This is a genomic window from Clostridioides sp. ES-S-0123-01, assembly GCF_020658415.1.
In the GTDB taxonomy this organism is placed as follows: domain Bacteria; phylum Bacillota; class Clostridia; order Peptostreptococcales; family Peptostreptococcaceae; genus Clostridioides.
Genome location: NZ_JACVWD010000004.1, coordinates 115,344 through 173,014 on the forward strand (window position 1 = coordinate 115,344; position 57,671 = coordinate 173,014).

Below are 57,671 nucleotides of genomic sequence, written 5' to 3' on the forward strand. Positions count from 1 at the left end.
AACACTAGTCCAGACCTGAGTATGGTATTCTTTAAAATGAGTGAAGATGTAATAAGAGAAGATGTTTTAATAAAAGAGTTTTTTGAAAGAAATATAAAAATCAATAAAATGGAAAATGGGGAGTATAGATTTGTAACTCATGTAGATATTACTAGAGAAGATTTAGATTATGTTTTAAAAACACTTAAAGAATTAATAGGTGTATGCTAATTAGGTATGTTCAAAAAACTAAATAGAAGATGCTAAATATTTTATTTAAAAAATTCATATACAGTTTAAATAAACTATACATAAAATTCATATAGAAATATTATTATATAAATATAGAAAGAACTAGCTTAAAAACATAATATAATTACCCTAATTGTAATGGCAACTCTCCCTCACATCCTCAAATTATAGTTGTCATTACAAAACTTTTCCCATAAATTATAAGTTTATGGGAATTTTTTTATGTTATAATAGTTTAAGTGTTAATTTACAAAGGAGCGATACTTATGAAATTTTGGAAACTACATGGAATAGGCAATGATTTTATTGCAATAGATGGAAGATTTGACCAAATAGATTCATCAAATTATACTGTTTTAGCAAAAAAAGTATGCCATAGAAGATTTTCTGTAGGTGCGGATGGGTTACTAGTTGTAAAAAATTCAGAAATTGCAGATGTAGAAATGGTGTATTATAATTCTGATGGTTCAAGAGCAGCTATGTGTGGAAATGGACTTAGATGTTTTTGTAAGTTTGTTTATGATAATGGCATAGTTAAAAAAGAAAACTTTACAGTAGATACACTAGATGGTGTAAAAAATATAAAAATAAACACTATAAATGGAGAAATAAATACTATAAAAGTTAATATGGGAAAAGGAAGTTTTTTAGCTAAAGATGTTCCTGTGTTAACTGACGAAGAACGTTTTGTACAAGAAAATATAAAAGTTTTAGATAAAGAGTTTAAGATTACATCTATGTTGATGGGGGTTCCTCACACTGTGGTTATAGTGGATGAATTAAATGTAGATGAAGTTTGTAAATATGGAAAAGAGATTGAAAATAATAAAATATTTCCGAAAAAAACGAATGTAAATTTTGTAAAAGTAGAAGATAAGTATAATATACATGTCTATACTTGGGAAAGAGGTTGTGGATATACTTTAGGATGTGGAACAGGTATGACTGCATCAGCAATAGTATGTAATTTACTTGATATGGTAGAAAATAGTGTAAATGTGACTTCTCAAGGTGGAACAGTACGAATAGATATAGGAGAGTTTTCTTATATGACAGGTCCAGCAGTAAAAATATGTGAAGGTGTTTTGGAGGTTTAGGTAATGGCTATAAGTATGACTGGTTTCGGAAGAGGAGAATACAAAGACGACAACTATTATTTTTTAGTAGAATGTAAAACAATAAATCATAAATATTCAGATATAAATATACGTCTTCCAAGAAAAATTTCATTTTTAGAGGATAAAGTTAGAAATTTAGTAAAAAACTATGTAAAAAGAGGAAGAGTTGATTTATACATAAAATTTGACTTATTAGGTAAAGAAGATGTAAACTTAAATTTTGATGAAGGATTAGCATCTCAATATATAGATATCTTAAAGGAAATAAAAGACAAATTTGATATTATAGATGATATTAGTGTTATGAATGTTGCAAGATTTCCTGATATTATAAAAATAGAAGAAAAAGATGAAGATGAAGATTTACTATGGTCGATGTTAAATCAAGCTGTAGAAGATGCAATGATAAAACTAAGAGAAATGAGAAGTGAAGAAGGTAAAAAATTAGCTGAAGATATTACCATGAGATGTGACTTATTAAAAAATCATATAGAAGAAATTGAAAAATATTCAAGTAGTGTTGTAGAAGACTATAGAGAAAAACTAAATTCAAGAATAAGTGAAATGCTAGAAGACCCAAGTATAATAGATGAAAATAGGTTAGCACAAGAAGTTGCAATATATGCAGATAAAAGTAGTATAACAGAAGAGATAGTTAGGTTTAAAAGTCATATTGGTCAGCTTAAAAAAACTATATTTAAAGACGATTCTATAGGTAGAAAAATTGATTTCTTAATACAGGAGATGAACAGAGAAACTAATACAATAGGTTCAAAATCATCTGATATAAATATAACTAATTTAGTAGTAGAAGTGAAAAGTGAGTTAGAAAAAATAAGAGAACAAATACAAAACATAGAGTAAGAATACAATATTAGAAGGGGAATATTTAAATGTTTACAAAAAAAGGATTATTGCTAGTTGTATCAGGTCCATCAGGTGCAGGAAAAGGTACTATTTGCAAAGAATTACTTAGAGAGAATGATACAATAAAACTTTCTGTATCAGCTACTACAAGAAAACCAAGAGCAGGAGAAGTTGATGGAGTAAATTATTTCTTCATAAGTAAAGAAAAGTTTGAAGATATGATAGGAAAAGGTGAGTTTTTGGAGTATGCTCAAATTTATGATAATTTTTATGGAACTCCAAAAGCAGCAATAATGGAATGTTTAGAAAAAGGACAGGATGTGCTACTAGAAATTGAAATGCAAGGAGCAAAACAAATAAAAGAGGTTTGTCCAGAAGGAGTATTTATATTTGTATTACCTCCATCACTTGAAGAGTTAAAAAATAGAATTGTTGGAAGAGGTACAGAGACAGAAGAAGAAATAGAAAAGAGATTTAGTTGTGCATATGAAGAAATAAAAATGATTAAGGATTATGATTATTTTATATTTAATGAAGATGTGAAAACATCTGCTAAAGAAATAGAAGGTATAATATCATCTGAAAAGAATAAAGTTAGCAGATATAAAAATATTATAATAGAGAAATTTAAGGAGGAATTATAATTATGTTAAAACCATCTATCAATGAGGTACTAGAAAAAATAGACAACAGATATTACTTAGTAGGGACTGTTTCAAAGAGAGCAAGAAAGTTAATTGATGGAGACGAACCATATGTTCCAAACAAAGCTAAGGAAAAACCTGTATGTGTAGCTACTAAGGAAGTTGCAAGTGGAAAAATAACATATAGATTATTGACAGAAGAAGAAATAGAGATAGAAGAAGCTAGACACTACGCTGAGCAACATCAACAAATTTCAGAAGAGGAGTAAGGTCATGCTAAAAAATAAGACTGTTGTAATTGGCATAAGCGGCGGAATAGCTGCATACAAGGCTTGTGATGTTGTAAGTAAATTAAAAAAATTAAATGCAAATATCCATGTTATAATGACAAAATCAGCAACAGAATTTGTTAGACCACTTACACTTCAATCACTAAGTCAAAATTATGTAGTAGAAGATATGTTTGAAGAACCAAAATCTTGGGAAGTTGAACATATATCATTAGCAAAAAAGGCAGATTTGTTTCTAATAGTACCAGCAACTGCAAATGTTATAGGAAAAATTGCAAATGGTATAGCTGATGATATGCTAACAACTACTGTTATGGCAACAAAAGCACAAGTTTTAATAGCACCAGCTATGAATACTAATATGTATGAAAATCCAATTGTCCAAAAAAATATAAAAACTTTAGAGGAATTTGGATATAAATTTATAGAACCAGAAAGTGGAAGACTTGCATGTGGAGATATTGGAGCAGGAAAACTAGCTAAACCAGATTTAATAGTAGAGGCAGTTTTAGCCAATCTTACGAAAGAGCAAGATTTGAAAGGTCAAAGTATAATAGTTACAGCTGGACCAACTGTAGAAAGTATAGACCCAGTAAGATATTTAACTAATAGGTCTTCTGGTAAAATGGGATATTCTATAGCTAAAGAGGCTATATCTAGAGGTGCTGATGTAACATTAATATCAGGTCCTACAAATCTCTCTATTCCACAAAACCTTAAAAAATTTGTACAAATAGAATCAGCACAAGATTTGTATGAGGCAGTAGTATCAAATTTAAAAGAAAATAAAATAGTAATTCAAAGTGCAGCAGTTGCAGATTATAAGCCAAAAACTTATTCTGACAAAAAAATTAAAAAGAATAATGATGATTTATCAATAGAATTAAGTAGGAATTATGACATTGCTTATGAAATAGGAAAAATAAAGGAAGATAGGATATTAGTTGGATTTGCTGCTGAAACTAATGACTTAATAGAACATGCCAAAGGAAAAATTGAAAAGAAAAATTTAGATTTTATTGTGGCAAATGATTTAACTAAAGAGGGAGCTGGCTTTAGAACTGATACTAATATTGTAAAAATAATAGATACAGAAGGAAATATTACTGAGTACCCTAAAATGAAAAAGGAAGAAGTAGCTAATGTTATATTAAATAAGATTAAAGTGTTACTTGAGAAATAAGAACTTTTTTAAATATGATATTTGTGTATTTTATCACAGCTAAAGTGGCTGAAAGCTGCAATTTACTTTTAGCGAGTAAAAACTCGCAAATGTCAGTTAAATTGTGGTTTTCAGCATTTATTTTGCTGTAAAGTATAAAATATGATTAATAGTTAATTATTAAGATATATCTAATATTAGTAATAACTTGAAACTTTTTAGATATGCTGAGATTTTTTTGATATATTATGAAATGTGTTAAAATATGAGCAGTAGATTAATTTTAAGTAGGAGTTTTACAATGAAAAAATATGCAAAGGTAATAGTTAGAAGCAATACTATATACACAGACAATTTATTTACATATCAAATTCCTGTATTTTTAGAGGAAGTTATAAGTGTTGGGCATAGAATATTAGTGCCATTTGGAAGAGGTAATAAACCAACAGAAGCCTTTGTATTTCAACTTACAAATAATTTAGATGAAAAAATAAAGACTAAAGAAATCATAGATATATTAGATGAAAATCCAATATTTAGAGAAGAAGATTTAGAGTTGGTTTACTGGATGAAAAATAGATATTTGTGTACTTATATAGAGTGTATAAATTTGATATATCCAAAAGGATATAAACTAAATAATTACAAAGTAGTTTTACTAGGTGAAAAGCTAAATGGATTAAGTGAGACTGAATTATATGAAAAGATATCAAAGCTGAGTGATAAAAATAGAGAGATAGTAGAAAAAGTAGTTGGTAGTAAAGGAAAAATTAAGGTTGATAAGTTAAAATATATAGCGAATCTAAATAATTATCTATATACAATGAATAAAAATGGAATTATAAAATTATGTTGGGAATACAAAAATCATAAAAATGAGAAGAAAGTATGCTATGTATCTTTGAGTTTAGAAAATAATAAAATTGATGATTATATAGAACAAAATAAAATAAGCATAGGAAGCAAGCAAAAAGAGATATTAAATTTTCTTAAAAATAATGAAAATGTAGAGATAAATGATTTATTGGATTTATTAAATGCTTCAAAGCAGAGTATAAACTCTTTGAGTAAGAAAGAGTTAATAACTTTAGAATTTAAAGATTATTATAGAGAGCCAAAAAGTATTTACAAATCTATATCAAAAAGTATAAAATTAAACAATGAGCAACAACAAGCGGTTGATGAGATAAATTCAAGTATGTTTATAGATGATAAAAAGCCATATTTAATTCATGGTATAACTGGAAGTGGAAAGACTGAAGTTTATATGGAAATAATAGAATTTGCATTAAGCCAAGGTTTAGATAGTATATTTTTGGTTCCTGAGATAGCATTAACTCCCCAAACGATAGATAGATTAAAGAGTAGGTTTGGCGATTTAGTTGGAGTGTTTCACAGTAAACTATCTGAAGGAGAAAAACACGACGTTTATAAAGCTGTTAAAGCTGGCAAGATAAGAGTTTTAATTGGTGCTAGGTCAGCACTATTTGCTCCTTTTAATTCTTTAGGATTGATAATAATTGATGAATTTCATGAGTCATCATATAAGTCTGAAAAAAATCCTAAGTTTAACGCTATAGAAGTAGCTAGATTTATGGCATTAAAAAATAATCTAACTCTTATTTTAGGTTCAGCGACACCTTCAATTGAAGAGTATTATAGAGCAAAAACTGGTGAATATAAACTTATAAATATAAAAAATAGAGCAAACAATAAACCACTTCCAAATATTGAAGTTGTAGATATGAAAGATGAATTAGATATAGGTAATAGAAGTATATTTAGTTTAAAACTTCAAAGAGAAATAAGTTGTGCGATTGAAGAAAATAGTCAGGTAATACTATTTTTAAATAGAAGAGGTTATGCAAATTTTGTATCATGTAGAAAGTGTGGCTATGTGTTTCAATGTGAAAATTGCGATATATCTTTGACATATCATAAAAAAAGTAATATTGGAAGATGTCATTATTGTGGATATGAAAGAGAAATTCCAAAAGAATGCCCAGAATGTGGAAGTAATTATGTTAAGCCATTTGGAGTAGGAACTCAAAAAATTGAGGAAGAGTTAAAATGTATTTTTCCAAATATAAAAACTTTGAGAATGGATAAAGATACAACATCAAAAAAGGGTTCATTAGAGGAAATACTAAATAAGTTCAAAGATAAAGAAGCAGATGTATTGATAGGAACTCAGATGTTAAGTAAAGGATTGGATTTTGATAATGTAACTTTAGTAGGTATTTTGTCAGCAGACATGATACTAAATTTTCCTGATTTTAAAAGTTTTGAAACAACCTTTCAGTTGATAACTCAAGTTTCTGGAAGGGCAGGAAGAGCAGACAAAGAAGGTAAAGTAGTACTTCAAACATATGATACTGAGCATTATGCTATTAAGCATGCCATAGAGTATAATTATGAAGGTTTTTATGAAGATGAGATAAAGATAAGAAAGGCATTTGGATATTCTCCTTTTAATAACATGTTAAGCGTAGTTGTTAGTGGTGAAGATGAAAGATTAGTTATAAAAAATATAAAAAATATGCATGCATCTTTGATTTATTTATTAGAAAAAAGGGGTATAAACGACTTAGGGTTTATATTAGGACCCAATCCATGCTCAATATCAAAAATAAATCAAAATTATAGATGGCAAATACTCTTTAAAGATGAAAATATTGAAATTAATCTCTTAAAGGGTATAATAAAATATATATGTATAACAAAACGAGATTTGATATTTAATAAGAATATTAATGTATCTATAGATATTAATCCAAATAGTGTATTATAAATTTAGGAGGAAGTGTAATGGCTTTAAGACAAATAGTTCAAATAGGAGAACCAGTACTAAGAAAGAAATCAAAAAAAGTTGAAAAAATTGATGCAAAAATAATACAATTGTTAGACGATATGGCAGAAACTATGTATGATGCAGATGGTGTTGGACTAGCTGCACCTCAAGTTGGAATTTTAAAAAGAGTTGTAGTAATTGATATTGGAGAAGAACTTATAGAACTTATAAACCCAGAAATAATAGAAACATCTGGAGAACAAATAGATGATGAAGGTTGTTTAAGTGTTGTTGGAGAATCTGGAGAGGTTAAAAGACCAAACTATGTAAAAGTTAGAGCTTTAAATAGAAATGGAGAAACAATAGAGCTAGAAGGGGAAGAACTTTTAGCTAGAGCGTTTTGTCATGAAATAGACCATCTAGAGGGAATACTGTTTGTTGATAAAATAGAAAAATAGTAGGGGTTGATTTGATGAAAATAGTATTTATGGGAACTCCTGATATAGCAGTTCCTTGTTTACAAAAAATAATAGATGAAAAGTATGAAATACTAGGAGTTGTAACTCAGCCAGATAAACCAAAAGGAAGAGGTAAAAAACTTGGCATGAGTCCAGTAAAAGAACTTGCAATTGAAAATAATATACCTGTATATCAACCAATTAAAGCTAGAGACAAAGATTTTATAGATACAATGAAATCTTTAAAGCCAGATGTAATGGTAGTTGTAGCTTTTGGGCAAATACTTCCAAAAGAAATATTAGAAATTCCTAAGTTTGGATGTATAAATGTCCATGTTTCTTTACTTCCAAAATATAGAGGTGCGGCGCCTATAAATTGGGTAATAATCAATGGCGAAGAAAAAACTGGTGTTACAACTATGTATATGGATGAAGGGTTAGACACTGGAGATATGATATTAAAGACAGAAGTAAATCTTGATGAAAATATAACAGCAGGAGAACTTCATGATAAAATGATGAATATAGGAGCAGAAACTTTAAAAGAAACATTAAAGTTGATAGAAGCAGGAACTGCTCCAAGAGAAGTACAAAATCATGAGGAATTTTCTTATGCACCAATAATGAATAAATCACTAGGTAATATAGACTTTTCAAAAAATGCTAAGGAAATACACAATCTAGTTAGAGGTGTAAATCCATGGCCAAGTGCTTATACTACTTATAATGGTGTAACGATGAAAATCTGGAAAACTAAAGTATTAGAGGAAGAAAGTAACAAAGAAGCAGGTACAATAATTGAGGTAAATAAAGATGGCATAAAAGTAAGTACTAAAGATAAGGTACTTTTAATTGAAGAAATTCAGATGCCAAATAAAAAGAGAATGCTAGTTGGAGAATATATAAAAGGTAATACTATAGAAATTGGTGTAGTATTGAGTTAGGTGAAAAGTATGACAGATATAAAAAAGTATTTAACAAGTGTTGGTATCTTAGTCTTAATATTAGGGATTTTAATGGGGGTTGCAAACTTTTTTATAATTAGTTTGACTCAAATATTTTCCTTAGGAATAAATGCTGTAGTAATATCACTAATACTTATAATACTATGCTCAACAATAGTTACGTATAGAGTAATTAAAGGAAAAAATGTTAACTCAAATATAATGAAAATAAATTTTAAAATTGTTAGTGTATTATTTCCCATTATATCTTTTATTGCATCATCATTTGGTATGTCAAAAAGTGAAATTAGAAGAATATATATAAAATTAAATAATGAATATATATACAGTAATAAATATAATTTTAATCCAGAGGATATAATAATTTTAATACCTCATTGTATTCAAGAGAATAGTTGCAAACTAAAAGTTACTAATGATATAGATAATTGTAAAAAATGTGGAAAATGCAATATAGGAGAATTAGCTGAGCTAAATAAAAGTGTTAAAGTAAAAGTATTTGTAGCTACAGGAGGGACTCTAGCTAGAAAAATTATAATTGACAATAAACCTAAAGCTGTTATAGCTGTTGCATGTGAGAGAGATTTAACATCTGGAATACAAGATATAAAAAAAATTCCTGTTTTAGGAGTATTTAATAAAAGACCTAATGGACCTTGTATAAATACTAATGTAGACATAGTAGATATTGAAAAAGCTATAAGCTTTTTAACAGGAAAAGAGATATTAGCTTGTAATTAAACTGTTTTTAAGTTATGTGAATATTAAAGAGGATGTATAATAAAAATATATTTTAGGAGAGTGTTATTTATGTACCCTGTATATGGCGGCTTTTGGGGATTTGACCCAACGATGATTATATTAATTCCAGCTATATTATTCACTGCATATGCTCAATTTAAAGTGGGCTCAACAACAAATAAGTATTTAAGAGTAAATACACGTAGAGGATATACTGGAGAACAGACAGCAAGAAGAGTACTTGATTCAAATGGTTTGTATGATGTAAGGATAGAAATGGTTAGAGGTCATTTAAGTGACCACTATGACCCAAGAAGAAAAACTGTAAGATTATCAGAAGATGTATATTATGGAACATCAATAACTTCTGTTGCAGTAGCTGCACATGAATGTGGTCATGCAATGCAACATGCTAAAGGTTATGCACCTCTTCAAATAAGAAGTAGTTTGGTGCCAGTAGTAAACTTTGCTTCAAGTATTTCTTGGTTTTTAATATTTCTAGGATTTATTATGGCTGGGCCATTTCTAAAAATTGGGATACTATTGTTTTCAGCTTCAGTACTATTCCAAATAATAACATTGCCTGTAGAATTTAATGCTTCTAGTAGAGCAATTGTTCAACTTGGAAATCTAGGTATTATAGATGAGGGTGAGGTAAGACAAAGTAGAAAAGTGCTTTCAGCAGCAGCTTTAACATATGTTGCAGCAGCACTAGTTTCAATACTTCAATTACTTAGATTGTTACTAATAGCTCAAAGAAGAGATGACTAAAAATAAAGTGGGTTGTTTAGAAACAACCCTTTTTTATGTTTAATAAAAGGGAGAAATTTATATGGATGCAAGAGAAATTGGATTTAAAGTATTATGTGATATAGAGAAAAATAATAACTATTCAAATATTGCAATAAATAAGCATTTTAAAAACTTAGAAATAAGTGATATGGATAGAGGACTTGCAACAGAGTTAATCTATGGAGTAGTAGAAAATAAATATTACTTAGATTATATAATTAATAAACTTTCAAAAATAAAAGTAAAAAAAATGTCAACTTATGTTAAAATCTTTTTAAGAATGGGAACATATCAAATTTTATTTTTAAATAGTATATCAGATTATGCAGCAGTTAATGAAACTGTTAAGTTATCTAAAAAATATGATAAAAAATCTTCTGGTTTTATAAATGCTATTCTTAGAAATGAAATAAGAAATAAAGATACTATAATGGACATAACTGAGGAAGATAGTGTAAAATACTTATCTATAAAGTATTCTTATAACTCTTGGATTATAAAAAATTGGATAGAAAATTTTGGACAAGAATTTACTGAAGATTTATTAGAAGCAAACAATGAAAAACCTAGTATTTATATAAGAACAAATACACTTAAAATTAGCAGAGAAGAGCTTATTGAAAAATTAAATGAAAAGGGTATTATGTGTTTGAAAGTCCCTATGGTGGAAGAAGCTATAAAAGTCGAAAAATTAAAAAATATAGAAAATAATGAGTTATTTAAGGCTGGTTTATTTACAATTCAAGATATAAGTTCTATGATAGTAGGGAAAGTAATTAATCCAAAGGAAGATTCATTGATTTTGGATGTATGTAGTGCTCCTGGTGGAAAATCTACTCACTTAGCCACTTTAATGAATAATACAGGTCAAGTAATAGCTAGAGATATTTTTGAGCATAAACTAAAGCTTATAAAAGCTACTGTAAATAGACTTGGTCTAAAAAATGTATGTGTAGAAGGATTTGATGCTTCTGAAATTGATGAAAATAGCATAAATAAATTTGATTATGTTTTAGCAGATGTTCCTTGTTCTGGTCTTGGTATAATAAGACGTAAACCAGAAATTAAATATAAGAAAGAAGAAGAGTTGGAAGATATTACTTCTATACAAAAGAAAATATTAGAAAATGCATCAAAGTATGTTAAAATTGGAGGAACTTTAGTCTATAGTACATGTACAGTTCAAGATATGGAAAACATAAATATAATTACTTCTTTTATTGAAGAATATAATAATTTTGAATTGACTCCAATTGACACAGTAAACGTAGATTTAGACAATCAAGATAAAGGATATTTAAAAATATATCCTAATATTCATGGTATAGATGGGTTTTTTATAGCAAAATTAAAGAGAATAAGGTAGTGAATAGAATGGAAGAGAAAAAAATAGTATTAAAAAACTTTACTGAAGATGAACTCAAGGAATTTATGAAAACTATAGATGAAAAACCTTTTAGAGGGAGCCAAATATTTTCTTGGATATACAAAGGTGCAAAAACTTTTGATGACATGAATAATATACCAAAAAGTTTGAGAAATAAATTAGAAGAAGTTTCATGTATAGGTCATATAGATATAGAATTAAAGTTAGAATCTAAGGTAGATGGCACAAAAAAATATTTGTTTTTATTAGATGATGGAAATATAATAGAAACTGTGATGATGGATTATGACAGTAGGGTCACTGTTTGTGTTTCTAATCAAGTAGGTTGTAGAATGGGATGTAACTTCTGTGCATCTACAATGGATGGATTGATTAGAAACTTAGAACCATGGGAGATTTTAGACCAAGTTATTAAAATTCAAGAAGATACTGGAAAAAGAGTATCAAATCTTGTCTTAATGGGAAGTGGTGAGCCACTTGACAATTTTGAAAATACAAAACAATTTTTAAAAATAATTAATGAAAAAAATGGTCTTAATATAGGGTATAGACATATAACTCTTTCAACTTGTGGGATAGTGCCTAAAATGTACGAGTTGGCTGATTTGAAAATAGCTATAAATTTGGCTTTATCACTTCATTCACCATATGATGAAGAAAGAAGAAAGATTATGCCTGTAGCAAATGCATATTCTATTAAAGAAATACTAGATGCCTGTAGATATTATATAAAAAAGACAAATAGAAGGGTTACATTTGAATACTCTCTTATAAAGGGTGTAAATGACTCAGAAAATGAAGCAAAGGCATTAGCAAAGCTTTTAAAAGGTATGCTATGCCATGTAAATTTAATACCAATAAATAAGGTTGAAGAAAGAGAATATGAAAAGCCAGACAAGGCATTTATTTATAAGTTTAGAGATAGTTTAGAGAAAAATAATATACCTGCTACAGTTAGAATGTCTATGGGTTCTGATATTAGTGGAGCTTGTGGCCAATTGAGAAGAAAATACAAGTAATATGTAAGGAGGAAGTCGTATGGTTTATAGTTGTGCCTCCCATATAGGAAAAGTAAGAAAAAACAATGAAGACTATTGTGAGGGAGAAGTTATAGATACAGAACATGGTCCAATAGGAATATTTGCCATAGCTGATGGAATGGGTGGACATAAAAAGGGGGAAGTCGCCAGTAAGTTAGCAGTAGAAAATATAATTGATTTTCTAAAAGAAAACTTATTACAGCATGATAATGTAAAAATAGACTATATAGATGATATACTAAAACAGGCTTATAATAATGTAAACTCAATTGTGCACAAGAAATCTATGGAAGATATAGCATTTGAAGGAATGGGAACTACATTAGTTACAGCTATAGTGTATAATAATGTCTTATATGTGGCAAATGTTGGAGATAGCAGATGTTATTTGTTAACAGATGAAAAATTTGATAAAATAACTATAGACCATTCTGTGGTTGAAGAACTTATGATGGCTCATGTTATTACAGAAGAAGAAGCGAGAAGACATCCACAGAGAAATAGAATAACTAGAGCAATTGGAACAGATGATATGGTTGTTGTAGATATTTTTAAGAAGGAAATCAAAAAAAGTGATATAATACTTCTTGCAACAGATGGATTAACTGGGTTTATTTATGACGAAGATATAAGAAGTTTAATATTAGATTACGAATATGAGAGAATTAGTGATATAAGTGATGAATTGATAAGCATGGCCAATGATGTTTCTGGTAAAGATAATGTTTCGGTGATAGTAATAAAAGTATAATTAGGACGGTGATATTGTGGGAGATACAATTTTAGGAAATCGATATGAAATCATCAGGAAGATTGGTGATGGAGGAATGGCCTTTGTATATGAGGCTAAAGACAGATTATTAAACAGGACTGTTGCACTTAAAGTACTCAGACCTGAATTTGTAGATGACGATGAATTTTTAACAAAATTTAAAAGAGAAGCAGAAGCAGTAGCAAGCCTTTCACATCCAAATATAGTAAATGTATATGATGTTGGGGAAGATGGAAAAGTTCACTACATTGTAATGGAATTTGTAGATGGAAAAAATTTGAAGGAAATTATACAGGATGAAGGGATATTAGACGAATATACCGCACTGGATATAACAAAACAAATAGCTATGGCACTTAGTGCTGCACATAAAAAGGGGATTATACATAGAGATATAAAACCTCATAATATTCTCATATCCAATGAAGGAAGAGTAGTAAAAGTAGCTGATTTTGGTATAGCCAAAGCTGTCTCAAATTCAACTATGACTAATATTGGTAGTATAATAGGCTCAGTACACTATTTTTCACCAGAGCAAGCTAAAGGAAAGTTTGTAACTAATAATGCAGATTTGTATTCTTTAGGTATAGTTTTATATGAAATGCTGATAGGAAAAGTACCATTTAGAGGAGATAGCCCAATTTCTATAGCACTTCAACATATCAATGATGATATAGATTTTACATCAGAAGAGAAAGTTAGGATTCCTCAAAGTGTAAGAACTACAATAAAAAAGCTTACAGAAAAATCTAGTGCAGATAGATACCAAACTGCTGAAGAGTTAATAGAAGATATAGATTATATAGAAAAAAATATTGACTTAGATTTTATAAAGGAATACGATGATTTTGCAACGAAGAAAATTGATGAAAAAGAGATTAATAAAGCTGTAAATCCAGTACTTACAAAGCCAGTTCCGGAAAAAGTAGTTAAACCTATAGAAGTTGCTGATTTAGATGAAGATTATTATGATGATTTTTATGAAGAAGACGATGAAGATGAGGAAGAGATAATGAGAGCTAAAAAGAATCAAAAGCCTAAGAATACTCAAAGTAAGAGGGCTAAGAAAAAGAAGAAAAAACAAGAAAGTCCTAAAGCTAGAAAAAGACTAAAAGTAGTCGCGGCAGTTTTGATAGTAATCTTATGTGCACAAGTATTCTTAGCATATAAATTTTTATTTGCTGGAGGATTTGGTAGTAAAGATTTAACTGTTCCTAATCTTGTGAATATGACATTAGAGGAAGCACAGAGTGCAGTTGAAAAAGAAGGATTGTCCTTAAGTGTAAAAAGTGAAGAGTATAGCAGTGAGGTAGATAAAAATTGTATAATATCGCAGACACCTGAAGGTGGAAGTACAAATATTAAAAAAGGTGACACCATAAATGTCGTTGTAAGTAAAGGTGCAAACGAAGCTTCAGTTCCCAATGTAGTAGGTATTACTTTAACTAATGCAAAAAAAATTATAGAGGAAAATAAATTGAAAGTTGGAACTGTCAAGTATGAGTATAGTTCAGTATATAAAGAAGGTACAGTTTTAAGTCAGAGCCCTAGTTCTGGTTCATCAAGTGTTCAAGAAGGTGATGAAATAGACCTATATGTTAGCAAAGGCTCAGAGAAATCAAATACGCCAACACCAACAACACCAAATAAGACTCCAACAACACCAGATGAGAATGATACAACAACACCTGGTTCAAACTCAGGAAATAGTGGAGGAAGCTCAGGAGGTTCAAACTCAGGAAATAGTGGAGGAAGTTCAGGAGGTTCAAACTCAGGAACTAACGGAGGAAATTCAGGAAATAGTGGAGGAAACTCTGGAAATAGTGGAGATAATTCAGGAAATAGTGGAGGAAACTCTGGAAATAATGGAGATAATTCAGGAGACTCAAACTCAGGAAATAGTGGAGATAACTCAGGAGGTTCAAACTCAGGAAATAGTGGAGAAACTCCAGCAGGAACTGGTGGAAATATTGGTAAATCAGAATAAATAGTAGCTAAAAATAAAAAGCTGTCCTTTTATAGAAATTATTTTCTTTAAAGGGGCAGTTTGTTTTGTATAAAATATTAGGTTAATTATAAGGGAGATAAATATTTATGAATAAAAACAATAAAACAGTTTTGGTAACAGGAGGCTCTAGAGGAATTGGAAGAGCAATATCTAAAATATTTGCAAAAGATGGGTATAATGTATTAATAAACTTTAATAAATCAGAAAATGAGGCTAAAGAATTATACACTGTATTAAACGAAAAGGGTTTTTCTGTAAAATTATTTAAAGCTAATATTTCAAATAGAGAAGAAGTCGAAAATATGATAGATTATTGTATAAAGGAGTTTGGAGGATTAGATGTACTTATAAATAATGCTGGTATAAGCCAAGATAAGTTATTTACAGATATAACTGATGAAGATTGGGATAATATGATGAATATTAACTTGAAAGGAAGTTTTTATTGTTCACAAATTGCTTTAAAATACATGATATCAGAAAAAAAAGGAAACATAATTAATATATCTTCAATTTGGGGTATATCAGGTGCTTCTTGTGAAGTACATTATTCTGTATCAAAAGCAGGTATAATAGGAATGACAAAGGCATTAGCTAAAGAAGTTGCTCCATCAAATATTCGAGTAAATAGCATAGCACCAGGAGTTATTAATACAGATATGTTATCTGAATATAATGAAGATGAGATAGATGTTCTTGTAGAGGAAACTCCTTTAATGAGATTAGGAACACCAGAAGATATAGCAAATTGTGCTATTTTTTTAGCATCTGATAAATCAAGTTTTATTACTGGTCAGGTAATTAGCCCAAACGGAGGATTTGTTATTTAAAAAAAATGTGGTATTATATAAAAATAGGAAAGAATAACACTATATACTACTCATAAACAGTATAGGTTTATATAATTTTATAAAGGGAGGTATTTGATGCTAGAAGGAAAAATTATAAAAGGGATTAGTGGATTTTATTATGTAGATACAGAAAAAGGTCTTTATGAATGTAAGGCTAGAGGTATATTTAGAAAGCAAAAAGTAACACCTTTAGTTGGTGACAGAGTTAAAATAAGTGTTGTTGATGAAGATGAAAAAAAGGGAATTGTGGAAGAAATAGATAGTAGAGACACAGAACTTATAAGACCACCTATAGCAAATGTAGATAAGGCACTAATAGTATTTGCAATAAAAAATCCTAAACCAAACTTATCTCTTTTAGATAGATTTATAGTTTTGGCAGAAAAAGAAAATTTAGAAACTGTAATAATCCTTACAAAAGCAGATTTAGATGATGATAACATATTAGAGCATGTTAAAAAGATATACGAGCTTAGTGGATATAAGGTTATTCCTGTAAGTAATGTCACTAAGTTAAATATAGATAAAGTAAAAGATGAATTAAAAGAAAATGTAGTAGTATTTGCAGGACCGTCTGGAGTTGGAAAATCGAGTTTATTAAATGAAATAGATGAAAATTTTCAACTGCAAACAGGTGTAGTAAGTGATAAAATAAAAAGAGGAAAACATACCACTCGTCATGCTGAACTTTTAAAGTTGGAGTTTGGTGGAATGGTTGCAGATACACCAGGTTTTAGTTCACTTGCACTTGAAGACATAGAAGAAGTTGAACTTAAAGATTATTTTATAGAATTTGATAAATTTAATGATTGTAAGTTTGGTTCAAAATGTATTCATGAAAATGAACCTAATTGTGCTATAAAAGAAGCTGTTGCAAATGGAGAAATATCTAAAGAAAGATATGATAGTTATATACAGCTACTAAATGAAATAAGACAAAATAACAGTAGGAGGTATTAGAAACATGATTAAATTAGCACCATCAATATTATCAGCAGATTTTGCAAAATTATTAGAGGATGTAAGAAAAGTGGAAAGTGCAGGATGTGAATATCTTCATATCGATGTAATGGATGGACATTTTGTACCAAATATCACACTAGGACCACTTGTAGTTAAAAGTTTAAAAAAAGAGAATATAAATATGGTATTTGATGCTCATCTAATGATAGAGAATCCAGACCAATATATTGAAGAGTTCGTAAAAGCAGGATGTGATATAATAACTGTTCATCAGGAAGCTTGTACACATCTACATAGAACTATACAAAATATAAAATCACATGGAATAAAGGCAGGTGTAGTGCTTAATCCAGCAACACCAATAGATACTATTAAACATGTACTATCTGATTTAGATATGGTGCTTTTAATGTCTGTTAATCCTGGATTTGGAGGACAATCATTCATACCTTGTGTGTTAGATAAAATTAAAGAATTAAAAACACTTATAGATAGTAAAGGATTAAATATTGATATAGAAGTTGATGGTGGTATAAGTCCTAAAAATGTGGCTGAAGTTGTGCAAGCAGGAGCTAACGTAATAGTAGCAGGCTCTGCAATATTTGGAAGTGATGACATTCAAGAAACAGTTAATTTATTTAGAAAGAATGCTTCTCTTGAAGAATTAGTTTAGACTTAGGTATGAAAATCTGTATTGTTTTAAATGGTGAAATTGAAGATTATAAAATTACAAGAGATATTATACTTAAAGAATGTTATGACTGCATAATATGTGCAGATGGAGGAGCAAATCACACCTACAAAATGGATATAATACCAGATTATATCTTGGGAGATTTAGATTCAGTAGAAGAAGACAAGATAAATTTCTATAGAAATCAAGGTGTTAAATTTGAAAAATTTCCATCTAAAAAGGATGAAACTGATACAGAACTATGTCTTTTTTTAGCTAAAACTCTTAAAGCTAACCATATTGATTTTTTTGGTGCTTTAGGTGGGAGAATTGACCATACCCTTGCAAATATAAAGCTATTATATTATTTAAAAGAAGATGGCATATATTCTAGGATACTCTCAGATAAAGAAGAGATGTATATAGTTGAAAATGAAGAATTTACCTTGTTTGGAAACAAAGGAGATACTATTTCTGTAATAGCTGTAAAAGGAGATGCTAAAGGAGTAACACTTACTGGCTTGGAATATCCTTTGGATGATTATTATATGAAGTATTCAGTACCTATTGGAATATCCAATGTTATGTTAGGGAATTCTTGTAAAATTAAAGTAGAGCAGGGATGTGTACTTGTAATTAGAAATTTATAAAAATGGACTTTAATAATTGATTTTATATTACAGAGCAGATACAATCAAGTAAAATATATTTATAATTGTATCTGCTTTTTAATATATAATTATAAATAAATAATAATTTTTGACGCAAGGGGGATTTTTTGTGATAGACAGTATTATTTTTGATTTAGATGGAACTCTATGGGATTCAACTGAAGGAGTATGTAAGGTATGGCAAGAGGTCTTAGATAAACGTGAGGATATAGGTTTAAATGTTACAGTAGAATTATTTAGAAGTGTTATGGGCCTTTCATTTGATGAAATAGCAAAGCGTTTCTTTCCAGATTTAGATGAAGAAGAAAGAATGAATATATTAGATGAATGTTCTGCAAGAGAATGTGATTACTTATCTGAATATGGAGGCAAATTATTTGAAGACATAGAAAATACTCTTGGAGAATTATCTAAAAAATATAAATTATTTATAGTAAGTAATTGTCAAAAAGGATATATAGAATCTTTTTTAAAAGCACATAAGCTAGAAAATTACTTTATAGATTTTGAGTGTCCTGGAAATACTGGATTGCATAAAGGTGAAAATAATAAACTCATAATTGATAGAAATAAACTAACTAATCCAATCTATATTGGAGATACTCAAGGGGATGCAAATAGTGCTAAATTTGCTGGGATTCCTTTTGTATATGCAAAATATGGTTTTGGAAATGTGGATGAGTATGATTATTCTATAGAGTCATTTAAAGATTTGTTAGAACATGATATATTAAAATAAGGGAAGTTTAAAGTTTGTTTTTAAATTAAAAAAATAATCTACAGGGGGACTTAAAAATGGAATTACAAGATACTATTTACAAAAGACAAAGTGTAAGAAAATTTAAAGAACAAGATGTTTTAGATGAAGATATTTTGAAAATGGTAAAAGCAGCAGGGGCAGCTCCATCAGGTAAAAACATTCAAAACTGGCATTTTGTAGTTATAAAGCGTCGTGATTTAATGGAAAAGATAGCAGATGTGATAACTAAAAAACAACAAGAAATACTTGTAGAGATGGACAAAGTATCAGTAGAAAAAGCTAATAGATTTAGAAAATTTGTGCCAAACTTTACTTTATTTTATTTAAAAGCTCCAGTTTTGGTATTAGTTTTTACAAAGGTATACAACCCATCAGGCTATTATGAGTTAGAACTTATAAATGCACCTAAAGAGACTATAGATAAGTTATTTATAAGAAATCCAGGCATGCAAAGTTTAGGAGCAGCAATTGAAAACTTTACATTATCAGCAATTGAACTTGGGTATGGTTCTTGTTGGTTGACAAGTCAAAACTATGCAGCAGATGAGATAGAATCTGTTTTAGAGGCAGAAACAGGGTTTGAAAAAGGCGAATACTTCTTAGGTGCAATGTTAGCACTTGGAGTACCAGAAGACAACTTAAGAAGTCCATCTAAAAAACCAGTGGAAGACATATGTACATTTATAAAATAAAAACAAGAATTTTTATAAAAAGTAAATAAACTAAAAATAAGTATGCAAAAACTAAAAAGTAGATTTTATTGATATTAAATTTATGTTTCAGGTTGTTGATTTAATTAATACAATAATGCCTACTTTTTTTGTGTATATTAAAACAAGTAAATTTAAATCTTTAGAAAATCTTTAGAAAAGTATATATAATATCTTAAGTTTTTAGCTTTAATATTAGATATATAAATAAAGTAAAACAGTATTGAAGTTAAATTAAAGGGAGGGTTCTAAAATGGACATCAAAGATAAATAATTAGAATAGACCACTATAAATTTATAAAAAAATGGAAAAACTTCTATCATATTGTATAATCATATATGTAAAGGTAGTTTATAAATTAATTGATATAAAGGAGATTAAAATGAATTCATATAATATTTTGGTGGTAGAAGATGAAAAGGAAATAGCAGATGCTATAGAAATATACCTTTTAAATCAAGGGTATAATGTTTTTAAAGGTTACAATGGATTGGAAGGTCTTAAAATTATAGAAAGCCAAGAAATACACTTAGCTATAGTTGATATAATGATGCCTCAAATGGATGGAATAACGCTTACAATGAAACTTAGAGAAAATCATAATTTTCCAGTAATAATGTTATCTGCAAAATCAGAAGAAGTTGATAAAATAATGGGGCTTAACATCGGAGCGGATGATTATGTAACAAAACCTTTTAAGCCATTAGAGTTATTGGCTAGAGTTAATTCGCAACTTAGAAGATATACTAAGTATCTAAATATGATAAAAAATAAAGAAGAAAGTTCAGAAAATAATGAAGGTATATTTGTAATAGGTGGATTAGAATTAAATGAAAATACAAAAGAAGTCAGTATTGATGGAAATTATATAAAAACAACTCCTATAGAATTTAAGATATTAAGTTTACTTATGAGAAATGCAGGAAGGGTTTTTTCTGCAGACGAAATATATGAAAGAGTTTGGAATGAAAATGCTGTAAACACAGATACAGTTATGGTACATGTTAGAAATATAAGGGAGAAGATAGAAATTGACCCAAAAAATCCAAAATATTTAAAGGTGGTGTGGGGTGTTGGATATAAAATCGAAAAAATTTAAGGAAAAATATATAATCAGTGTGATAGTCTTTATACTTATGTTATCAGCATCATTAGGTATGATTAGCCAATATTCGACTATACAGTCAGCTGCTAAAGGTGGAGCTAAAAATCCATTTGAGCAAGAAGGATTTGTAGATAGCATATATAAAGGAAGTTATGTTTTAGACCACAATATGAAAGAAGAACAAGAAGGTAAGATGATACAACCTTCGAAGCTTTTTTTAAGTGAAGAAACTATAAATTATATAAAAAATACTAGTAAAGAGAAAAGCGCATATGAAGGTTCAGAAACCTATTACACTGATGAGAGTATTAATGCAGATTTTAATGAAAAATTTGATGAATGGGAATCTTTTATTAATAATTCAAGTAAAAACTTAAAATACTATTTAGTTGATAAAGAAAATAACTTTGAGCTTTTTAATGAGAATAAAGAGTTAAAAGCACTGGATACAACAAAAAATGACACTTCAAAAGAGGAATCTGATAAAAAGCAGCCTCAAGAGACAACTATGAATGATGAGGAAAGACAAGAAAAGATTAAAAATATAAAAGCAAATTATAGGTTTTACCTTGTGATGAATTTTGATAAAGATGGAAAAGTAAATATTGTAGACTCTTATGGAGTAGACCAAAAGATTATCAGCCAAATGTTATTATCTAAATCTAAAGAAGATTTGATGGAGACAGATTTAGATGGAAATTCAATCTCATATAAATTATCTCCAATAAAAAATAAAACATTGGTATATGCGATACCTAAAGTAATAAGCCAAGATAATTCATATAGATCATATAATAATTATGGGATGATTTATAGTAGTGATGATATAAGTAGATATATAAATAATGTAGAGAATAATTCTTATTATAAAATTTCTGCAATGATTATAAAAATCATAATATCTATAGTTGTAATTGTAGCTGTAGCATTTCCATATAGAAAATCTAAAGAGTTATTAGGGTTTGAGATAATCACAAGAATACCGTTAGAGTTACTTTTTATTGCTATTGTTATTATACAGAGTATTGTAGCTTTATATCCTACTGATATAATAAGTAACACATTGAATGGAAATTATGTCGAGTATCTAATAAAAAATGATATAAGTGGTAAAATGGCAAATATATTAGTAAGCTCAATGAATTTAATTTATTGGTTTGTAATCTTCTCAATAATATTTGTATTTATAGTACTTTTAAAACATATTCTAAATGTTGGAATAAAAGAGTACTTTGTAAAAAATACTTTGACAGGGATGTTTCTAAAATGGTTTAAAAAATCAAGTAAAGTAGTTATTAATCAAGTTAGAATGACAAATTTAAAAGAAAAGCCAAATAAAACTATAGCTATAATTTTAGCAGTAAACTTATTAATTATAGTTATAATGTGTAGTATGTGGTTCTTTGGAATAATACTTGCATTAATTTACTCAATAGTTTTATTTAAGGTATTGTCAGATTACTCTAAGAAAACAATACGTGAATACAATCAACTTTTAGATGTTACAAAGAAAATTTCAGATGGAAATTTAGAAGCAAATATGGAAGATGATTTAGGGTTCTTTAATCCTATTAAAGATGAGCTTGGAAATATTCAATCTGGATTTAAAAAAGCTGTAGATGAAGAAGTTAAAAGTCAAAAAATGAAAACAGAGCTTATATCAAATGTGTCACATGACTTAAAAACACCTTTGACATCTATAATCACTTATATAGATTTACTAAAGGATGAAAATATAACAGATGAAAATCGTAAAATGTATATTGATACATTGGATAGAAAGTCACAAAGACTACAACACTTAATAGAAGATTTATTTGAAGTGAGTAAAGTAAATAGTGGAGATGTACACTTAAACATAGTAAATGTAGATATTATATCTCTAATGAAACAGACATTACTAGAATTAGATGATAAGATAGCAGAGTCATCACTGAAAATAAAAAATAATTTTTCTAGCGAAAAAATAATATTACCATTAGATAGTCAACGTACATTTAGAGTATTTGAGAATCTTATAATAAATATAAGTAAATATGCAATGCCAAATTCAAGAGTATATATTGATATTTTAGAAACAGATAGACAAGTAAATATCATGCTTAGAAACATGTCAGCAACTGAAATTGATTTTAGTGTAGATGATATTATGGAGAGATTTGTAAGAGGAGATAAGTCACGTAATACAGAAGGCTCTGGACTTGGTCTAGCAATAGCAAAAAGTTTTGTAGAGCTACAAGGTGGTAAAATGAAGATAGATATAGATGGAGATTTATTTAAAGTTACAATTACTTTTAATAAAAACTAAGTTAGATTTTTATCACAGATTATAACTATATAATTTGAAAAATAAAATTTTTTAAGAGTGCTATTTTAAAGTAGCACTCTTTTTATTACTTTAAATTGATTATTATCTTGTATAGAATACTATGGAATCTCTTAGAAACTTTGCTAGTCCAGGCTGTTCTTTATCATAATATGATGTAAAACGTTCATCATTTACATACATCTGTGCTAAAGCGGCATGAGCTTCCTTAGAGTAGGCATTCCAAGTGTAACTCAACCATTTATGATGTAATCTCGCAACTTCTTGAGAAAGTTCATTAGATGCATCACCAGTTTTAAAAGCTTTTTTGAGTTTACTAATTATCTCAGTACTTAAATCTTGCCAGTCCTCATAATCTTTTTTAGACATATTTTTAAATTTTCTATTTGATTGATTGATTACATCTTCACCATATTTTTCCCTAATTTCAGTTCCATAATTTTTTTCATTTTCATCAATCATCTTTTCTTTAAAACCTTCAAATTTTTCTAAATCTGTCATAATATATTTTCCCTCCTTCAATGCTATAGTTTTAGTTACATTTTCTATCAGTAAGTCAATTTGTTTTCTTTTAGCTAGTAATTTGCTATGATGTTGTTTTAATGCACTTAGACTATCAAAAGTTGGTGAATTTATAATGTTTTTTATATTTTCTAAGCTAATGCCTAACTCTCTATAAAAAAGTATTTGTTGTAGCTTATTAACTTCATTTTGACCATATATACGATAACCTGAGGAATTTATTTTAAGTGGCTTAAGAAGCTCGATTTCATCATAGTATCTAAGGGTTCTAGTACTTATACCAGCTATTTTACTTAATTTCTGAACTGTATATTCCATAAGTAATACCTCCTATAAATTAAATATACACTTTTACGCAACGTCAATGTCAATATATTAAAATATAAAAATTCATATCTTTTAATAAAAATATAAAAAAATATCTTTATTGGATATTTTAATCATAAGTGTCAATAATCACTAGTGAAAATTAAAAAATAAAATTTATAGATTATTTTTATCAAAAGATAGAGAATCTATAACCTGGGAGGAATTGTATGAATTTAAAAAGAAGCAAAGAAAAACGTGAAGAATATAGAAGGCTGTATTCAGATAAAGAAAGTTTTTTAAGTTTGATTCAAAATTTTACAAGCGTCTCAATAGCAAAGGAATTAACTCTTAAAAGTATAGAGTTAGAAACATCTTTTATATGTGAATATAAAGGAAAGGAAGTAGATATAATTTATAAAGTTTTTTCTAAAAATCGTAAAATTTCACACTATATAGTGTTGGAGTTTCAAACAGAAATGGATACTGAGATTGTACCAAGATTAAAATCATACAGAGAGCAAATTTGGAAAAGCTTTATAATGAAAAAGAGTCTTGAAGAAATAGAAAGCAAAGATTTTAAACTCCCAAAAGTTATACCAGTAGTTCTATATAGTGGACCTGAAAGGTTAAGTAAAAAAAGAGGTATTTTAGATATTATAGAATCTGCATCAGAAGATAGTAATAATTCCAGTATAAAAAATTAAAATTACATAATGTATTTATCGGTCTAAAATAGGAACTTATCGCATAAACTTAAATATGAAAATATTTGTAGATACAAGTTCTATGTGGAGGTGTTCCATGAGAAATAACAAGTCTAAGGTATTGCTAGGAATACTGTGTCTAGCAACAGGAATGGCAGTAATTTTATCTATGTTGCTTCCTGGCTGGATTTGGTCAGCACTTACCGCATTAATACTTATTGGATGTGGAGCATTATTATTTTTTTGTTAAAATAATTTTAACTATAAAGTGTGGGGTGAGTATTGATGAAAGTAGTAACAATAAAGTTACCAAAATGGATTTCAAACATAGTTTTAAAATTTATGAGAAAGAGTAAAAATGATTAAATTTAAAAAGCCTACTTTCGGAAGTAGGCTTTTAAACGTGGCTATTAAGCTCTTTCAATCTTACCAGAACGTAAACATCTAGTACAAACTTTTACTCTCTTAGGAGCTCCATCTATAATCGCTCTTACGCTTCTTAAATTAGCTGACCATGTTCTTTTATTATGTTTATTTGAGTGTGATACTTGGTTTCCAGAAACCTTACCTTTACCACATACGCTACATACTTTTGCCATCTACGCACACCTCCTTAAAATGATAACTATTTAAAGACTAAAAACATATTTATATTATCATAAATAACAAAAATTTGCAATAGAAATATATATTTGCCTTACATATATTGAAGAATTTCTCATTATCATATAAAATTATATATATAATTTTATATAAAGTAAATATATTTGAAAAATAATTATTATTTTTCTTTAAATATATAGACAGTACAAGAAATTTTATCCAAAAACTTTTCTAGGTTTAAATTATACCATATTTATAGTATGATATGATTATAATTTTATATAATAAATAAGTAAAAATAGTAAAAAATAAATTAAGAAACATTTTTAATAAAAAAAACTTAAGGGGGTCAACCATGAGTGCAAAGGTAATGAATCAATATGGAAGTATAGAAATAGATAATCAAGTAATAGCTCAAGTCACATATAGAGCTGCAATGGAAAGTTATGGTCTAGTAGGTTTAGCATCTAAATCTAAAGGAATAGTAGAATTATTAAAAGGTGAAAATGCTACTAAAGGTGTTAGAGTAGAAGAAGTAGAAGAAGATGCCATAGCAATAGAACTTTATGTTATAATACAATATGGTACAAATATATCTACAGTTGCAAATAACATAATAGATAGAGTTAAATATGTAGTTGAAAAGATGACTGGTGTAAGAGTCACTAAAATTGATATTAATGTACAAGGAATAAGAGTGAAGTAATTTTATAGGAGGAAAGAAATGATTCAGTATATAGATGGTAAAAGGTTAAGAGAGATGTTCATTTCAGGTGCAAACAATCTCCAAAACAATAAAGATTTAGTTGACAAATTAAATGTATTCCCTGTACCAGATGGAGATACAGGGACTAATATGTCCTTAACTATATCTTATGCCTTAAAAGAGTTAGCGAAAGTAGACAATGATAATATATCAGACATCGGAAAAGCACTATCTAAAGGTTCTTTAATGGGTGCAAGAGGAAACTCAGGAGTTATACTTTCACAAATAATTAGAGGTATAGCTAAGTCTATAGAGGGAAAAAGTAAATTATCAACAGATGATTTAGCAAAAGCTTTTAAAAATGGTTCTGATACAGCTTATAAAGCTGTAATAAAACCAATTGAAGGAACTATACTTACTGTAGTTAGAGAGAGCGGAGAGTTTGCAGTAAAAGCTGCTAAAAAAGAAAAAGATGTAGTAAAGTTTTTAAGTATGCTTGTAAAGGAATCAAATGCTTCACTAGAAAGAACTCCAGACCTTCTAAAAAATCTGAAGGATGCTGGTGTAGTTGATTCTGGAGGAAAAGGGCTTGTACTTATATATGAAGGTATGTTAGCTTCTATGAAAGGTAACAATATAGAAATAAAAAATACTAGCCTAGACACTAATATTGCAACAAATATAGACTTCCCAAAGAATAGTACTGGCACAGATGATATAAAATACTGTTATTGTACAGAATTTATACTAGAAAGTTCTAAAGTAGAAGATACGAAAATACGAGATATAATGATGGCTTATGGCGATAGTTTAGCAGTAGTTGGAGATGATGGAGTCATAAAGGTACATGTACACACTAATGACCCAGGAAACGTGCTTCAAGAAGCTCTAAAGTATGGTCAATTATTAACTATAAAAATAGAAAATATGAAGTTACAACATGAAAATACAATATTGGAAGTAGAAGAAAAAAAAGAAAATGATAGTGAGCCTTTAGAAGAAGAAAGAGAATTTGGATTCATAGCTACTTCAATGGGTGAAGGATTAGCAAATATATTTAAAGACTTTGGTGTTGACCATATAATAGAAGGTGGTCAAACTATGAATCCAAGTACTGAAGATTTTATGAATGCCATAAAGGATATAAATGCTAAAAATATATTTATTTTCCCAAATAACAGCAATATAATAATGGCTGCTAACCAAGCTAAAGAATTGAGTGATAAAAATATAATAGTTATACCTACAAAAAACACACCTCAAGGATTTGCTGCATTAGTAACATTTAATGGAGAATTAAGTGAAGATGAAAATGAAGAAGCTATGATGAATGCTTTAAATTCAGTTAAATCAGGTCAAGTAACTTTTGCTGTTAGGGATACAGTAATGAATGAAATTGATGTTAAAGAAGGTAATATAATTGGAATTGCAGAAGGTAAATTATTATCAGCAGGGGATTATGTAGATGAAGTAACATCAAATCTTATTGAAAAATTGGTTGATGAGGATACTGCTATAATAACTTTATTCTTTGGTGAAGATGTTACAGAATCTCAGGCAAATGAACTTCGTACTTCTTTAGAAGAAAAATTTGAAGATGTAGATGTGGAATTATATTATGGAGGACAACCTCTTTATTATTACTTAATTTCAGTTGAATAATGATTATAAGAACCTGTATGACCATGTAGCTTTTATAAAGTTGGTTGTACAGGATTTTTGTGTAGTAGGTGATATATTTGTTGGATTTATATAAAGATGTTCAATATGTTAAAGGGATAGGACCTAAAAAGGCATGTAAGCTAAATAAGCTGGGTATATTCACATTAAAAGATTTATTGTATTATTTTCCAAGGCAATTTGAAGATAGAAACAATCTTAAGAAAATAGCGCAGTTGGAGAATGATGAAAAAGCTACAATAAAAGCAGTAATATCAAATATAAATACATTTAGTCCAAAAGAAGGAATGACTTTAACAAAGATTGATGTAAAAGATGAAACTGGTTCGGCTAAACTAGTGTTTTTTAATAAAACTTATATAAAAAATACATTTAGACCTGGAGATTCAATATTAGTTTTTGGAAAAGTTAAGAAAAGATTTAATAACTTAGAACTTACATCGTGTGAATTAGAGTACCTTACTAATTCACCTAAAAATACATGTAGATTTATGCCAGTGTATCAACTTACATATGGTGTTACAAATAAAGAGATTATGAGCATAATTAAGACTGTACTTGAAGATAAGGAATTAATTATACAAGAATATATGCCACAAAGAATTATAGAAAAATATAGATTATGTAATATAGATTTTGCAGTTAGAAATATTCATTCACCAAGCAATAAGGAATCGTTAAAAATAGCTTTATATAGAATTGTATTTGAAGAATTACTTATATTACAGTTGGGACTGTTTGTATTTAAAAGTGGAAGAAATAAAGAAAACGGAATAAAATTTACAACAAGTGAAAGTTTAAAGAATATAATAAGTTCTTTACCATTTAAATTGACTAAAGCTCAGAATAGAGCATTAGATGAAATTATAAATGATATGAATTCTGATAAAATAATGAATAGATTAGTTCAAGGTGATGTAGGTAGTGGTAAAACAGTAGTTGCTCTCTTAGCACTTGCAAATTGTGTCTTAAATGGTTATCAAGGAGCTTTGATGGCACCTACAGAGATATTAGCAGGACAGCATTATATTTCACTTACTGAAACCTTAAAAGATTTTGGTATAAATGTAGGTCTATTAATAGGTAGTCTTACAAAAAAACAAAAAGATATGGTATTAGAACAAATTAAAAATAATGAAATTGATATATTGATAGGAACACATGCATTAATTGAAGATAAAGTTGAATTTAATAATATTGGTCTAGTTATAACAGATGAGCAGCATAGATTTGGAGTTATGCAAAGAAGTAGACTTTCATTAAAAGGAATAAATCCAGATATACTGGTAATGACAGCAACACCAATACCAAGAACATTAGCACTTATACTTTATGGAGATTTAGATATTTCTATTATAGATGAACTCCCCCCAGGTAGACAGCCAATAGAAACACTTGCTATTGAAAAGAGCAAGAGAGATAGAGCTTACAATAACCTAGTAAGAAGAGAAGTTGAATCGGGAAGGCAAGTATATATTGTATGTCCACTAGTTGAAGAAAGTGAATCAATAGAAGCTAAGTCAGCTGTTGAATTAGTAGAGGAATTAAGAGCTGAATACTTCTCAGATTTAAGACTTGGACTTCTTCATGGGAAAATGAAATCAAGTGAAAAAGATGAAGTAATGAGTAACTTTAAGAATAAAGAAATAGATATTTTGGTTTCAACAACAGTTATAGAAGTTGGTGTCAATGTGCCAAATGCAACTCTAATGATAATAGAGAATGCTGAAAGGTTTGGACTTGCACAATTACATCAGCTTAGAGGTAGAGTTGGGAGAGGAAGCCATAAGTCATATTGTGTGCTAATTTACGACTCTAAAACAGATGTATGCAGGCAGAGAATGTCTATAATGGAAGAAACAAATGATGGGTTTAGAATTTCAGAAAAGGATCTAGAAATAAGAGGACCTGGAGAGTTTTTTGGGACCAGACAACATGGACTTCCAGAATTAAAAGTAGCAAATTTGTTTAAGCATATAAAAATATTAAAATTAGCACAGCAGGAAGCTCGATATATATTAGGTGAAGATAATAATCTACAATTGAAAGAGAATATTCCACTTAAAAAGGAAATTATAGATAAATTTAAAGATACATTGGAAGAAATTTCATTAAATTGATTTTAATTTATGTTAAAATATTATTGATGTAAGAATGTGCTGAAGGGAGATTGTCATATTGAGAGTAATTTCAGGAAAAGCAAGAGGATTAAAATTAAATACTCCAAAAAATGAAGATGTAAGGCCAACAACGGATAGAGTAAAAGAGTCTTTATTTAATATAATAAATTCATATATAATGGAAAGTGAAGTTCTAGATTTATTTGCTGGAACTGGTTCTTTAGGGATAGAGTGTTTGTCAAGAGGTGCCAAAGAATGTACTTTTGTAGATATTAGTAAAGAAAGTATAGAAATTGTTAAATCTAATATAAAAAAAGCAAGGGTTGAAAATGAGAGTTTTATTTTAAACCTTGATTTTAAAACTGCTATAGATAAGCTTAAGTTACAAAATAGTAAATTTGACATAATTTTTATGGACCCTCCGTATTATAAAAATATGTTTATAGAAGCTATTGAAAAAATTGATAATTCCAATTTATTGAATGAAGATGGAATAATAGTTGTAGAACATGATACTAATGATTTATTTCCAGATAAAATATGTAAGTTAGAAAAAACTAAAGATAAAAAATATGGAAATACTGCATTAACTTTTTATAAGATGGAGGCATAAAATGGAAAATAAACCTAGAAAAGCTATATTTGCAGGAAGCTTTGACCCAATCACTAATGGACATTTAGATATTATTTGCAGGGCTTCGAAGTTATTTGACGAATTACAAATAGGAGTCCTAAATAATCCTAATAAAAAAGGTCTATTTAGCTTTGATGAAAGAGTAGAACTTATAAAAAAAAGTACAAGCCATCTAGAGAATATAAAAGTTGTAACTTTTGATGGGCTATTAATAAGTTACTGTCAAGAAAATGGAATTGGAGCATTAGTTAGAGGTGTAAGAAGTGGTGCAGATGTTGATTATGAGCTTCAAATGGCTCATATGAATAGAGAGCTTAATCCAGATATAGAGACTATAATTTTACCAAGTTGTACAAAATATTCATTTATAAGTTCATCTTTAATAAAAGAGGTTTTGCTCTTTGATGCTGATATAAAAAATTTGGTTCCAAAAATTGTTTTGGAAGAATTAAAGAAAAAAACTACTGGGGGTAATTGATATATGAAGATAGATTTAGAAATGATTGAACTATTTGATCAGTTAGAGGAGATATTTAGAAGTGCTTCTACAATTCCGTTTTCTCATAAATGCACTGTAGATAAGGATGAAGTTTTAGCAATAGTTAATGATATAAGAACTTTAATACCAGAGGAAGTAACACAGGCAGTCTGGATAAATAAAGAAAGAAATAAAATAATAAGCCAAGCTAAACAAGATGCTACAAACATAGTTGAACAAGCACAAAAAGAAGCTGAAAGAATACAGCAAGAATATCAAGAAAATATAGAAGAATTAAAGAAAAATTCTGAAGATGTAGTAAAAGCCTATGTAGAGTCAAGTGAACCTGTTGTTCAAGCAGACCAAAGAGCTAAGGATATAGTTGATAGGGCTGAAAGAATAGCCAATGAGATAAGAATTGGTTCAATTGAATATGCAGAAGATGTGCTTTCTAGTGTTGAGTATAATTTAAAAGAAATATTAGAAGAAATAAAAAGAGATAAAGCTGAACTTAGACCTAAAAAATAAACTTTTTTAAGTAGATGAAAACAGACCATATAATTATATGGTCTATTTTTTGTGTTGTAATTTAATAAAAGAGACTTTAAAATTAAAAATTTTACTAAAAGATTCTAGTTTATTTTAACTATATTGATTGCCATAAAAAATAAAATTAAAAATGGCACTATAGAAAAAAACTATAATAAAAAAAAATATATAGAAAAAACTGATTAGACAAGAAATACATGCTTTGATAATATTTTAAATGGAGTAAAATTATGTAGAATTACAATGAAAAAAGAAAAACCAAACAAGATGGAGGGAATTAAGGTGAGTATGTTGAAAAAATTGTGTTCACTAGCTATGGTGGCAATTATGACTACAACACTTATAACAGGGTGTTCAAGTGGTAGTGGAAAAGATGCAAAAAAGGATGGGGAAAAAGAAAAGCTAGTTCTTTGGATGCCACCAGTAGAAGATAATATGAAGGAAGTTTGGGACCCTATTTTAGATAAATTTGAGGAAAAAAATAACTGTGAAGTAGATTTACAGATAATTCCTTGGGAAAATTATTCAGAAAAATTTGCAACAGCCATAAGTGCTGATGAAGGCCCTGATGTTGGATATATGTATGCAGAAATGTATCCTCAGTTTATACAAAGTGGAGCAGTAGAAGATTTAACTGACTATGCAACTAAAGAGGATAAAGAACAATCTATTTACATAAAAACATCTGAAATGATGGGTGGAATGTATGGAATGCCATTCCAAGCAGCAAATCCAGGTGTATTATACTACAACAAAGATATTCTAGATAAAATAGGAGAAAAACCTCCTAAAACATGGGAAGATTTTAAAAGAATCTGCCAAAAAGCAACAAAGGATACTGATGGCGATGGAAAAATAGACCAATGGGGATTAGCTCAAGGATGGGGAGCTAAAACTTTTGGTAACATGAACTGGAACTGGTATCCATATTTATGGCAAGCTGGTGGAGATATATTTAATGATGATTTAAAATCAGTTAAATTTAATGATAAGAGTGGTTTAGAAGCAGCTAATTTCTTAAAAGAATTACAAGCATATGTACCTGAAGATTCTTTATCTAAAGATAGCAATGAAATGATAGAAAGTGTATTTGGACCAGGGAAAGCAGCCTTTACTATAATGTTGTCTTCTGCTGCAACAAGTGTATTTGATAAGTCATTCCCAGATTTAAATTGGGGATTTGTGACTGGTTTAGAAGACAAGAAAGCTGCAACTTTTGGAGCAGTAGACCATTTATCTTTAATGTCATCAGCAAAAGATAAAAAACTTGCATATAAATTAATACAACATATGTTAAGTGTTGAATCAATGACAGAATTCCATAAAGCGATACCAAGAGCACCAATAACAAAAGGTGAACCATATCAAGGTGATGAAAGATTTAAAGCAATGGTTGAAAATGATAAGGATGTATATAGACCATTGGTAGTAGGACCACATGGTGTTGAAATATATGAATATTTATGGAAAGAACTTCAAACTATGATTTCAGGAGATAAAACTCCAAAACAAGCGTTAGATGATGCTGCAAAATATTCAAATGATTTATTAGCACAATAAAAGTTTAAGGCTGTAAGATGTTATAAAATACTTTACAGATTAAAATTAGCATTGTATTTATAAGTACAATGCTAATATTTATATTGGAGAGGATAAAAATGAATAACTTAGTTAGAGAGTTTGAAGAAAATTCAACAAGAAAAAAATTAAAATTAAATATTAAACCATATATATACATATTACCATTGGGCATAATTTTAGTGGCATTTTATGTATTACCAATAATAATGTCAATATACTTTAGTTTTACAAAGTACAATATTATTAGTCCAGCAACATTTATAGGCTTAGAAAATTATAAAAAATTATTTACAGATGAGACATTAAAAGTATCTATTATAAATACGATTAAATTTGCTATTATAGTAGTACCTTGCCAGACTATTTTATCGTTGATTTTGGCAGTTTGGATTACAGGAAAAGGAAATAGTAAAATAGCTTCATTTGCTAAAGGAGCTATATTTATACCTGTATTGTCGTCTATGGTTTTGATTGGTATGGTATGGAGAGCTTTATTAAATGGAGAAGGTTCAATTATATATCAATTGTTAGGTGCTTTTGGAATAGAATCATCTAAACTTTTGGGAGATAGTAAAACAGCACTCCCTACGCTTATGTTTATATCTATGTGGAAAAATATAGGATATTTTATGGTAATTTATATTTCAGCTATAATGAATTTACCAAAACATTGTTATGAGGTAGCAAAGGTTGATGGAGCTACAAAACTTCAAGAATTTATGAAAATAACAGTTCCACTACTAAAGCCAACTACAATAATGGTTGTGTTTTTAGGAACAATATGGTCGTTACAAGTATTTGACTTGGTTTATACTGTGACAGGTGGAGGTCCAGGGATATCTACTATGAGTATAGTTATGCATGCATTTAACTTAAACTTTAAAAACTTCAATTCTGGATATGCAATGACTGTAGCAAATGTATTATTTTTGTTGATAGCAGTAGTTTCAATTTTACAAAATAAACTTGTAAAACGAGACAGTTCAGATTTTTAGAAAGGTAGGTATAATATGAAAACAACAAAGAGATTATTGAGTGATGGGTTGCTATTATTTATAGCATGTACAAGCTTAGTACCATTTATATACATGTTGATAATATCATTAAAGGTAACATATAATTCATACAATTTGGATATATCTTTTTCAACAGTAACACTTCAAAACTATATAGATATATTTACTAAAAAAGGATTTACGCAATATTTTTTAAACACAGCCATAGTATCTTTTTCAGGAGTACTGTTAAACTTAGTATTTAGTACATTAGCAGGGTATTCTTTTGCGAAGATGGATTTTAAAGGTAGTGATAAGTTATTTTTATTTATGATAATGACTTTAATTATACCATCTCAAGTTACAATGATACCACTTTATATAATAATGAAACACTTAGGATGGATAAATAGTTATTTGGCTCTTATTATGCCAATACCAACTGCATTTGGTGTATTTATAATGAGACAAGCTATTTTAGGAGTACCAAAAGAACTCTTAGAATCAGCAAAAATAGATGGTTGTTCAGACATTAGAATTTTAGTACAAATAGTGTTACCTCTAATCAAACCAGCATTAATTACACTAGCTATATTTACTTTCATGGGAGCATGGAATGAGTTTATGTGGCCTCTTATAGCAACAACTAAAGATGCAATGAGGACATTAACAGTAGGGTTATCCACTCTTAAGACATTCCAGATAACAAATTATGGACAAATGATGGCAGGAGCAACAATAACATTTTTACCTCCATTTATTTTCTATTTAATTTTACAAAGTAAATTTGTTGAGGGTGTATCTTTATCTGGTATAAAAGGTTAAATAGTCTAATTTAAAAATACAAAATAAAACTATAGATGCGGAGGAAATCAAAACATGGAAATTTCATATATATTGAAAGATTGCACATTTAAACACAATAAATATTCAGTTATAGAAGCTGAAACTTGGGAACATAAGGATTTAAATATTGTAGTAGCTAAAGGTGAAAAATTTGCATTTCAAATTATGCTGAAAGCTACAGAAGAATTTAATTGCACAATTGATGGTAGTAGTGCTATATCATGGAAAGGCTTGGGAAATAGAGTAAGATTAGGTCTAAATGTGCCTGATGGATTAGAAAATAATTTTAGTATAAATATATTAGGGTACGTTCAAGATGATACAAAAGCATTTGTAAATGATGCTATTTTGAGAGATAAAGATGTACTAGTGGAACAATATTTGCCTCAAACGTTTTGGATTGAAGGGCAAGTACCTGAGGATTTTTTAGGAAATAAGTTTAATATAAGTATTGATATATTCAAAAGTTTTGGTTATGAAGATGAAGAAAAAGTTTTTACAGTTGATGTGCCTATAGAAGTAAAAAATGTTGTGTTAAAGCCTTTGGACGAAAGTAAATTCTTTTTAGATTTATGGCAACATCCAAGTTGTCTAGCTAGAATGTATAAAGTTGAATTGTGGTCTGATATACATTTTGAGATAATAGATAATTATCTCAAAGAACTAGCATCTTTAGGAGAAAAAGTTGCAACAGTTATAGTTTCAGATTATCCATGGGCAGGTCAAAGTTGTTATAAAGTCTATAAAAATCCATCAAACTTATATGAATACAACATGGTAGGTGTCTCAAAAGATTTAGATGGAAATATCAAGTGTAATTTTGAAAGCATGGACAAGTATATAAGTATAGCTAGTAAGTACAAAATGGCTCAGGAGATAGATTTATTTGGTCTGTTAGGTAATTGGTGTGCTGGAGAGTTTGGAAACCCTATAGAGGGCTATAAAGACCCTATAAGAGTAAGATACTTTGATGAAAAAGACAAAGTGTTTAAATTCATAAATAATACAGATGATTTAAAAGAGTATATAGGATTAGTATTAAATCATTTAATAGAATGTGGTCTATGGGATAGCATCAGAATTATAGCCGATGAACCAAATAATCCAGAGGTTGTAAAAGAGTGTATCAAATTTATAAACTCTACTGTAAGTACTCATCAAGTTAAATATAAATCAGCAACTCATGACCAAAACTTTTTAGATAGAGCTAAAGATGAAGTTGATGACATGTCAATAAATTTAAAACTTACTATTCAAAATTATAAAGATATAGAAAATCTAAAGAAAAAAATGCATGATAAAGGTGGAATATTGACTTGGTTTGTTTGTTGTTTCCCAGAAAAACCAAATAGTTTTATAAGTTCTCCTTTTGTAGAAAATAGAATAATAGGGTGGTACACTTATTATTTTGGTCTTGATGGATTTTTAAGATGGGATTATAATTTATGGACAGAAGACCCTTGGAAAGACGCAAGTTACAAATTCCCTATTTGGAAAGCTGGAGATATGTTCTTTGTTTATCCTGGAAAAGATTTAAAGCCTGTTAGAAGTGTTAGAATGGAAAACTTAAGATTTGGCATACAAGATTTTGAGTTATTTACTATGTTAGAAAAAGAAAAGGGAAGAGAATATATAGAAGTTGAGCTTATGCAAACTCTATTAAATAAAAAAGAAAATGCTGAAATTAAAGGTTTCGGAAATATAGAGCTTGGATATTCACTAGATAATTTTGGATATGATAAGGTCAAAAAACAAGTTTTAGATTTGTTAGATAAGTTATAAAAAATATAAGGCATTATATCGAGAAATAATCAAAGTTATTTTAAGATATACTGCCTTATATTTTTTTAAAAGTATATTTAGAATAAAATTTATAAAGAAGCATAATTAGAGATAACATGATATAATTTAATTTGTTATAATAGGGTACTAATGATATTAAAGCTTCTATAGATAGACTAAAACTAGTAAAGTAATATTATACAAAAAATAAGTTAGGGGGAGAGGAACATAAAAAGAATAGGTATTAGTATAGCAGCCTTTTTGAGTATAGCTTTTATTGGATTTTATTTTATAATAAGAGGAGATAATGATAAAGTTACAATGCAACGAGGAATAAACATAGGTAATGCGTTAGAATCACCAAAAAATTTTCCTTGGGATGTTAAAATGTCAGATAAGTATTTTGATGATATAAAAATGGCAGGTTTTGATACAGTCCGTATACCAGTAAGATTTTCTGATTACACCTCAGATTCTAATGATTATAAAATTGATGAAGAATTCTTCAAAAAGATTGATGGACATATAAAGTATGCTTTGGATAAAGAGTTAGTAGTTGTGTTAGATTTACATCACTTTGAAGACATTATGAAAGAACCACAAATTAATAAAGAGAAGTTTTTAAAAATATGGCAACAAATAGCTAATAGATATCAAAAATATGATAAAAAATTGGTTTTTGAATTATTAAATGAGCCTAAAGAAAGCCTATCTCCACAGTTACTAAATGAATACTTTAAAGAAGCTATAAATATAATTAGAAAAACTAATCCTAAAAGGACAATTATAGTGGGTCCATACAATTACTACCAAATTGATTATTTAAAGGATTTAAATATTCCTAAAAATTCTAATATAGTAGTTTCATTTCACTATTATGAACCAAATGATTTTGCATTCCAAGGAAATATCTATCATAAAGGGTTTGAGAACTTAAGCAATATTACTTGGGAAGGAACAAATGAACAACTTGAGTATCTAAAGAAAAGATTTGATACAGTAGAGAAATGGGCTAATAAAAATAATGTAAAAGTTTTATTGGGAGAGTTTGGAATAACAAAAGAGGCACCAGAAGCTTCAAGAGTAGCTTGGATAAAAGCAGTAAGAGAAGAGGCTGAAAAACGAAATTTTTCATGGGCTTACTGGGAACTTGCCTCTGGATTTGGAATATATAATCAAGTTGAAGGTACTTGGGATGAAGAGATATTGAATGCACTAGTAGGAAAGAGGTGATTTGATGAAGAAAAATTCAAAAAAGGTACTTATAACCTTAACTATTATTACTAATATTATATATATATTGTGGAGAATTTTTTATACAATACCTAAAGAAGAAGGGATGTTTGCATTAATTTGTGCGATAATACTACTTTCAGTGGAGTTAATAGGGATGATGGAAATGTTTGTACATTATTATGGAATGTCTAATATTGAGTATCCTGAAAAGCCAATTATAAGTGAAGAACTTTATCCACCTGTGGATGTATTTATTGCAACATATAATGAGTCTGTTGACTTGGTAAGAAAAACAATAAATGGATGTCTTCATATGCAATATCCTGATAAGAAAAAGGTACATATATATATATGTGATGATGGTAATCGTGAAGAAATGCGTCTTCTGTCAGAAAAAATGGGTGTCAATTATATAACTCGAACAGAAAGAGAAGGAGCCAAAGCTGGAAACCTAAATAATGCAATGCAGCATACAAACTCTCCTTTGATTGCTACATTTGATGCAGATATGATACCAATGCATGATTTTTTAATTGATACAGTACCATACTTTTTAAAAAATGAACAGGCTAAAAAAGATGGAGAAAAAGAACAATACGAAAAGATTGGTTTTGTGCAAACACCACAAAGTTTCTATAATCCAGATTTATTTCAATTTAATTTACACTCTGAAGGTAGAATTCCAAATGAACAAGATTATTTTTATAGAGATATTCAATTAGCTAGAAATAAAACCAATTCTGTAATTTATGGTGGTAGTAATACAGTTATTTCAAGAGAAGCTTTAGATGAAGTTGGAGGATTTTATACTTTTTCTATCACAGAAGATTTTGCAACAGGTATTTTAATTCAAAGTAAAGGATATAGATGCTATGCTATTCCAGAAGTACATGCATCAGGATTATCTCCAATAGATTTAAAAAGCCTTATTAAACAACGTGAAAGATGGGCACGTGGATGCATACAGACAGGTAGACGATTGAATATTTTGTTTAGAAAAGGTTTAGGATTTTGGCAGAAAATAAGTTATATTTCTTCAATTACTTATTGGTATGCAAGTATAAAACGCTTTACTTATATAATGGCTCCCATTTTATTTTCAGTCTTTAATGTAATTGTTGTAAAATGCACATTACTTCAAGTATTGATATTTTGGTTACCTATGTATATTTTAAGTAGTTTATCCCTTAAAATATTTTCTCAAAATATAAGAAACACAAGATGGACTAATATATATGAAACTATAATGTTTCAGTCTTTAATGCCAGCAGTAATACTTGAAACATTTGCAATATCTAAGAATAAATTTTCAGTGACCAATAAGAGTAAAGCAGAAGAAAAAAGAATATATAAGGTTTTGCAAGGAGCACCATATTTTATATACATAGTGCTATCTATAATAGGAATCTTAAAGATGTTTATATCAATATTTAAAATGAATTCAATGACATACTCAGTCGTACTGTTTTGGTTAATTGGAAATCTTTTTAATCTTGTTATGGCCATGCTGTTTATATCAGGAAGACAACAATTAAGAAAATCTGAGCGTTATGTTGCTGAAATTGATTTTAAACTAAAGCAAAATTCGTACATTCTTTCTTCAAAAACAATTGATATATCAGAAAATGGATTTGCGTTTTTGTTGGAAAATCCAGAGTATATTTCTCCAGAAGAATTTGAGGTAGAGTTTAAAGAAAAATCAGGAAATGAAATATATATAGCCAGTATGAAGGCAAAGATAGTTAATGTTGTGGAAATAAACTCAAAGTGGAAGTATGCATGTTACATTACACACATTGAAGATAATCAATTTGATAATTGGATGTGTATTGTTCATGATAGGGTGCCGACTTTGCCAATGACAATATCTAATCAATTAGGTTTTTTTGATGACTTGCAAATTAATGTAAAAAAACGTATTGAAAAATCTAAAACTTTATCGAGAAGAAGTCCAAGAATTAATACAAATTTCCAAAGTGATATAGAAAATATAGGTAAGGTAAAACTGGTAAATTTTAATTATCAGTATGTATTACTAGGTTTTGAAAATAAAGATATTTATCCTCAAAAAATAGAAATAGAACTTAATGAAAATATTATACTTGAGTGTGATTTATGTGAAGGTAAAGCCGATATGAGGGGTGTTTTATACAAAGTAAATAATATTGATAGTATAATGCAAAATTTATTTTTAAGAGAGGAAATGATGGAGTGGATATTACAACATAAAACAATTATAATTTCAAAACCTAATGAAAAGAAAGACGAATGCACAGATGAGTTTGAGCCAATGAAATATATTTAGGAGAGATAAAATGAAAATTTTAAAAGTATTTTTGTGTTATTTAAAATATTTTATTTTAGTGTTTATTTTTTTTATAAACAGTACTTTTACAAGTTCAGGAATAAGTAATAAAAATTTAGATTTATCTTTTAAAAAGGTGGAAAGTAATTTAAGTGCTAACATCATACCTGAAAATACAAGTATAAAAATAGAGACAGATAGTTCTAAAAATAATAAAGAACGTTATCTATATATTTATAAAAATATAAAAGATGACTGGAATGTATTCCATAATTTTTATATTGAGATTCAAAATAAGAATAAAAGTCCTCAGCGAATTAATTTAAACATACAAAGTAAGGATACGCTTGACTTTAAGTTAAAAGAAGGTAGCGAAATATTTATTGAAAATCAAAATATAATATATTCAGATAAAATAAAAGATGGATGCATAGATATACCAGGTGAGTTTGAGGGAAAAATTTATGTGAATTTTAGCAGTTTTATAAATGATAAAAATAATGTCATGTTAGATTCAGATGTTCTATCAGATATTAACGGGTGGGGAATCACATTTATTCCATCTAGTGAAGAACATAATGTTATTACTATAAGAAAAGTATCTTTACTTTTAGAGGAGCAACTTGAATCCTTGCATAATATTAAAATAATTGGCGATGAAGAAGTACAAATACCTGTATTGGGTCAAAGTATAAGTCAATATAAAGTGTCAGGACTGGAACAGAGTTCAAAAATTAAGTACTCATTTGTAGAAAAACAAAACAATGTAAATATATCTCAGGAAGGTAAATTAACATTAAATAATGAAGTACAACCTGGAGAAATTATTTTAAAAGTTAATGTTGATGACAAGTTTAAAGTTGGAAAGAAGATAGTATTGACTCAGTCTTGGAGTATTAATCAAAAAGATAAAGATGGTGTTCCGTATACCTTAGTATCCCCTAAACAATCACCAACCGTACAAAATATGAAAACAGTAAATGCTATGAATAATAGTGTAAATTTTATTCGCATTTTATTTATATCCTTATTAGCAATATGCTTAGGGATATACTTATATTGGAAAAAACACTTAAAAACTGAGTAAAGAGAGGAGGTATAGCATGTTATTTTCAAGTTTGATTTTTTTATTTTATTTTTTGCCAATAACTTTGGTATTATATTATTTATTTAGATTTAATCGGACAATCCAAAATATGATATTACTTATTGTTAGTTTATTTTTTTATGCCTGGGGAGAGCCGAAATTTGTTGTTATTATGATAGCTTCTATAATAATGAATTATATATTTGGTTTGATAGTAGACAGATATAGAAAAAGTAAAGTAAAAGTAAAGATTATTTTGATTTTGATGTGTATATATAATATAGGTGTTCTATTTATATTTAAATATCTAGCTTTTGCACTAAGAAATATTAGTTCGCTTATTAATACAGAACTTGCGATTCCAAGCATTGTTTTACCTATAGGTATTTCATTTTTTACCTTTCAAGGAATGTCTTATGTTATAGATGTTTATCGTGGACATGGAGAAGTTCAAAAGAATCCTTTTTATGTAGGATTATATATAGCTTTTTTCCCACAATTAATAGCAGGGCCTATAGTTAGATATGAAAGTGTTGCAGAACAAATTCATAACAGAAAAGAAACATGGAATAAATTTTCTATTGGAACATGTAGGTTTATAACTGGTTTAGGTAAAAAAATATTAATTTCTAATAATATGGCAATAGTAGCAGATTATATTTACACTATGAATAGTCAAGGTTCAATAGCTACATCGTTGGCTTGGCTTGGTTCAATAGCTTATACTTTACAAATATTTTTTGACTTTTCTGCGTATTCAGATATGGCCATAGGTTTAGGTCTTATGTTTGGTTTTAAATTTGAAGAAAACTTTAATTATCCATATATTTCAAAATCAATTTCTGAGTTTTGGAGAAGATGGCATATTTCTTTAGGAATGTGGTTTAAGAGTTATATATACTTTCCACTTGGTGGTTCTAGAGTTTTAAATAAAGACATTATGATTAGAAATATGTTTATAGTATGGTTATTTACTGGAATATGGCATGGTGCAGAATGGACATTTGTGATTTGGGGGATTTTGAATTTTGTTTTTTTAATTATAGAGAGATTTATAATGTTTGAAAAGATTGAAAATCATAATCTCATAAAACATATTTATACTTTACTAGTAGTAAACTTTGGATGGGTACTGTTTAGAGCTCCAAATTTAAATGAAGCATATAACTATTTTAAAGCTATGTTTGGTGCAAGTGGAGTTATGTGGAGTGACTATACATATATGTTCTTGAAAGAATATTTGATTTTCTTTATATTTGCATTTATTTTTAGTGTACCTATTGCAAAAAAAGTTAATAAATTTGTTGTTGAACAAGCTAAATACAGTACATTATTTAATTTATTTTATCCAATTTGTTCTATTTTATTGTTCTTTATTTCTGTGACATATTTAGTAACTGGAAGTTATAATCCATTTATTTACTTTAATTTTTAGCTGAGGAGGAAAAGTATGAATAGATTTTTTAAAGTAAGGCTAATAACTACAATTATATTCTTAGTTGTTTTATTCACCTTCTCTATCTCTAATATCTGTTATTCTGGAAAAGATATGATACAAGAAATAAAAAAATCAATTAATGATAAGAATAGTTTAAAGGATACTATATCGTCTATTGATAATACAGTAAATGACAAAGTGATATATAAAAATACTTTTATTGAAACTTATGGATATTTGCAAAAACTAATGGGTAAAAATGAATTTTCAAAGTTTAGTGTTGTGAAAGATACTTCTGGCAAAATGCATTACACATATTTTGCTAAATCTCCAAATCAAGTTGATGTATTGTCAGACAGAGTAAGTAAGTTCTCTAAGGAAATGGATAAACAAAATACTAAATTAGTTTATTTAATGACTCCAGATAAATATATAAAAGGAGTAACACAGTTTCCTAAAGGCATACCTTATTCCTATAGTAATGAGACAGCAGATAATTTTTTAAATGAACTAAAAAATGATAATGTTGACTATATAGATTTTAGAAAAAATATTTTAAAAAGTGGTATTTCAAAAGATGAGTTATTCTTTAAAACAGACCACCATTGGAAAGTAGAGACTTCTTTTTGGGCATTTGGAGAATTGATTGAACAGCTTAATAAAAAATATAACATGAAATTAGATGAAAATTATTATTATAGAGATAAAGAAAACTATAATTCGATTGTATATCCTAGGTCATTTCTTGGTTCTATGGGAAGGAAGACGGGAATTTTATATGGTGGAATAGATGATTTTACACTAATTTATCCTAAATTTAAGACGAATTATACATACTATACAGATTCTAAATCTCAAAAATTTGAATTAAAAGGAAGGTTTGAAGAGAGTTTGATATTATCATACCCTTTTAATGCTGACCTTAATTTAATGGATGGACAATCAGATAAATATTTTACATACTTATTGGGGAATCGTCCACTAGTTAAAATTAAAAATATAGAAAATCCAGAAGGATTAAAAGTGTTATTTGTTAAGGACTCATTAATTGTACCAACAGCAGCATTCTTTTCTTCTGTTTGTTCAACTATGGATATGATAGACCCTAGATACTATGATGGAGATATATTAGAATATGCAAAGTCTCAAGATTATGACTTTGTTTTTATATCTGTATATCCTCAAAACCTTACAAAAGAATTTTTTCCATTTTGTAAATAAAATAAAAAATAAATGGCTAACTTTGTACTATGTTAGCCATTTATTTTTATAATATTTTTTAAGAAATGTTTTTCTTATTGAATACTTCTTTATCAACTTTTCCAAGTGACTTACCTACAGTAATTGAAGATACCATAGCACCATTGACATTTATCATTGTACGTCCCATATCTAGTATAGGGTCTATTGCAAGTATTCCACCAACTAGTGGGAAATAAGAGCCAAGACCTACTCCAGAAATAACAACTGAAACAGCTATTGTAGCAGTTCCTGGAAGACCTGCTATTCCAAGTGAACTAATTGTTATAACAATTAACAGCATAACATAAAAACTGATATCCATATTTACTCCAGCCATATTAGCAAGAGTAACAGCCATTAAAGCAGGATATATGCCAGCACAACCATTCATACCCATGTTTGCACCTAAACTTGCTGTAAAGCTTGATACACCCTCATCAACTCCGTGATTTTGTACTAAACTTTCTATCGTAACAGGTAATGTTCCCAAACTAGAACGTGAAGTAAATGCTAGAAGTAGAGCTTCAGTTGAATTTTTTATATAAGTAATAGGATTTAGACCATTTAAAGTTATAAAAATTAAATGTATAACAAATAATATTGCAACTGATATATAAAGAGCTAATATAAAATATAAAACAGAAATTATTGAACTAATACCTTGTGAAGTTATTGTATTAGCAAGTAGTGCAACTACAGCATAAGGCATAAATTTGATAACAGTCATAGATACACTAACAATTATCTTGTAAGATGCTTCTATAAAATCTATAAATGGATTTATAGTTTCAAAATGTTTTTTACTTAGTCTCTTTACTGAGGTACCTATAAATGTAGCAAATATTATTGTAGCTACAATATTTCCATTTGCCATAGCCATTACAGGATTTGATGGTAATAATCCTCTTAAAGTATCTACAAGAGAGTTTATTTCCTTAAGCTCTTGATTTCCACCTAAACTGGATAAATCAGCTCCTACTCCTAATCTCATCGTGTTTGCAACAACAATTCCAACAATTGCTGCTATAGCCGTAGTAATAAGGAGCATTCCTAAAGATTTAAATGTCAAAGTTCCAAGGTTATTATCTTTCATGTTAATAATTACTTTTATAATTGATAAGAAAACTAAAGGTATTACTAACATTTTTAATAAGTCCATAAATCCAGAACCAAATAAACTATACCATTTGCTTACTTCTTGTAACCAAGTAATTTGAGTTGTATCAGTAGGAAAACCAGCAAAAGCTTGAATAATAATTCCCAATATAAGACCAATTATTGTAGCATATATTGTTCTCAATGAAAATTTGATTTTTTTCTTTTCAAATTGTCTAACAATAAAAAATATACCTATAAGTAATAATATGAAAAAAATCGTTTTAAAATCTGTAATCATAAGAAATTGTGATAAGAATGAGTTTTCCAATATTTTTTCTCCTTTGTCTAAAAATAAATTTTTCTAAGCTTAAATGATATCAATATATTAAAAAAATGTCAATATTATATCACAATTTACCGAGATAGAATAAAATAATTTAATTTATCAAAATATGATTAAATAGATGAAAAGGGGGTATAATATATGTTTAAAGACTTTGAATTAGATTAATGGATGTAAGAACAACTTTTATAAAATTTGATTTCAAATAAAAAGATGTTAAAAAAATAACTAAAGTTATCATGAAAATATATACATAGAATAGATATTAAATGAAAAGTTTAAACTAAGTAGAGAAATTAATTAGACGTCTAAGGAGAGATAAAATGAGAGTAATAATAATTGGTGGTGTTGCAGCTGGTATGAGTGCTGCAGCGAAATTAAAAAGAATTAAACCTGAATACGAGGTTGTAGTTTATGAAAAAACTGAAATAGTGTCTTTTGGAGCTTGTGGGTTGCCATATTTTGTAGGTGGTTTTTTTGATGATGCTAATGATTTATTGGCAAGAACACCTGAAAAACTTAGAGAATCGGGCATTGATTTAAATATATTTAGAGAGGTTGTTGCAGTTGATACTAAGTCTAAGAAAATAAAAATAAAAAATGTAAAAACAGATGAGATATACGAAGATTACTATGATAAATTGATGATAGCAACTGGGGCAAGAAGCATTCTGCCTCCTATAAAAAATATAGATTTAAAAAATGTTTCTACACTAAAAAGCCTATATGATGGAGAATATCTAAAAAAATTATTAAGTGGAAAAGAAATAAAAAAAGTAACAATAATAGGTGCTGGATTTATAGGATTAGAAGCAGTTGAAGCATGCAAAAAATTAGGTAAAGATGTACATGTAGTTCAATTGGAAGAGAGAATATTACCACAAGTATTTGATAAGGAAATTACAGATGTCTTAGAGGATGAAATAAGAAATCACGATGTAAAATTGCATTTGGATGAGATAGTTGTAGAATTGTCTGGAAAAGATAAAGTGGAAAAAGTAATAACAAATAAAGGTACAATAGATACAGATGTTGTGATAATTGCTACTGGTGTAAAACCTAACACGGAATTTTTACAAAATACAAATATAAAAACATTAAAAAATGGAGCTATAGTAGTTGATGAATATGGTAGGACTTCTGTTGAAGATATATATTCTGCTGGTGATTGTGCAACTATAAAGAATATAGTGAGTAATGAAAATGCATATATACCTTTAGCAACTGGAGCAAATAAATTAGGTAGGATAGTAGGAGAAAACTTAGCAGGTAAAGAAGTCTCTTATCAAGGTTCTCTATCCTCAAGTTGTATAAAGGTTATGGATATGGAGGCTGCCTCAACTGGAATTACAGAGAAACAAGCTAGTGATTTGGGATTAAACTTCAAATCCAAATTTATTTCTGATTATAATCAAACTCACTATTATCCTGGAAGAAATAAAATATATGTAAAACTTATTTACGATGCAGAGACAAAAGTTATTTTAGGTGGACAAGTAGCTGGTTTTAAAGATGCTGTTCAAAGAACTAATGTGTTGGCAGCTGCTATCTTTGGAAAAATGACCACAAGTCAACTTGGGATGTTAGATTTATGTTATGCTCCACCATTTGCAAGAACCTGGGATGTATTAAATGTAGCTGGAAATGTATCTAAATAATTTTATCTAAATAACTATTAATAATTAAGTAACTATTAATAAATTAAATAACAGTAATAAATATTAAAGGAATGAGTTTACCCTAAAATAATTTTATCTAAGGTAAGTTCATTCCTAAATTTTTATTAAGTATAATTTTTACTAAAGCTGTAAAATTAATTATTCATCAAAATTTAAGTGTAAGCTAAGTCTATCTTCACCAATAATCGTATTTTCAAAAACATTAGTAGCATTTTCTAAGTACATGTTAGGCATATCTAATGATGGGCTAAAGTGTGTCAATAAAAGTTGCTTAACATTTCCTAGTTTTGCAAGGTTTGCAGCTTCTCTAAAAGTCATATGCTTATTTTTGACAGCTTTTGAAATATCTAAATCATCACCATACATAGCTTCACATATAAATAAATCGCTATCTTTTATAAAGTTAGGTATTGAGTCTATAGGTCTTGTATCTGTTGTAAGACTTACTTTAACTCCTTTTCTTGGTTCTCCTAAAACCATGTCTGGAGTGTATTTTTTTGAATTTAAAACTACACTTTGACCATCCTGAAGATTTTTCCATATTGTTTTAGGAACTTTATTTTGAGTTGCTTTATTTATATCAAATTTAGGATTTCGTTTAAAATTAAAACTGTATCCTATACACTCTATAGAGTGTTCTAAATGGATTGTTGAAATCTCTATGTTTTTCAAATACTCATTATCTAAAGAAAAACTACCTTGAGGATTTTCTATAATTTTTAAAGTATAGGGTATGTATTCTACTAAATTTCTCATAGAACGAATACAATCAATTATTCCAATAGGACCAACTATAGTTAAATCACTTGTACGACCGCTATTTCCAATCGTTGATAGAAGCCCTAAAAGTCCAAATATATGGTCACCATGTAAATGTGTTATACAAATCAAGTCTATATCTTTAAAGCCACATTTTTTCAACTTCATAGATACTTGAGTGCCTTCACCACAATCAATTAGTATTTTTCTGCCTTTATAATTCATGAATACAGAAGACAAAAATCTATGTGGCATGGGTACATTTCCACCACATCCAAGTAAAGTTAAATCTATCATTTTTTCCCCTTTCTAAAATTAACACAAATCTGTTGTTTGTTTTTATTATGATATCCTATTATAATTATTTTAACATTAAATACAACAATAAATGTGCATTTGAGTCAAGAAATATTAGTAAATAGAAATTTTGTATAATAGTATACAAGAACTCTATAAGTATAACTTTACATTTATTTTTGAAAAATTTATAGGAGGTAAATCTAATGAAACTGTCAAAGAAAATTACTATTTTATCATTGATGATGTTGACTTTAGTTGGATGCAGTAATGGGGAAAGTAAAAAAACAGTTGAAGGTTCTAACCATATTCAAAATTCTAAAAAAGAAGAGCAATCTATCGTAGTACATAAAGATGAAAATATATTAAAAGATAGGTATGAGCCACCAAAAGGATTTAAAAGGGTTGATGTAGAAAAAGGTAGCTTCGAAAGTTTTTTGAGGAATACTAAGTTGAAAAATTATGGTGAGAAAGTTAAGTATTACGATGGTAGAACTAAGGAATCAAAAGGTATCTATGATAGTGTATTCGATGTCAATATTGGTGATAGAGATTTGCATCAATGTGCAGATGCAATTATGCTTATGAGAGCAGAATACCTGTATCAGAATAAGAGATATGATGAAATAAGCTTTGACTTTGTGGATGGTTTTAAGGCTAAGTATTCAAAATGGGCAGAAGGATATAGGATTTCAGTAAAAGATAGTGGTTCAAGTTGGTATAAAGCAAGTGAATATTCAACATCATATGATAGTTTTAGAAAATTTATGGATATAGTATTTGCTTATTCAGGCACTTTATCACTTGAAAAAGAATTAAAACCTGTGCAACTTGATGATATGAAAATAGGGGATGTTTTTATAGTTGGAGGCAGTCCAGGACATGCAAGTATAATTATGGATATGGCAGAAAATGAAAAAACCGGAGAAAAGGTCTTTATGATAGCTCAAAGTTATATGCCTGCTCAACAAACTCAGCTTCTTATTAATCGTAAACAACCAAATTTAAGTCCTTGGTATAACTTGAATTTTGAGGGGGATTTAACAGTTCCTCAATGGACTTTTAAAAGAGACCAGCTAAAAAGGTTCTAAAAAATACATATAAAATAAATGAAAATATAAGTGTGAAAAAATGTAACTAGATTAAAACTTGTTGGATATGGACAAAATTAAATTGATAGATAAATATTAAAATCGAAATGATTAACTTCATATATTCTAATATTTATCTAAAAAGCTTTATCTTAAAATAAGAGTCTTATTTTAAAGCTGAAACTAATTTTAGGAGGATAACTTATATTGAAAATTAGAAGATATTTAATTTTAGTAATTATAATTCTAATTACAACAGGCCAGAGTTTTATTTCTTATGGACTAGAGAGTTTTGAAGAAAGCTATAAAAGCGTAGAACAATTAAATAACTCTAAGCACAAAATAGAAAACTCATCTAAAGAAATAACAATTTTTCACACTAATGACATACATGGAAGATATGCTGAAGGTGATGAATATATACAAATAGGTAATCTAGCTACATTAAAAAAGGAAACTCCAAATTCAATTTTAGTAGATGCAGGAGATTGCTTACATGGGTTACCAATAGTAAATATGAATAAAGGTGAAGATGCAATTAAATTAATTAAAAGTGTTGGATATGACTATATTACTCCAGGAAATCATGACTTCAATTATGGAAAGGATAGATTATTAGAGCTATCTAAAATTGCTAATTCAGGAGATAAAACTTTAAAATTTTTAGCATCAAATATATTTGAAGATGATAAGAACATATTTGACAGTAATGATATAAAAGAAATAGATGGTATAAAAATAGGATTTTTTGGGCTTACAACCCAAGAAACAAAAAGTAAGACAGGCTCTAAAAATGTAGAAGGATTAGAGTTTAGAAATCCTATAGAAAGTGCAAAAGAGCAAGTAAATGAATTAAAAAGAAAAGGTGCTGATGTAATAGTTGCAATATCACATATTGGAACTAATAGTTTAAGTAAGCCAAATAGTATAGATATAGCAAATAAAGTTAATGGTATTGATTTAATTATTGATGGTCATAGCCATACTAAGTTTGAAAATGGTAAACAGGTTGGTGATACACTGATTGTAAGCACAGGGCAATATCTAGAACATATTGGTGAAGTAAAGTTAACATTGGATACTAATGATACAGAACATATAAAAATAGAAAATAAATCAGCAAGATTAATTGAAAAAGAAGAAGCATTAGAGTATAAGCTTGATTCTAACATAAGTGAAAAGATTGGTGAAATAAAGAAACAACAGGAACAAGTTTTAGATAAAGTGATAGGAGTAACAAAAAATACTCTAGATGGCTCATATGAAAATGTAAGGACAAAAGAAACGAATCTAGGAAATTTAATAGGTGATATCTTATTAGATAAAACTAAAGCAGATATTTCGCTATTTAATGGGGGGAATATAAGAGATACAATTGAAAAAGGGGATATAACAATAGGAAGTATTGCAGATGTATTCCCTTTTAGCAATACTATAGTTACTAAAAAACTTACAGGAGAACAAATTAAAAGTGTTTTAGAACATGGAGTAAAACTGTATCCAGAAAAAAATTCAGCCTTTTTACAAGTGGGTGGAATCTCATACTATTTTGACCCAAAGCAGAAAGAAGGAGAAAAAATAACTGGTATTATGAAAGATGGAAAATCACTTGACATGAATAAAGAGTATACAGTTACAACCAATGATTATATAGCACTAGGTGGAGATGAATTTCCTTGCTTATCAAAAGAACCAATGTTAGAAGATTTCGGAAGTTTAGAAAGCGCAGTAATTGAGTATATAGAGTATAAAAAAGAAATCTGCAAGAGTGTAGATGGAAGAATTAGCATTAAAACTAAGGAAGAATTGATAATTAAAAGTAATGAGAGTAACTTAGTATTAAATGGTGATGAAGATAATTTAAATGATAGTGAAGACAGTGCAAATAATGAGGATACTAAAAACTCAAATGAGAATAAACGTAAAAATTTAGATAAAATGAAAGCTAGAGAAAGTTCTAATATAAAAGCATCTAAAGCAGAAATTAAAGAAAAATCTCCTAAAACAGGCGATTTAGGTATCAAAGATAGTATGTTTATATTTGTAGCTTCGAGTGTTTTAATTTACTTATTAAATAATAATCAGATAAATTTAAAAAATAAAAAAGTAAAATGAAATTAGTAATAAAATCAATAATAAAATAGAATTAATAATTATTTATTGATAAATAGGTATTGATTATTATATAAAATACAAACCTAAGCAAAGGTAATTGGATGTTTAAATACTGGATTACCTTTGTTTTTTTATTTATGTATAGTAATATCGAATCAATAATTGTACCCTTGATTAAAAACAAATATATTATTAACTTATCATTGGTATGTTTATTTTATTATCTAAGTGTGTAAAATCTTCTTGATGATTAAAAAATATTTATAAATTGTCAAATAAAATGGCTTAGTTAGTATGATATAATTTAGCTAGTATACATAATAATGGAGGAGAAAAACATGAATAATATATTACTTTTAGAAGATGATAAATCTTTAAATAGAGGGATTAGCTTTAAATTAAAAAAAGAGGGATACAATGTTTTTAATACATTTAGTATAGAAGAGGCAAGAGGTATTTTTTTTAAAGAGGATATAAATTTAATTATTTCTGATATAGGTTTACCAGATGGAAGTGGGTTTGATTTTTGTGAGGAGATTAGAAAGAAAAGTGATGTTTATATAATAATGCTTACAGCACTTGATGAAGAAGTGGATATTGTTACAGGTTATGATTTAGGTGCAGATGATTATATTACAAAACCATTTAGTTTGATGGTATTAATCTCAAAAGTAAATGCATTTATGAAAAGGGTAAACACAGTAAAAAATTACACTTTACTGGTTTGTGATGATTTGTTTTTTTATTATATAGAAAATAAACTGATTATAAAAAATGATGACAAGGAAGAAGAAATAATTTTAAGTAAAACAGAGACTAAACTATTAAGATATTTGATGGAAAATTCAATGCAAGCTTTGACCAAAGAACAACTATTAGAATCTTTATGGGATAGTAGTGGTAATTTTGTAGATGATAATACAGTTGCAGTAAATATAAGAAGACTTAGACAAAAAGTAGAAAAGAATCCTTCTGAACCTAAGTATATAAAAACAGTAAGAGGAGTTGGATATATATGGGGTGAAAGGAGTATAAAAAAATGTTAAAAGATATAAATACCAAAGAAAATTTTAGTATTAAAGAGGACTATATAATGAAAAAGGCTGTTATATATTCTATTTTATCCATGCTTGTGGTAACACTTGCATTTATATTTTTTGAATATAATAGACTATATGTTTTATATGAACATCAAATAAAAAATACTCAAAGTATGGCAGGTATGTTGATTGAAAAATATCCAGATGATGAGGTAGATATAGTAAAGTCTATTTATAATTTTGACTATAGTAATGCAGAGGTTGGAGAAAAAGCACTTGAAAAATTTGGATATGGGCTAGAAAATAAAATGTCAAATGATAAAAACTTTGGCATATATTTAAAATCTTTTTTTAAAGAATCAATTTTTGTTTTTTTAATAATGTTTATAGCCGTTACAGGAATAATATATTATTTTATAAGATACATAAACAAAAGATTAAGCAAGATTTATTTTATAGTGGAGCAAATGGCACAAGAAAATTATTTAAAAGAAGGTAGCAAGTTAGATAATTCTGGCTATTTGGTAGAATATAATGAGTATTTTAGAGAGGGTACATTTAGTAAGATTAACAATTGCCTGTATGAGTTAAATAGAAGTTTAAAGATAAAATTTATTAAATTAGAAAAAGAAAAGGAAAGTGTAAAATCATTAGTAACAGACATTTCTCATCAATTAAAAACTCCCTTAGCATCATTAAAATTATATAATACATTACTTATAGAAGAAGACTTAGACGAAGATGAAGCACATGAGTTTTTATTAACTAATAAAAATTCTATAAATAAATTGGAAAATTTAATAAATTCTTTAGTTAACATATCAAGACTAGAGATTAGTATGATAAGCATAAAAAAAGAAGATAATGACATAAAAAGTACTATTTTAAATGCTATAGAAAGTATAACTCCTAAAGCGAGAATTAAAAATATAACATTAAAAATAAATGAATTTAATAGTAGAATTATACCTCACGATAAAAAATGGACTGAGGAAAGTATTTTTAATGTATTAGACAATGCTGTTAAGTATACAGAAAGAAATGGAGAAGTAAATATATCCATAGAAGAGACTGTAAACTATTTTAAAATCATAATAGAGGATAATGGTAGAGGAATTGCAAAAAATGAATTTAATAACATATTTAAACGTTTTTATAGAGGAACAGATGAAGAAATTGAATCTATAGAAGGTAGTGGTGTAGGATTGTATTTAAGTAGAAAAATTTTGGAAGAACAAGGTGGTAATATCATGGTATCTTCTAATCTAGGAAAAGGAAGTAAGTTTTCTTTGTTTCTTACAACTATGTAATGTTTACTGAAAGGAGAATGTAATCCTCTACATATATTATATAAGTATAAACAGCTCCACAAATTAGAAGTAGATGATTAAGGAGCAACATAACTTAGAGTGAGGGGATAATTTTATGAAAATACTATATACTGAAAGTTTATCAAAACATTATGGAGAAGGAGAAAGTTTAGTAAAAGCTTTAGATGATGTAAATTTAGAAATAAATGAAGGTGAATTTGTAGCTATAATAGGTAAATCTGGTTCTGGAAAAAGTACATTGTTACATATGATAGGTGGTCTCGATATACCTACATCTGGCAAGGTATACATTGATAATAAAAACATATTTACATTGAAAGAAGAAGAACTTGCTGTATTTAGAAGAAGAAAAATAGGCTTTATATTTCAAAGCTACAATCTAATTCCATCTCTTAATGTATGGGAAAATGTAGTATTACCAATCGGTCTAGATGGTAGAACTGTGGATGAACAATTTATAAAAGACCTTTTAAAATCTTTGGGGCTTGAAAATAAACACGATGTTTTACCAAATACATTATCAGGAGGTCAACAACAAAGAGTAGCAATAGCAAGAGCTTTGGCAACAAGACCAGCCATAATACTTGCTGATGAGCCAACTGGAAACTTGGATTCCAAAACATCAGATGAAGTTATGAGTATACTAAAGTCTATGTCTAAGAAATATAGTCAAACTTTGGTTATGATAACTCATGATGATAGTATAGCTCAAATGGCTGATAGAGTTATATTTATAGAGGATGGTAAGGTGTCAAAGGTTGGTGACAAAAATGATTAATACTACTAAAATAGCAAAAAGTAATGTAAAACAAAATAAATCAAAAAGTATATTAATAATAATAACTATAATACTTTCAACATTGATGCTTTCATCTATAGGTATTTATATTGTCGATACAAGAGAATATCAAAAGGAAAATACAATAAAGTATTCAGGCAATTATCAAGGAGTATTAGCAAATGTAAATGAAAAACAAGCTGAAATATTAAGTAATCATGCAGATATTGAACTAGCTGGAAAAATGAATGGAGTGGGTGTTGAGAAGCTAGAAGATGATACAACCATTTCATTATCATATATGAATGAAGAGGGTTTAAAATTAAATAATTTTGAATTTATAAAAGGAAAATTACCAACAAAAGAAAATGAAATAGTACTAGATAGTGGAGCTTTAAAAGCATTAGGTCATGGTCAAAAATTAGGTGAAAAAATAAAAGTACCTTATGATGATTATAAAAGCGACAAAAGAATAGAAAAAGAATTTATAATAACTGGAATCTTAGAAACTAGTGAAATATATGAAGCAGGAAAGAATTATTCTGCTATTATATCAGAAACATATATGAAAAATACTAGAGATATGTCACAAGAAGATTTCAATATATATGTTAAATTAAAAGATAAGAGTGATTTATCTATAGAACAGGCAAAAGAAAAATTAAATAAGATTGCAAATGATATAGGATTAGATACTAATAATATACTTGTAAATGAAAATTATATAAATGCTTTAAAACCAGATAGTGAAACAATGATAGGAGGAGTTCTTATAGGCTTAGTAATTGTATTGTCTAGTATATTGGTAATATACAATATATTCTACATCTCAATAGTTACTAAAGTACAAGAATTTGGAAAACTTAGAGCAATTGGTGCAACTAAAAAACAAGTAAAAGCAATAGTGTTTAAGGAAGGCTTTATATTAGCAGGAATAGCAATACCAGTAGGAACAATTTTAGGTTATGCACTTGCAAATATTATAATAAAATCATTTATGGATGTAGATGTAAAATCATCACAATTACCAGTGCTATTATTGGTTGTGGTAATAAGTTTTATATCTGTTGTTTTATCACTTTTGAAACCAATGAAAGTAGCTTCAAAGGTATCTATAGTTGATGCAGTAAGATATACTGGAAATGAAATAAGTGGTAAAAATGATAGAAAAGGACATAAAAATATAAATTTAAAGAATTTATCAAAAGCAAATTTAGAAAGAAATAAAAAGCGTACTTATATGACACTGACATCTCTTATGTTAAGTGGAACTATATTTATAACAGTATCTACTGCTTTAGAAAGTTTTAATGCTGAGAAGATGGCTAGAGAGCATTTTCCTTATGATATAGAAGTTAGATTTACTGGATATGAAATGGATAGCGACAAGAATCCTGAAAGTAATTTGAATATTCTACAAATGAATAATCCATTAGGTAAAGACTTTTTAAACCAAGTAAAGAGTATAGAAGGAGTCAAAAAAACTGAATTAGGAAATTCTGTAAAAATTGGGATGGAGGATTATAATGTTGAGTTTAAACATGACCTTTTACAGAGCATAAATGAAAATGATGTGAAGGATTTAAATAAAAACCTAATAGATGGAAAAATAAATTTTGAAGGGTTACAAACAGGAAACGAAATAGTCATTACTCACCTTGATACAGCAAAAGAAATGGGTGTAAAGGCTGGAGATAAAATAAAATTAACTCTATATGATGGAGATAAAGAGATAAAAAAAGAATTTAAAGTTCAAGCAATAGCTATGGGAACTCCAAGTTTTGGTATAGGAAAAGATTTTATAGATAGAGTTTTGAAATATGATACAACAAGTACCATTGGAATATATACTGAAGAAGGAAAATATCAAGAAGTTAAAGATGCTATAAAGAAAATTGCTAAATCTAATGGATATTTAGAAGCGGATTTTTTAGATAGTAGAATAGAATCAAATAAGATGATGATTTCATTTATAAAAATAATGGGCTATACTTTAACTGGTATAATAGGTGTTATTGGATTTATGAATCTTGTAAATACAATGATAACTAGTATAGTTACTAGAAAAAAAGAACTTGGTATGCTTCAAGCAATTGGACTTACTAATAGACAATTAGTAAAAATGCTTAATTCAGAAGCTATATATTATACTTCTAGAATGATGATAGGAAGTATTGTCTTTGGAGGTATATTAGGATACATTGCAGTTGTATTTTTAAGAAAAACTGGATTATCTTATGCAACATATGCATTACCAATAGTACCAATTTTATTTATGGTTGTATTTATCCTTATAGCTCAATTTATAACAACTTATTTAATAGGAAGAAGCTTTAACAAAGAATCTCTTATTGATAGAGTAAGATATAGTGAATAAAAATATATAAAAAGCTATATTTAATTTTTAAACAGGATTATAGAAGATATAAAAATAGAGTTAAATAGGTTAATAATATACAAATACAGGGCAAGTGGCTTAAATGTTCATATGTCCTGTATTTTGTTGTTTTTACTGTTATAAAATTCTTATTAATATAACTTATCAATTTAAGTTGTAAGTGATAGTATGTTTAATGTTCAGAAGATTGTTATCAGAAAAAAATGTATTGGTACAATTCTAAAAAAATATAAAATTGTACCATGAAAAATGAAAATTTTGTATAATAATCGTATAGAAAATAAAAAGGAGCTGATATATATGAATAATAAAATTAATTATGCACCAGGACCAACAGAAACTAGAGAAAATGTAAGGTTAATAAGAGCAGAGAAAACAACTAACCCAGATATAGATGTTGATTTTGTTGAGTTTTATAAGAAGACATGTGAAAAGTTTGGAAATATAGTTGGTACAAAGAATGATATTTACATATTAAGTGGTGAAGGAATATTGGGACTTGAAGCAGCTTGTGCTTCACTGACAGAGAAGGGTGATAGAGTTCTTGTAATTGACAATGGTATATATGGAGAAGGATTTAAAGACTTTGTAAAAATGTA

The 57,671-nt window shown here is 28.1% G+C and carries 52 protein-coding genes (2 of these 52 cut by a window edge); 48 read left to right on the forward strand and 4 right to left on the reverse strand.

Annotation, left to right across the window (positions count from 1 at the left end):
• The 23 genes from ltaE to IC175_RS10555 all read left to right on the forward strand — a co-directional run.
• On the forward strand, positions 1 to 210 hold the final stretch of the coding sequence (gene ltaE / locus IC175_RS10445; RefSeq protein ID WP_227830781.1) for a low-specificity L-threonine aldolase. It extends 825 nt beyond the left edge of the window; the window shows 210 of its 1,035 coding nt (coding positions 826-1,035); the start codon falls outside the window, past its left edge; its stop codon occupies positions 208 to 210.
• Positions 211 to 497: 287 nt separating this feature from the next.
• Positions 498 to 1,328, forward strand: coding sequence for a diaminopimelate epimerase (dapF, locus tag IC175_RS10450; protein WP_227482881.1), 831 nt, complete (start codon positions 498 to 500; stop codon positions 1,326 to 1,328).
• A gap of 3 nt (positions 1,329 to 1,331) precedes the next feature.
• Positions 1,332 to 2,213, forward strand: coding sequence for a YicC/YloC family endoribonuclease (locus IC175_RS10455; RefSeq protein WP_227482880.1), 882 nt, complete (start codon positions 1,332 to 1,334; stop codon positions 2,211 to 2,213).
• Positions 2,214 to 2,242: 29 nt separating this feature from the next.
• The gene (gene gmk / locus IC175_RS10460; protein WP_227432470.1) at positions 2,243 to 2,860 is read left to right on the forward strand and encodes a guanylate kinase; all 618 of its coding nucleotides are present in this window, start codon (positions 2,243 to 2,245) and stop codon (positions 2,858 to 2,860) included.
• A 2-nt stretch (positions 2,861 to 2,862) separates the two neighbouring features.
• Entirely contained in the window at positions 2,863 to 3,129 is a 267-nt protein-coding gene (gene rpoZ, locus IC175_RS10465) for a DNA-directed RNA polymerase subunit omega (protein WP_227432471.1), read from the forward strand.
• A 4-nt stretch (positions 3,130 to 3,133) separates the two neighbouring features.
• The gene (gene coaBC / locus IC175_RS10470) at positions 3,134 to 4,333 is read left to right on the forward strand and encodes a bifunctional phosphopantothenoylcysteine decarboxylase/phosphopantothenate--cysteine ligase CoaBC (RefSeq protein WP_227851495.1); all 1,200 of its coding nucleotides are present in this window, start codon (positions 3,134 to 3,136) and stop codon (positions 4,331 to 4,333) included.
• A 280-nt stretch (positions 4,334 to 4,613) separates the two neighbouring features.
• Positions 4,614 to 7,103 (forward strand): primosomal protein N', encoded by a 2,490-nt coding sequence (priA, locus tag IC175_RS10475; protein WP_227835306.1) that lies wholly within the window; start codon positions 4,614 to 4,616, stop codon positions 7,101 to 7,103.
• A gap of 17 nt (positions 7,104 to 7,120) precedes the next feature.
• Positions 7,121 to 7,561, forward strand: coding sequence for a peptide deformylase (gene def, locus IC175_RS10480; protein WP_227432474.1), 441 nt, complete (start codon positions 7,121 to 7,123; stop codon positions 7,559 to 7,561).
• A 14-nt stretch (positions 7,562 to 7,575) separates the two neighbouring features.
• Positions 7,576 to 8,505 carry a methionyl-tRNA formyltransferase gene (fmt, locus tag IC175_RS10485; protein WP_227432475.1) on the forward strand — a complete coding sequence of 310 codons (930 nt, stop codon included), beginning with the start codon at positions 7,576 to 7,578 and terminating at the stop codon, positions 8,503 to 8,505.
• A 9-nt stretch (positions 8,506 to 8,514) separates the two neighbouring features.
• Positions 8,515 to 9,267, forward strand: a complete 753-nt coding sequence (locus tag IC175_RS10490; RefSeq protein WP_227432476.1) for a DUF116 domain-containing protein — start codon at positions 8,515 to 8,517, stop codon at positions 9,265 to 9,267.
• A gap of 69 nt (positions 9,268 to 9,336) precedes the next feature.
• Positions 9,337 to 10,038, forward strand: coding sequence for a zinc metallopeptidase (locus IC175_RS10495; protein WP_227851496.1), 702 nt, complete (start codon positions 9,337 to 9,339; stop codon positions 10,036 to 10,038).
• Between the two features lie 61 nt (positions 10,039 to 10,099).
• Complete coding sequence (rsmB, locus tag IC175_RS10500; protein ID WP_227432478.1) at positions 10,100 to 11,425, forward strand: 16S rRNA (cytosine(967)-C(5))-methyltransferase RsmB; 1,326 nt, start codon at positions 10,100 to 10,102, stop codon at positions 11,423 to 11,425.
• 8 nt (positions 11,426 to 11,433) lie between these two features.
• Complete coding sequence (gene rlmN / locus IC175_RS10505) at positions 11,434 to 12,465, forward strand: 23S rRNA (adenine(2503)-C(2))-methyltransferase RlmN (RefSeq protein ID WP_227432479.1); 1,032 nt, start codon at positions 11,434 to 11,436, stop codon at positions 12,463 to 12,465.
• A gap of 19 nt (positions 12,466 to 12,484) precedes the next feature.
• Positions 12,485 to 13,237, forward strand: a complete 753-nt coding sequence (locus IC175_RS10510; protein WP_227432480.1) for a Stp1/IreP family PP2C-type Ser/Thr phosphatase — start codon at positions 12,485 to 12,487, stop codon at positions 13,235 to 13,237.
• A gap of 16 nt (positions 13,238 to 13,253) precedes the next feature.
• Positions 13,254 to 15,245, forward strand: coding sequence for a Stk1 family PASTA domain-containing Ser/Thr kinase (gene pknB, locus IC175_RS10515; protein ID WP_227851497.1), 1,992 nt, complete (start codon positions 13,254 to 13,256; stop codon positions 15,243 to 15,245).
• Between the two features lie 107 nt (positions 15,246 to 15,352).
• Positions 15,353 to 16,096, forward strand: a complete 744-nt coding sequence (gene ymfI, locus IC175_RS10520) for an elongation factor P 5-aminopentanone reductase (RefSeq protein WP_227432482.1) — start codon at positions 15,353 to 15,355, stop codon at positions 16,094 to 16,096.
• Between the two features lie 96 nt (positions 16,097 to 16,192).
• Positions 16,193 to 17,077, forward strand: coding sequence for a ribosome small subunit-dependent GTPase A (gene rsgA, locus IC175_RS10525; RefSeq protein WP_227432483.1), 885 nt, complete (start codon positions 16,193 to 16,195; stop codon positions 17,075 to 17,077).
• A 4-nt stretch (positions 17,078 to 17,081) separates the two neighbouring features.
• Complete coding sequence (gene rpe / locus IC175_RS10530; RefSeq protein ID WP_227432484.1) at positions 17,082 to 17,753, forward strand: ribulose-phosphate 3-epimerase; 672 nt, start codon at positions 17,082 to 17,084, stop codon at positions 17,751 to 17,753.
• Between the two features lie 8 nt (positions 17,754 to 17,761).
• Positions 17,762 to 18,403: a thiamine diphosphokinase gene (locus IC175_RS10535; RefSeq protein WP_227432485.1), complete on the forward strand. Its 642-nt coding sequence runs from the start codon at positions 17,762 to 17,764 to the stop codon at positions 18,401 to 18,403.
• 130 nt (positions 18,404 to 18,533) lie between these two features.
• The gene (locus IC175_RS10540; protein WP_227432486.1) at positions 18,534 to 19,163 is read left to right on the forward strand and encodes an HAD family hydrolase; all 630 of its coding nucleotides are present in this window, start codon (positions 18,534 to 18,536) and stop codon (positions 19,161 to 19,163) included.
• Positions 19,164 to 19,219: 56 nt separating this feature from the next.
• A complete protein-coding gene (locus IC175_RS10545) occupies positions 19,220 to 19,876 on the forward strand; it encodes a nitroreductase family protein (RefSeq protein ID WP_227432487.1) in 657 nt (218 codons plus the stop codon).
• Between the two features lie 401 nt (positions 19,877 to 20,277).
• On the forward strand, positions 20,278 to 20,994 hold the full coding sequence (locus tag IC175_RS10550) for a response regulator transcription factor (protein WP_227432488.1): 717 nt from the start codon (positions 20,278 to 20,280) through the stop codon (positions 20,992 to 20,994).
• Positions 20,966 to 23,308, forward strand: coding sequence for a sensor histidine kinase (locus IC175_RS10555; RefSeq protein ID WP_227851498.1), 2,343 nt, complete (start codon positions 20,966 to 20,968; stop codon positions 23,306 to 23,308). Before IC175_RS10550 ends, IC175_RS10555 begins: the two co-directional genes overlap by 29 nt.
• Before the next feature lie 102 nt (positions 23,309 to 23,410).
• Here the strand turns inward: IC175_RS10555 and IC175_RS10560 are convergent, their stop codons facing one another.
• On the reverse strand, positions 23,411 to 24,166 hold the full coding sequence (locus tag IC175_RS10560; RefSeq protein ID WP_227851499.1) for a MerR family transcriptional regulator: 756 nt from the start codon (positions 24,164 to 24,166) through the stop codon (positions 23,411 to 23,413).
• A gap of 218 nt (positions 24,167 to 24,384) precedes the next feature.
• On the opposite strand from IC175_RS10560, the gene IC175_RS10565 reads away from it, so the two are divergent.
• Together IC175_RS10565 and IC175_RS10570 are read left to right on the forward strand one after the other, a co-directional pair.
• A complete protein-coding gene (locus IC175_RS10565) occupies positions 24,385 to 24,861 on the forward strand; it encodes an Rpn family recombination-promoting nuclease/putative transposase (protein ID WP_227432490.1) in 477 nt (158 codons plus the stop codon).
• 97 nt (positions 24,862 to 24,958) lie between these two features.
• Entirely contained in the window at positions 24,959 to 25,111 is a 153-nt protein-coding gene (locus IC175_RS10570; protein ID WP_009893656.1) for a hypothetical protein, read from the forward strand.
• Between the two features lie 160 nt (positions 25,112 to 25,271).
• Here the strand turns inward: IC175_RS10570 and rpmB are convergent, their stop codons facing one another.
• Positions 25,272 to 25,460, reverse strand: a complete 189-nt coding sequence (rpmB, locus tag IC175_RS10575) for a 50S ribosomal protein L28 (RefSeq protein ID WP_003416297.1) — start codon at positions 25,458 to 25,460, stop codon at positions 25,272 to 25,274.
• A gap of 359 nt (positions 25,461 to 25,819) precedes the next feature.
• On the opposite strand from rpmB, the gene IC175_RS10580 reads away from it, so the two are divergent.
• The 15 genes from IC175_RS10580 to IC175_RS10650 all read left to right on the forward strand — a co-directional run bounded on the left by IC175_RS10580 (position 25,820) and on the right by IC175_RS10650 (position 44,122).
• Positions 25,820 to 26,170, forward strand: a complete 351-nt coding sequence (locus tag IC175_RS10580) for an Asp23/Gls24 family envelope stress response protein (protein WP_227432491.1) — start codon at positions 25,820 to 25,822, stop codon at positions 26,168 to 26,170.
• A gap of 18 nt (positions 26,171 to 26,188) precedes the next feature.
• A complete protein-coding gene (locus tag IC175_RS10585) occupies positions 26,189 to 27,832 on the forward strand; it encodes a DAK2 domain-containing protein (protein WP_227432492.1) in 1,644 nt (547 codons plus the stop codon).
• 80 nt (positions 27,833 to 27,912) lie between these two features.
• Positions 27,913 to 29,970 carry an ATP-dependent DNA helicase RecG gene (recG, locus tag IC175_RS10590; protein WP_227432493.1) on the forward strand — a complete coding sequence of 686 codons (2,058 nt, stop codon included), beginning with the start codon at positions 27,913 to 27,915 and terminating at the stop codon, positions 29,968 to 29,970.
• A 58-nt stretch (positions 29,971 to 30,028) separates the two neighbouring features.
• Complete coding sequence (gene rsmD, locus IC175_RS10595; protein WP_227851500.1) at positions 30,029 to 30,583, forward strand: 16S rRNA (guanine(966)-N(2))-methyltransferase RsmD; 555 nt, start codon at positions 30,029 to 30,031, stop codon at positions 30,581 to 30,583.
• Between the two features lies 1 nt (position 30,584).
• Positions 30,585 to 31,082 (forward strand): pantetheine-phosphate adenylyltransferase, encoded by a 498-nt coding sequence (gene coaD / locus IC175_RS10600; RefSeq protein WP_227432495.1) that lies wholly within the window; start codon positions 30,585 to 30,587, stop codon positions 31,080 to 31,082.
• A gap of 3 nt (positions 31,083 to 31,085) precedes the next feature.
• On the forward strand, positions 31,086 to 31,610 hold the full coding sequence (locus IC175_RS10605) for a hypothetical protein (protein WP_227432496.1): 525 nt from the start codon (positions 31,086 to 31,088) through the stop codon (positions 31,608 to 31,610).
• Between the two features lie 264 nt (positions 31,611 to 31,874).
• Positions 31,875 to 33,191: an ABC transporter substrate-binding protein gene (locus IC175_RS10610; protein ID WP_227845603.1), complete on the forward strand. Its 1,317-nt coding sequence runs from the start codon at positions 31,875 to 31,877 to the stop codon at positions 33,189 to 33,191.
• Positions 33,192 to 33,289: 98 nt separating this feature from the next.
• Positions 33,290 to 34,207 (forward strand): carbohydrate ABC transporter permease, encoded by a 918-nt coding sequence (locus IC175_RS10615; RefSeq protein WP_227432497.1) that lies wholly within the window; start codon positions 33,290 to 33,292, stop codon positions 34,205 to 34,207.
• A 15-nt stretch (positions 34,208 to 34,222) separates the two neighbouring features.
• Complete coding sequence (locus tag IC175_RS10620; protein WP_227851501.1) at positions 34,223 to 35,032, forward strand: carbohydrate ABC transporter permease; 810 nt, start codon at positions 34,223 to 34,225, stop codon at positions 35,030 to 35,032.
• Positions 35,033 to 35,086: 54 nt separating this feature from the next.
• Positions 35,087 to 36,835 carry a DUF4091 domain-containing protein gene (locus IC175_RS10625; RefSeq protein WP_227432499.1) on the forward strand — a complete coding sequence of 583 codons (1,749 nt, stop codon included), beginning with the start codon at positions 35,087 to 35,089 and terminating at the stop codon, positions 36,833 to 36,835.
• Between the two features lie 261 nt (positions 36,836 to 37,096).
• Positions 37,097 to 38,068: a glycoside hydrolase family 5 protein gene (locus tag IC175_RS10630; protein ID WP_227851502.1), complete on the forward strand. Its 972-nt coding sequence runs from the start codon at positions 37,097 to 37,099 to the stop codon at positions 38,066 to 38,068.
• Positions 38,069 to 38,072: 4 nt separating this feature from the next.
• Positions 38,073 to 40,376, forward strand: coding sequence for a glycosyltransferase (locus IC175_RS10635; RefSeq protein ID WP_227851503.1), 2,304 nt, complete (start codon positions 38,073 to 38,075; stop codon positions 40,374 to 40,376).
• Between the two features lie 10 nt (positions 40,377 to 40,386).
• Positions 40,387 to 41,463, forward strand: coding sequence for a hypothetical protein (locus IC175_RS10640; protein WP_227851504.1), 1,077 nt, complete (start codon positions 40,387 to 40,389; stop codon positions 41,461 to 41,463).
• Between the two features lie 16 nt (positions 41,464 to 41,479).
• Entirely contained in the window at positions 41,480 to 42,898 is a 1,419-nt protein-coding gene (locus IC175_RS10645; protein ID WP_227432503.1) for an MBOAT family O-acyltransferase, read from the forward strand.
• A 15-nt stretch (positions 42,899 to 42,913) separates the two neighbouring features.
• Positions 42,914 to 44,122, forward strand: coding sequence for an alginate O-acetyltransferase AlgX-related protein (locus IC175_RS10650; protein ID WP_227432504.1), 1,209 nt, complete (start codon positions 42,914 to 42,916; stop codon positions 44,120 to 44,122).
• Positions 44,123 to 44,180: 58 nt separating this feature from the next.
• Here IC175_RS10650 and IC175_RS10655 read toward each other — a convergent pair whose 3' ends face one another.
• Positions 44,181 to 45,569 carry a cation:dicarboxylate symporter family transporter gene (locus IC175_RS10655; protein ID WP_227432505.1) on the reverse strand — a complete coding sequence of 463 codons (1,389 nt, stop codon included), beginning with the start codon at positions 45,567 to 45,569 and terminating at the stop codon, positions 44,181 to 44,183.
• Positions 45,570 to 45,907: 338 nt separating this feature from the next.
• On the opposite strand from IC175_RS10655, the gene IC175_RS10660 reads away from it, so the two are divergent.
• Positions 45,908 to 47,242, forward strand: a complete 1,335-nt coding sequence (locus IC175_RS10660) for a CoA-disulfide reductase (protein WP_227835312.1) — start codon at positions 45,908 to 45,910, stop codon at positions 47,240 to 47,242.
• 159 nt (positions 47,243 to 47,401) lie between these two features.
• Here IC175_RS10660 and IC175_RS10665 read toward each other — a convergent pair whose 3' ends face one another.
• Positions 47,402 to 48,319 (reverse strand): ribonuclease Z, encoded by a 918-nt coding sequence (locus tag IC175_RS10665; RefSeq protein ID WP_227432507.1) that lies wholly within the window; start codon positions 48,317 to 48,319, stop codon positions 47,402 to 47,404.
• Positions 48,320 to 48,525: 206 nt separating this feature from the next.
• On the opposite strand from IC175_RS10665, the gene IC175_RS10670 reads away from it, so the two are divergent.
• From IC175_RS10670 to IC175_RS10700, 7 genes are all read left to right on the forward strand, one after another.
• Entirely contained in the window at positions 48,526 to 49,410 is an 885-nt protein-coding gene (locus tag IC175_RS10670; RefSeq protein WP_227432508.1) for a DUF4846 domain-containing protein, read from the forward strand.
• A gap of 207 nt (positions 49,411 to 49,617) precedes the next feature.
• Positions 49,618 to 51,525 (forward strand): bifunctional metallophosphatase/5'-nucleotidase, encoded by a 1,908-nt coding sequence (locus tag IC175_RS10675; protein WP_227835782.1) that lies wholly within the window; start codon positions 49,618 to 49,620, stop codon positions 51,523 to 51,525.
• A gap of 338 nt (positions 51,526 to 51,863) precedes the next feature.
• Positions 51,864 to 52,571, forward strand: coding sequence for a response regulator transcription factor (locus tag IC175_RS10680; RefSeq protein WP_227432510.1), 708 nt, complete (start codon positions 51,864 to 51,866; stop codon positions 52,569 to 52,571).
• Positions 52,565 to 53,875 (forward strand): sensor histidine kinase, encoded by a 1,311-nt coding sequence (locus IC175_RS10685; RefSeq protein WP_227830763.1) that lies wholly within the window; start codon positions 52,565 to 52,567, stop codon positions 53,873 to 53,875. Before IC175_RS10680 ends, IC175_RS10685 begins: the two co-directional genes overlap by 7 nt.
• A gap of 115 nt (positions 53,876 to 53,990) precedes the next feature.
• A complete protein-coding gene (locus tag IC175_RS10690) occupies positions 53,991 to 54,674 on the forward strand; it encodes an ABC transporter ATP-binding protein (protein WP_227432512.1) in 684 nt (227 codons plus the stop codon).
• On the forward strand, positions 54,667 to 57,051 hold the full coding sequence (locus tag IC175_RS10695) for an FtsX-like permease family protein (protein ID WP_227830762.1): 2,385 nt from the start codon (positions 54,667 to 54,669) through the stop codon (positions 57,049 to 57,051). Before IC175_RS10690 ends, IC175_RS10695 begins: the two co-directional genes overlap by 8 nt.
• A gap of 321 nt (positions 57,052 to 57,372) precedes the next feature.
• Positions 57,373 to 57,671, forward strand: the beginning of a protein-coding gene (locus tag IC175_RS10700) for a pyridoxal-phosphate-dependent aminotransferase family protein (protein ID WP_227432514.1). It continues 844 nt past the right edge of the window; the window shows 299 of its 1,143 coding nt (coding positions 1-299); its start codon is at positions 57,373 to 57,375; its stop codon lies beyond the right edge, outside the window.

Coding starts and splice junctions, on each gene's coding strand:
- dapF (WP_227482881.1), top strand. CDS start 498: ATGAAATTTTGGAAACTACATGGAATAGGCAATGATTTTATTGCAATA.
- IC175_RS10455 (WP_227482880.1), top strand. CDS start 1,332: ATGGCTATAAGTATGACTGGTTTCGGAAGAGGAGAATACAAAGACGAC.
- gmk (WP_227432470.1), top strand. CDS start 2,243: ATGTTTACAAAAAAAGGATTATTGCTAGTTGTATCAGGTCCATCAGGT.
- rpoZ (WP_227432471.1), top strand. CDS start 2,863: ATGTTAAAACCATCTATCAATGAGGTACTAGAAAAAATAGACAACAGA.
- coaBC (WP_227851495.1), top strand. CDS start 3,134: ATGCTAAAAAATAAGACTGTTGTAATTGGCATAAGCGGCGGAATAGCT.
- priA (WP_227835306.1), top strand. CDS start 4,614: ATGAAAAAATATGCAAAGGTAATAGTTAGAAGCAATACTATATACACA.
- def (WP_227432474.1), top strand. CDS start 7,121: ATGGCTTTAAGACAAATAGTTCAAATAGGAGAACCAGTACTAAGAAAG.
- fmt (WP_227432475.1), top strand. CDS start 7,576: ATGAAAATAGTATTTATGGGAACTCCTGATATAGCAGTTCCTTGTTTA.
- IC175_RS10490 (WP_227432476.1), top strand. CDS start 8,515: ATGACAGATATAAAAAAGTATTTAACAAGTGTTGGTATCTTAGTCTTA.
- IC175_RS10495 (WP_227851496.1), top strand. CDS start 9,337: ATGTACCCTGTATATGGCGGCTTTTGGGGATTTGACCCAACGATGATT.
- rsmB (WP_227432478.1), top strand. CDS start 10,100: ATGGATGCAAGAGAAATTGGATTTAAAGTATTATGTGATATAGAGAAA.
- rlmN (WP_227432479.1), top strand. CDS start 11,434: ATGGAAGAGAAAAAAATAGTATTAAAAAACTTTACTGAAGATGAACTC.
- IC175_RS10510 (WP_227432480.1), top strand. CDS start 12,485: ATGGTTTATAGTTGTGCCTCCCATATAGGAAAAGTAAGAAAAAACAAT.
- ymfI (WP_227432482.1), top strand. CDS start 15,353: ATGAATAAAAACAATAAAACAGTTTTGGTAACAGGAGGCTCTAGAGGA.
- rsgA (WP_227432483.1), top strand. CDS start 16,193: ATGCTAGAAGGAAAAATTATAAAAGGGATTAGTGGATTTTATTATGTA.
- rpe (WP_227432484.1), top strand. CDS start 17,082: ATGATTAAATTAGCACCATCAATATTATCAGCAGATTTTGCAAAATTA.
- IC175_RS10535 (WP_227432485.1), top strand. CDS start 17,762: ATGAAAATCTGTATTGTTTTAAATGGTGAAATTGAAGATTATAAAATT.
- IC175_RS10545 (WP_227432487.1), top strand. CDS start 19,220: ATGGAATTACAAGATACTATTTACAAAAGACAAAGTGTAAGAAAATTT.
- IC175_RS10550 (WP_227432488.1), top strand. CDS start 20,278: ATGAATTCATATAATATTTTGGTGGTAGAAGATGAAAAGGAAATAGCA.
- IC175_RS10560 (WP_227851499.1), bottom strand. CDS start 24,166: ATGGAATATACAGTTCAGAAATTAAGTAAAATAGCTGGTATAAGTACT.
- IC175_RS10565 (WP_227432490.1), top strand. CDS start 24,385: ATGAATTTAAAAAGAAGCAAAGAAAAACGTGAAGAATATAGAAGGCTG.
- IC175_RS10570 (WP_009893656.1), top strand. CDS start 24,959: ATGAGAAATAACAAGTCTAAGGTATTGCTAGGAATACTGTGTCTAGCA.
- rpmB (WP_003416297.1), bottom strand. CDS start 25,460: ATGGCAAAAGTATGTAGCGTATGTGGTAAAGGTAAGGTTTCTGGAAAC.
- IC175_RS10580 (WP_227432491.1), top strand. CDS start 25,820: ATGAGTGCAAAGGTAATGAATCAATATGGAAGTATAGAAATAGATAAT.
- IC175_RS10585 (WP_227432492.1), top strand. CDS start 26,189: ATGATTCAGTATATAGATGGTAAAAGGTTAAGAGAGATGTTCATTTCA.
- coaD (WP_227432495.1), top strand. CDS start 30,585: ATGGAAAATAAACCTAGAAAAGCTATATTTGCAGGAAGCTTTGACCCA.
- IC175_RS10605 (WP_227432496.1), top strand. CDS start 31,086: ATGAAGATAGATTTAGAAATGATTGAACTATTTGATCAGTTAGAGGAG.
- IC175_RS10610 (WP_227845603.1), top strand. CDS start 31,875: ATGAAAAAAGAAAAACCAAACAAGATGGAGGGAATTAAGGTGAGTATG.
- IC175_RS10615 (WP_227432497.1), top strand. CDS start 33,290: ATGAATAACTTAGTTAGAGAGTTTGAAGAAAATTCAACAAGAAAAAAA.
- IC175_RS10620 (WP_227851501.1), top strand. CDS start 34,223: ATGAAAACAACAAAGAGATTATTGAGTGATGGGTTGCTATTATTTATA.
- IC175_RS10625 (WP_227432499.1), top strand. CDS start 35,087: ATGGAAATTTCATATATATTGAAAGATTGCACATTTAAACACAATAAA.
- IC175_RS10635 (WP_227851503.1), top strand. CDS start 38,073: ATGAAGAAAAATTCAAAAAAGGTACTTATAACCTTAACTATTATTACT.
- IC175_RS10640 (WP_227851504.1), top strand. CDS start 40,387: ATGAAAATTTTAAAAGTATTTTTGTGTTATTTAAAATATTTTATTTTA.
- IC175_RS10645 (WP_227432503.1), top strand. CDS start 41,480: ATGTTATTTTCAAGTTTGATTTTTTTATTTTATTTTTTGCCAATAACT.
- IC175_RS10650 (WP_227432504.1), top strand. CDS start 42,914: ATGAATAGATTTTTTAAAGTAAGGCTAATAACTACAATTATATTCTTA.
- IC175_RS10660 (WP_227835312.1), top strand. CDS start 45,908: ATGAGAGTAATAATAATTGGTGGTGTTGCAGCTGGTATGAGTGCTGCA.
- IC175_RS10665 (WP_227432507.1), bottom strand. CDS start 48,319: ATGATAGATTTAACTTTACTTGGATGTGGTGGAAATGTACCCATGCCA.
- IC175_RS10670 (WP_227432508.1), top strand. CDS start 48,526: ATGAAACTGTCAAAGAAAATTACTATTTTATCATTGATGATGTTGACT.
- IC175_RS10680 (WP_227432510.1), top strand. CDS start 51,864: ATGAATAATATATTACTTTTAGAAGATGATAAATCTTTAAATAGAGGG.
- IC175_RS10685 (WP_227830763.1), top strand. CDS start 52,565: ATGTTAAAAGATATAAATACCAAAGAAAATTTTAGTATTAAAGAGGAC.
- IC175_RS10690 (WP_227432512.1), top strand. CDS start 53,991: ATGAAAATACTATATACTGAAAGTTTATCAAAACATTATGGAGAAGGA.
- IC175_RS10695 (WP_227830762.1), top strand. CDS start 54,667: ATGATTAATACTACTAAAATAGCAAAAAGTAATGTAAAACAAAATAAA.